General features: G+C 70.7%; 50 protein-coding genes (2 of these 50 cut by a window edge). 27 read left to right on the top strand and 23 right to left on the bottom strand.

What is annotated here, in order from left to right; all coding sequences use genetic code 11:
• The 10 genes in view from ACTIE5_RS21390 to ACTIE5_RS21435 are tightly spaced (at most 2 nt apart) and all read left to right on the top strand, a layout consistent with a single transcriptional unit that may run on beyond the window.
• On the top strand, positions 1 to 1498 hold the 3' portion of the coding sequence (locus tag ACTIE5_RS21390) for an ABC transporter permease (RefSeq protein ID WP_439551751.1). The gene continues 356 nt to the left of window position 1, outside the view; the window shows 1498 of its 1854 coding nt (coding positions 357-1854); its start codon lies off the left edge, out of view; its stop codon occupies positions 1496 to 1498.
• On the top strand, positions 1495 to 2277 hold the full coding sequence (locus ACTIE5_RS21395; protein ID WP_439551752.1) for an ABC transporter ATP-binding protein: 783 nt from the start codon (positions 1495 to 1497) through the stop codon (positions 2275 to 2277). The genes ACTIE5_RS21390 and ACTIE5_RS21395 overlap by 4 nt, the downstream gene beginning before the upstream one ends.
• Positions 2270 to 2983 (top strand): ABC transporter ATP-binding protein, encoded by a 714-nt coding sequence (locus tag ACTIE5_RS21400; RefSeq protein ID WP_439551753.1) that lies wholly within the window; start codon positions 2270 to 2272, stop codon positions 2981 to 2983. The genes ACTIE5_RS21395 and ACTIE5_RS21400 overlap by 8 nt, the downstream gene beginning before the upstream one ends.
• Positions 2968 to 5034 (top strand): hydantoinase/oxoprolinase family protein, encoded by a 2067-nt coding sequence (locus ACTIE5_RS21405; protein ID WP_439551754.1) that lies wholly within the window; start codon positions 2968 to 2970, stop codon positions 5032 to 5034. Before ACTIE5_RS21400 ends, ACTIE5_RS21405 begins: the two co-directional genes overlap by 16 nt.
• Positions 5031 to 6758 (top strand): hydantoinase B/oxoprolinase family protein, encoded by a 1728-nt coding sequence (locus tag ACTIE5_RS21410; RefSeq protein WP_439551755.1) that lies wholly within the window; start codon positions 5031 to 5033, stop codon positions 6756 to 6758. Before ACTIE5_RS21405 ends, ACTIE5_RS21410 begins: the two co-directional genes overlap by 4 nt.
• Positions 6755 to 7600, top strand: a complete 846-nt coding sequence (locus tag ACTIE5_RS21415; protein WP_439551756.1) for an FAD binding domain-containing protein — start codon at positions 6755 to 6757, stop codon at positions 7598 to 7600. The genes ACTIE5_RS21410 and ACTIE5_RS21415 overlap by 4 nt, the downstream gene beginning before the upstream one ends.
• Positions 7597 to 10305 (top strand): molybdopterin-dependent oxidoreductase, encoded by a 2709-nt coding sequence (locus ACTIE5_RS21420; protein WP_439551757.1) that lies wholly within the window; start codon positions 7597 to 7599, stop codon positions 10303 to 10305. The genes ACTIE5_RS21415 and ACTIE5_RS21420 overlap by 4 nt, the downstream gene beginning before the upstream one ends.
• Positions 10302 to 11798 (top strand): 6-hydroxynicotinate reductase, encoded by a 1497-nt coding sequence (locus tag ACTIE5_RS21425; RefSeq protein ID WP_439551758.1) that lies wholly within the window; start codon positions 10302 to 10304, stop codon positions 11796 to 11798. The genes ACTIE5_RS21420 and ACTIE5_RS21425 overlap by 4 nt, the downstream gene beginning before the upstream one ends.
• A gap of 2 nt (positions 11799 to 11800) precedes the next feature.
• On the top strand, positions 11801 to 12640 hold the full coding sequence (locus ACTIE5_RS21430; RefSeq protein WP_439551759.1) for a UPF0280 family protein: 840 nt from the start codon (positions 11801 to 11803) through the stop codon (positions 12638 to 12640).
• On the top strand, positions 12637 to 13224 hold the full coding sequence (locus ACTIE5_RS21435; protein WP_439551760.1) for an amino acid synthesis family protein: 588 nt from the start codon (positions 12637 to 12639) through the stop codon (positions 13222 to 13224). Before ACTIE5_RS21430 ends, ACTIE5_RS21435 begins: the two co-directional genes overlap by 4 nt.
• Positions 13225 to 13350: 126 nt before the next feature.
• Here ACTIE5_RS21435 and ACTIE5_RS21440 read toward each other — a convergent pair whose 3' ends face one another.
• The 4 genes from ACTIE5_RS21440 to ACTIE5_RS21455 form a co-directional block, all read right to left on the bottom strand.
• Complete coding sequence (locus ACTIE5_RS21440) at positions 13351 to 14073, bottom strand: N-formylglutamate amidohydrolase (protein ID WP_439551761.1); 723 nt, start codon at positions 14071 to 14073, stop codon at positions 13351 to 13353.
• Positions 14070 to 14876 carry a transglutaminase-like domain-containing protein gene (locus tag ACTIE5_RS21445; RefSeq protein ID WP_439551762.1) on the bottom strand — a complete coding sequence of 269 codons (807 nt, stop codon included), beginning with the start codon at positions 14874 to 14876 and terminating at the stop codon, positions 14070 to 14072. The genes ACTIE5_RS21440 and ACTIE5_RS21445 overlap by 4 nt, the downstream gene beginning before the upstream one ends.
• Before the next feature lie 165 nt (positions 14877 to 15041).
• Complete coding sequence (locus ACTIE5_RS21450) at positions 15042 to 15311, bottom strand: hypothetical protein (RefSeq protein ID WP_439551763.1); 270 nt, start codon at positions 15309 to 15311, stop codon at positions 15042 to 15044.
• On the bottom strand, positions 15311 to 15793 hold the full coding sequence (locus ACTIE5_RS21455) for a peroxiredoxin (protein WP_439551764.1): 483 nt from the start codon (positions 15791 to 15793) through the stop codon (positions 15311 to 15313). Before ACTIE5_RS21455 ends, ACTIE5_RS21450 begins: the two co-directional genes overlap by 1 nt.
• Positions 15794 to 15987: 194 nt before the next feature.
• Between ACTIE5_RS21455 and ACTIE5_RS21460 the strand changes: the two genes are divergently transcribed.
• The 4 genes from ACTIE5_RS21460 (at position 15988) to ACTIE5_RS21475 (ending at position 19861) form a co-directional block, all read left to right on the top strand.
• Positions 15988 to 16596: a YqgE/AlgH family protein gene (locus ACTIE5_RS21460; RefSeq protein ID WP_439551765.1), complete on the top strand. Its 609-nt coding sequence runs from the start codon at positions 15988 to 15990 to the stop codon at positions 16594 to 16596.
• A 211-nt stretch (positions 16597 to 16807) separates the two neighbouring features.
• Positions 16808 to 18649: a DNA mismatch repair endonuclease MutL gene (gene mutL / locus ACTIE5_RS21465; protein ID WP_439551766.1), complete on the top strand. Its 1842-nt coding sequence runs from the start codon at positions 16808 to 16810 to the stop codon at positions 18647 to 18649.
• 61 nt (positions 18650 to 18710) lie between these two features.
• Positions 18711 to 19127 carry a BLUF domain-containing protein gene (locus ACTIE5_RS21470; protein WP_439551767.1) on the top strand — a complete coding sequence of 139 codons (417 nt, stop codon included), beginning with the start codon at positions 18711 to 18713 and terminating at the stop codon, positions 19125 to 19127.
• A 74-nt stretch (positions 19128 to 19201) separates the two neighbouring features.
• Positions 19202 to 19861: an MBL fold metallo-hydrolase gene (locus ACTIE5_RS21475; protein WP_439551768.1), complete on the top strand. Its 660-nt coding sequence runs from the start codon at positions 19202 to 19204 to the stop codon at positions 19859 to 19861.
• Positions 19862 to 20053: 192 nt separating this feature from the next.
• Here ACTIE5_RS21475 and ACTIE5_RS21480 read toward each other — a convergent pair whose 3' ends face one another.
• Positions 20054 to 21583, bottom strand: coding sequence for a right-handed parallel beta-helix repeat-containing protein (locus ACTIE5_RS21480; RefSeq protein WP_439551769.1), 1530 nt, complete (start codon positions 21581 to 21583; stop codon positions 20054 to 20056).
• A 429-nt stretch (positions 21584 to 22012) separates the two neighbouring features.
• On the bottom strand, positions 22013 to 22867 hold the full coding sequence (locus ACTIE5_RS21485) for a DMT family transporter (RefSeq protein WP_439551770.1): 855 nt from the start codon (positions 22865 to 22867) through the stop codon (positions 22013 to 22015).
• Between the two features lie 132 nt (positions 22868 to 22999).
• Between ACTIE5_RS21485 and ACTIE5_RS21490 the strand changes: the two genes are divergently transcribed.
• From ACTIE5_RS21490 to ACTIE5_RS21505, 4 genes are all read left to right on the top strand, one after another.
• Complete coding sequence (locus ACTIE5_RS21490; RefSeq protein ID WP_439551771.1) at positions 23000 to 24064, top strand: quinone-dependent dihydroorotate dehydrogenase; 1065 nt, start codon at positions 23000 to 23002, stop codon at positions 24062 to 24064.
• A complete protein-coding gene (locus ACTIE5_RS21495) occupies positions 24061 to 24924 on the top strand; it encodes a TIGR01459 family HAD-type hydrolase (RefSeq protein ID WP_439551772.1) in 864 nt (287 codons plus the stop codon). Before ACTIE5_RS21490 ends, ACTIE5_RS21495 begins: the two co-directional genes overlap by 4 nt.
• Before the next feature lie 121 nt (positions 24925 to 25045).
• Positions 25046 to 26251 carry a multidrug effflux MFS transporter gene (locus ACTIE5_RS21500; RefSeq protein WP_439551773.1) on the top strand — a complete coding sequence of 402 codons (1206 nt, stop codon included), beginning with the start codon at positions 25046 to 25048 and terminating at the stop codon, positions 26249 to 26251.
• A gap of 104 nt (positions 26252 to 26355) precedes the next feature.
• Positions 26356 to 27327: a tripartite tricarboxylate transporter substrate-binding protein gene (locus tag ACTIE5_RS21505; RefSeq protein WP_439551774.1), complete on the top strand. Its 972-nt coding sequence runs from the start codon at positions 26356 to 26358 to the stop codon at positions 27325 to 27327.
• Between the two features lie 92 nt (positions 27328 to 27419).
• On the opposite strand, the gene ACTIE5_RS21510 is transcribed toward ACTIE5_RS21505, so the two are convergent.
• From ACTIE5_RS21510 to ACTIE5_RS21525, 4 genes are all read right to left on the bottom strand, one after another.
• Positions 27420 to 28403: a peptidase M14 gene (locus ACTIE5_RS21510; RefSeq protein WP_439551775.1), complete on the bottom strand. Its 984-nt coding sequence runs from the start codon at positions 28401 to 28403 to the stop codon at positions 27420 to 27422.
• Positions 28400 to 29560 carry an acetylornithine deacetylase gene (gene argE / locus ACTIE5_RS21515; protein ID WP_439551776.1) on the bottom strand — a complete coding sequence of 387 codons (1161 nt, stop codon included), beginning with the start codon at positions 29558 to 29560 and terminating at the stop codon, positions 28400 to 28402. Before argE ends, ACTIE5_RS21510 begins: the two co-directional genes overlap by 4 nt.
• A 98-nt stretch (positions 29561 to 29658) precedes the next feature.
• Positions 29659 to 30441 (bottom strand): DsbA family protein, encoded by a 783-nt coding sequence (locus ACTIE5_RS21520; protein ID WP_439551777.1) that lies wholly within the window; start codon positions 30439 to 30441, stop codon positions 29659 to 29661.
• 70 nt (positions 30442 to 30511) lie between these two features.
• Complete coding sequence (locus ACTIE5_RS21525) at positions 30512 to 31903, bottom strand: M48 family metalloprotease (protein ID WP_439551778.1); 1392 nt, start codon at positions 31901 to 31903, stop codon at positions 30512 to 30514.
• On the opposite strand from ACTIE5_RS21525, the gene ACTIE5_RS21530 reads away from it, so the two are divergent.
• Entirely contained in the window at positions 31860 to 33398 is a 1539-nt protein-coding gene (locus ACTIE5_RS21530; protein ID WP_439551779.1) for a gamma-glutamyltransferase, read from the top strand. The two genes, ACTIE5_RS21525 and ACTIE5_RS21530, sit on opposite strands and share 44 nt — an antisense overlap.
• On the top strand, positions 33398 to 34567 hold the full coding sequence (locus tag ACTIE5_RS21535; RefSeq protein WP_439551780.1) for a pyridoxal phosphate-dependent aminotransferase: 1170 nt from the start codon (positions 33398 to 33400) through the stop codon (positions 34565 to 34567). The genes ACTIE5_RS21530 and ACTIE5_RS21535 overlap by 1 nt, the downstream gene beginning before the upstream one ends.
• A 43-nt stretch (positions 34568 to 34610) precedes the next feature.
• On the opposite strand, the gene ACTIE5_RS21540 is transcribed toward ACTIE5_RS21535, so the two are convergent.
• The 4 genes from ACTIE5_RS21540 to ACTIE5_RS21555 form a co-directional block, all read right to left on the bottom strand.
• Positions 34611 to 35198, bottom strand: a complete 588-nt coding sequence (locus tag ACTIE5_RS21540; protein WP_439551781.1) for a hypothetical protein — start codon at positions 35196 to 35198, stop codon at positions 34611 to 34613.
• Positions 35199 to 35316: 118 nt separating this feature from the next.
• A complete protein-coding gene (locus tag ACTIE5_RS21545; protein ID WP_439551782.1) occupies positions 35317 to 36180 on the bottom strand; it encodes a 4-(cytidine 5'-diphospho)-2-C-methyl-D-erythritol kinase in 864 nt (287 codons plus the stop codon).
• Positions 36181 to 36199: 19 nt separating this feature from the next.
• A complete protein-coding gene (locus tag ACTIE5_RS21550) occupies positions 36200 to 37906 on the bottom strand; it encodes a tetratricopeptide repeat protein (RefSeq protein WP_439551783.1) in 1707 nt (568 codons plus the stop codon).
• A 162-nt stretch (positions 37907 to 38068) separates the two neighbouring features.
• Positions 38069 to 38428, bottom strand: a complete 360-nt coding sequence (locus ACTIE5_RS21555; RefSeq protein WP_439551784.1) for a hypothetical protein — start codon at positions 38426 to 38428, stop codon at positions 38069 to 38071.
• A gap of 218 nt (positions 38429 to 38646) precedes the next feature.
• On the opposite strand from ACTIE5_RS21555, the gene ACTIE5_RS21560 reads away from it, so the two are divergent.
• Complete coding sequence (locus ACTIE5_RS21560; protein ID WP_439551785.1) at positions 38647 to 39057, top strand: hypothetical protein; 411 nt, start codon at positions 38647 to 38649, stop codon at positions 39055 to 39057.
• 249 nt (positions 39058 to 39306) lie between these two features.
• Here ACTIE5_RS21560 and ACTIE5_RS21565 read toward each other — a convergent pair whose 3' ends face one another.
• The 4 genes from ACTIE5_RS21565 to ACTIE5_RS21580 all read right to left on the bottom strand — a co-directional run bounded on the left by ACTIE5_RS21565 (position 39307) and on the right by ACTIE5_RS21580 (position 42383).
• Positions 39307 to 39597, bottom strand: a complete 291-nt coding sequence (locus tag ACTIE5_RS21565; RefSeq protein WP_439551786.1) for a hypothetical protein — start codon at positions 39595 to 39597, stop codon at positions 39307 to 39309.
• Positions 39598 to 39602: 5 nt separating this feature from the next.
• Complete coding sequence (locus tag ACTIE5_RS21570; protein WP_439551787.1) at positions 39603 to 39920, bottom strand: hypothetical protein; 318 nt, start codon at positions 39918 to 39920, stop codon at positions 39603 to 39605.
• A 110-nt stretch (positions 39921 to 40030) separates the two neighbouring features.
• Positions 40031 to 42073, bottom strand: a complete 2043-nt coding sequence (locus tag ACTIE5_RS21575; RefSeq protein ID WP_439551788.1) for a sodium:solute symporter family protein — start codon at positions 42071 to 42073, stop codon at positions 40031 to 40033.
• A gap of 4 nt (positions 42074 to 42077) precedes the next feature.
• Positions 42078 to 42383, bottom strand: coding sequence for a DUF4212 domain-containing protein (locus ACTIE5_RS21580; RefSeq protein WP_439551789.1), 306 nt, complete (start codon positions 42381 to 42383; stop codon positions 42078 to 42080).
• 148 nt (positions 42384 to 42531) lie between these two features.
• Between ACTIE5_RS21580 and ACTIE5_RS21585 the strand changes: the two genes are divergently transcribed.
• The 6 genes from ACTIE5_RS21585 (at position 42532) to ACTIE5_RS21610 (ending at position 50722) form a co-directional block, all read left to right on the top strand.
• A complete protein-coding gene (locus tag ACTIE5_RS21585) occupies positions 42532 to 43149 on the top strand; it encodes a hypothetical protein (protein WP_439551790.1) in 618 nt (205 codons plus the stop codon).
• 255 nt (positions 43150 to 43404) lie between these two features.
• Positions 43405 to 45072, top strand: coding sequence for an MFS transporter (locus ACTIE5_RS21590; protein WP_439551791.1), 1668 nt, complete (start codon positions 43405 to 43407; stop codon positions 45070 to 45072).
• 177 nt (positions 45073 to 45249) lie between these two features.
• Positions 45250 to 47139, top strand: a complete 1890-nt coding sequence (locus ACTIE5_RS21595) for a propionyl-CoA synthetase (RefSeq protein ID WP_439551792.1) — start codon at positions 45250 to 45252, stop codon at positions 47137 to 47139.
• 2 nt (positions 47140 to 47141) lie between these two features.
• Positions 47142 to 47948 (top strand): enoyl-CoA hydratase, encoded by an 807-nt coding sequence (locus tag ACTIE5_RS21600; RefSeq protein ID WP_439551793.1) that lies wholly within the window; start codon positions 47142 to 47144, stop codon positions 47946 to 47948.
• Positions 47949 to 47963: 15 nt separating this feature from the next.
• A complete protein-coding gene (locus tag ACTIE5_RS21605; protein ID WP_439551794.1) occupies positions 47964 to 49598 on the top strand; it encodes an acyl-CoA synthetase in 1635 nt (544 codons plus the stop codon).
• Positions 49599 to 49603: 5 nt separating this feature from the next.
• Positions 49604 to 50722 carry a hypothetical protein gene (locus ACTIE5_RS21610; protein ID WP_439551795.1) on the top strand — a complete coding sequence of 373 codons (1119 nt, stop codon included), beginning with the start codon at positions 49604 to 49606 and terminating at the stop codon, positions 50720 to 50722.
• A 231-nt stretch (positions 50723 to 50953) separates the two neighbouring features.
• Here ACTIE5_RS21610 and ACTIE5_RS21615 read toward each other — a convergent pair whose 3' ends face one another.
• From ACTIE5_RS21615 to ACTIE5_RS21635, 5 genes are all read right to left on the bottom strand, one after another.
• Positions 50954 to 51670: a metallophosphoesterase gene (locus tag ACTIE5_RS21615; protein ID WP_439551796.1), complete on the bottom strand. Its 717-nt coding sequence runs from the start codon at positions 51668 to 51670 to the stop codon at positions 50954 to 50956.
• Positions 51667 to 52308 carry a class II aldolase/adducin family protein gene (locus ACTIE5_RS21620; RefSeq protein WP_439551797.1) on the bottom strand — a complete coding sequence of 214 codons (642 nt, stop codon included), beginning with the start codon at positions 52306 to 52308 and terminating at the stop codon, positions 51667 to 51669. Before ACTIE5_RS21620 ends, ACTIE5_RS21615 begins: the two co-directional genes overlap by 4 nt.
• Entirely contained in the window at positions 52308 to 53438 is a 1131-nt protein-coding gene (prfB, locus tag ACTIE5_RS21625; protein WP_439551798.1) for a peptide chain release factor 2, read from the bottom strand. The genes ACTIE5_RS21620 and prfB overlap by 1 nt, the downstream gene beginning before the upstream one ends.
• A 7-nt stretch (positions 53439 to 53445) precedes the next feature.
• Positions 53446 to 55896 (bottom strand): penicillin-binding protein 1A, encoded by a 2451-nt coding sequence (locus tag ACTIE5_RS21630; protein ID WP_439551799.1) that lies wholly within the window; start codon positions 55894 to 55896, stop codon positions 53446 to 53448.
• Between the two features lie 547 nt (positions 55897 to 56443).
• Positions 56444 to 56791, bottom strand: partial view of an N-acetylmuramoyl-L-alanine amidase family protein gene (locus tag ACTIE5_RS21635; RefSeq protein WP_439551800.1) — the final stretch only. The gene runs 867 nt beyond the window's last position; 348 of the gene's 1215 nt are visible here — the last part of the coding sequence; the start codon falls outside the window, past its right edge — the gene reads right to left on this strand; its stop codon occupies positions 56444 to 56446.

The raw sequence follows: 56791 nt of genomic DNA on the forward strand, positions 1-56791 counted from the left end.
CAAGATCTGGGGGCCTGTGGACATTCCCGGGCCGCGCGCGCCGGGCCTTCGGCATGGCGTGGAGATCCTAGGCCAGCGATTCCCGGCCTATGAGCTGTTCCTGATCGTCATCGGCCCCGCGGTGCTCGGCCTGCTCTGGCTCCTGATGCACCGCACGCGCTTCGGCATCCTGATCCGCGCGGCGACCCGGGACCGGGAAATGGTGGGCGCACTTGGCGTCAACCAGGCGATGCTCTTCACCGGCACGCTGTTCCTCGGCGCCGCGCTCGCCGGCCTCGGCGGGGCGTTGCAGATTCCCCGGGTGTCGGCGTCATCGCAGATGGACCTTTCCATCATCACGGAGGCCTTCGTGGTGACGGTGATCGGCGGCATGGGCAGCGTGCCCGGTGCCTTCCTCGCCGCCGTGCTGATCGGACAGCTCCAGGCGTTTGGCGTGCTGGTGTTTCCGAAGATCACGCTGGTGCTGGTGTTCCTGCTGATGGCGGTGGTGCTGGTGGTGAAGCCCTGGGGGCTGCTCGGCCGCCCGGAAGCCGCCGCCGGGCGCGCCGCGCTGCCGGAGGGCATTCTGTCAATTCGCGGCTTCGGCTGGGCGGAGAAGCTGATCGCCGCCATCGCCATCGCGGCCATGCTGGCCGTGCCCGTCTTCGGCGACACCTACACAGTGAAGGTGGCGACGGAGGTGCTGATCTTCGCCCTTGCCGCCTTCTCGCTGAATTTCCTCATCGGCAATGGCGGTATCGTCAGCTTCGGCCACGCCGCCTATTTCGGCCTGGGCGCCTATGCCGCGGGGCTGCTGGTGACGAAGGGCGGGCTGCCCATGGAACCCGCGCTGGTCGCGGCCCCCATCGCGGGCGCGGCCTTCGCCGCCCTGTTCGGCTTCTTCGTCGTGCGCCTGTCCGGCATCTATCTGGCGATGCTGACGCTGGCCTTCGCGCAGATCGCCTACGCCGTCTGCTTCCAATGGGTGGAGGTGACGGGCGGCGACAATGGCGTGGTTGGCGTCTGGCCCAGCGCCTGGGCATCCTCGCGCCACGTCTATCACTACGTCGTCGCCATCTGCGCCATCCTCGGCATCATCGCGTTGCGGCGCGTGGTCTACGCCCCCTTCGGCGCCACGCTGCGGGCGGCGCGGGATTCGGAACAGCGCGCGGATGCGATCGGCATCGATGTCCGCACCCATCGATGGCTGGCCTTCACGCTCGCCGGCGCTGCGGCCGGTCTCGCGGGCGGGCTCTACGCCTTCTCCAAGGGCTCCATCGACCCGACGCTGCTGGCCATCCCGCTTTCCGTCGATTTCCTGGCCATGATCCTGCTCGGCGGCATCCAGACGGTGATGGGGGCGGTCGCGGGTGCGGCGGCCTTCCACACCATCAAGGACATCTTCATGCCGCTGACGGATTTCTGGCGGTTCCTTCTGGGCGCTTCGATCATCGCGCTGGTGCTGATCTTCCCGCGCGGCCTGGGCGGCGCCTTCGCTTCCATGCGGGGGCGGGCATGACGCTGCTTTCGGTGGAGCGGCTGAACAAGAAGTTCGGTGGCGTCGTCGCCGCGAATGACGTCACCTTCGCGCTGGCTGCTGGCGAAATGCTGGCCATCATCGGCCCGAATGGCGCGGGCAAATCCACCACCTTCAACATGGTCGGCGGCCAGCTGCGCCCCGATACCGGCCGCGTCGTGCTGGCGGGCCAGGACATCACCGGCCAGCCGCCCCGCCAGATCTGCCGGATGGGCGTCGGCCGCACCTTCCAGGTGGCCCAGACGTTTCTCTCGATGTCCGTCGCGGGCAATGTCCAGATGGCGCTGATCGCGCATCACGGCCGCACGCGGGATGTGGTGGCGGATGCCGCCACGCTCTATCGCGACGAAGCCCTCGCGCTCCTGGCCCGCGTCGGCATGGAAGCCGATGCCGATCGCCCAATCGGCGAACTCGCCTATGGCGATGTGAAGCGCGTGGAACTCGCCATCGCGCTGGCCGCCGCGCCGCGCCTGCTGCTGATGGATGAGCCGACGGCCGGGATGGCGCCCCGCGAACGCGCCGCATTGATGCAACTCACCGCCGATATCGCACGCGGCAGCGGCATCGGCGTGCTGTTCACGGAACACGACATGGACGCCGTCTTCGCCCATGCCGACCGCATCCTGGTGCTGGTGCGGGGCGAGGTGATTGCCGAGGGCGCGCCCGACCAGGTGCGCGCGAACCCGGAGGTCCAGCGCGTCTATCTCGGCACCTCGGGCCACAAGGCCGCGCTGCGGGCCAGGCGCGCCGCGCATGGATGACCTCGTCCTCGACGTCACCGGCCTCAAGGCCGGCTATGGCCCGGCGGAGATCCTGTTCGGCGTCGACCTGACGCTGCGCCGGGGCGAGGTCGCGGCGCTGATGGGCCGCAACGGCGCCGGCAAATCGACCACGATGAAGGCCATCATGGGCATGCTGCCGCCGCGCGCGGGCCGCATCCGCTTCGCCGGCGCCGACATCACGGGCTGGGCGCCCTATCGCATCGCCCGCGCGGGCCTCGGCTATGTGCCGGAGGATCGCCGCATCTTCACCGACCTGACGGTTGCGGAGAATCTGGAGGTCGGCCGCCGCCCTGCACGCGGCGGCCGCGCGCCCTGGACGCCGGAGCGCCTCTGGTCCTTCTTCCCGAACCTGGCGGAAATGCGCGGCCGCCGCGCCAGCGCCATGTCCGGCGGCGAACAGCAGATGCTGACCATCGCCCGCACCCTGATGGGCAACCCCGACGCCGTGCTGCTGGACGAACCTTCCGAAGGGCTCGCCCCCGTCATCGTCGAGCAGATGGCGGAGGCCGTGCTGCGGATGAAGGAGGAAGGCATCGCCGTGCTGCTTTCCGAGCAGAGCCTCGATTTCGCCGCCGCCGTCGCGGACCGCGCGATCGTCATCGAGCGTGGCGAGATCCGCTGGACCGGCACGATGGAAGCGCTGGAAAACGACGAACAGGTGCGGGCGACATGGCTGACGGTATGACAGCCCGCCCGGCGCCTGAGGGCATGGTCATCGCGGGCATCGATGTAGGCGGGACCTTCACCGACCTGCTGCTGCGCGGGGCAGATGGCCGCATCCACCTGGCGAAAGTCCCCACCACCATCGCCAACCAGGCCGATGGCGTGCTCGCCGCGATCGAGGCCGCGGGCGCCACCCCCGCGACGCTCGACCTCATCATCCACGGCACCACGGCGACGACGAATGCCGTGCTGGAAAGGAAACTCGCCAAGGTCGGGCTGGTGACGACGCAGGGGTTCCGCGACGTGCTGGAACTCGGCCGCCGCACGCGGCCCAACCCCTATGGGCTGAAAGGCGGGTTCGAGCCGCTGGTGCCGCGCGAACTCCGCCGCGAAGTGGCGGAACGCATGGATGCCCGCGGCGCCGTCGTCACGCCGCTCGACGAAGACGCCGTGGCAGGCGAGGTGCGCGCGCTGGCGGCGGCGGGATGTGAATCCCTGGTGATCCATTTCCTCCACGCCTATGCGAACCCCGCGCATGAACGCCGCGCGGGGGAGATCGCGCGCGCCATCTGGCCGAACGGGCATGTGACGCTCGGCCATGAACTGCTTTCGGAATTCCGGGAATACGAACGCGGCACGACCGCTTCCGTGAACGCCGCCGTGCAGCCCGTGCTGGACCGCTACATCACGCGGCTGCAGAAGAAGCTGGCGGAGCGCGGCCACCGGCGCGACCTGCTGGTGATGAATGGCAATGGCGGCACCGTCTCCGCCCGCCTGGTGTCGCGCGACGCCGCCAAGACCGTGATGTCCGGCCCCGCTTCCGGCGTGATGGCCGCGGCGGCGACGCTGGCGCAGAGCGGGCTGCGCAACGCCATCACCTATGACATGGGCGGCACTTCCACCGATGTGGCGCTGATCGCGGGTGGCGTGCCGGAGGTCTCCGCCGAACTCTCCATCGCCTATGGGCTGCCGATCCATCTGCCCATGGTCGATGTGCGGACGGTGGGCGCCGGCGGCGGCTCCATCGCCAGCCTGGACCGCGCGGGGATGCTGCGCGTCGGTCCCGAAAGCGCGGGCAGCACGCCGGGACCGATCTGCTATGGCCGCGGCGGCTCGCGGCCGACGATCACGGATGCGAACATCATCCTCGGAAGGCTCGACCCCGCGCGGCTGCTGGCGGTGAAGGATGCCGTCTCCCTAGACAGCATCAGGGAAGTCTTCGCGCGTGACCTGGCGCGCCCGCTCGGCATGACGGTGGAGCAGGCGGCGGAGGCGGTGATCCGCCTCGGCAATGTCCACATGACCGGCGCGATCCGCCTGGTCTCGCTCTCCAAGGGCCACGACCCCCGCGATTTCTGCCTGTTCGCCTTCGGCGGCGCCGGCCCGCTGCACGCCGTGGCGCTGGCGCGGGAGATCGGGATTCCGGAGGTGCTGGTTCCTGCGCGCCCCGGCCTGACGAATGCGCTGGGCTGCCTGGTCGCCGACCTTCGCCAGGATTTCGTCAACACCATCAATCGCGGCCTGTTCGAGATCCCCGTTGAGGAGATTGCCACGACACTGGCCGCGCAGCGCGAACGCGGCATCGCGACGATCCAGGCCGATGCGCCGGCGCTGGAGGAGATCATCGTGCTGCACAGCGCGGAGATGCAGTTCCGCGGACAGACGCACCTCATCCGCGTCGCGCTGCCCCGCGACGACATGACGCTGGCGGAGATCCAGCAGGCCTTCGAGGCCGCCTACTTCGCCCGCTTCCGCGTGGAGTTGCCGGAGATCCGCGCCGTGCTGGTGAACCTGCTGACCACCGTCATCGGCCGGCGGCCTTCCTTTCCGCTTTCCGCGCTGCTGGACCCCGAGGCGCGCCGGGGCGGGATCGACGCCGCGCGTATCGGCGACCGCGATCTGTATGCCGATGGCGCCTGGCATCGCGCCGCCGTCTGGCAGCGGGAGAAGCTGCCGGAAGGCGCGGTGCTCGCCGGCCCCGCCATCATCCAGCAGGCGGATGCGACGACAGTGCTGGAACCGGGATCGCGCGCCATCGTCGATGCCATCGGCAATCTCCGGGTGACGCCATGATGGATGCCCTCACCCTCGCCGTCATCCAGGCGGGCCTCCAGCAGGTCTGCAACGAGATGGACATCGCCTTCTCCCGCGCCGCCTTTTCGCCTGTCATCGCGGAGGCCGATGACCGGTCGGACGGCATCTACGCGGCGGAGGATGGCGCGCTGATCGCGCAGGGCGAACTCGGCCTGCCCGTCTTCGTCGGCACGATGGCGCATTCCGCCGCCCATCTGGTGCGCCTGATCCGCGAAGGCGCCGTCGCGGCGCCCGAACCCGGCGACATCTACATCGTCAACGACCCCTATCTCGGCGGCACGCACCTCATGGATGTGCGCTTCGCCCTGCCCTTTTTCGTGGAAGGGGAGTTGTTCTGCTGGCTGCAGAACACCGGCCACTGGCCGGATATCGGCGGCATGGTTCCCGGCGGTTTTTCCGCTCACGCAACGGAGGTCGAGCAGGAAGGCCTCCGCCTGCCCCCCGTGAAGCTCTTCAAGCGCGGCGTGCTGGACCGGGAGATCCTGTCCATCATCCAGTCCAACATCCGCGTGGCCGAACAGCGCATCGGCGACATCAAGGCGCAGGCCGCGGCACTCCTGGTCGGCGAACAGCGGCTACGGGAGATCGTGGCCCGCTACGGCCTGGCGACGCTGCGCACCGCCATCGCCGGCATCAGCGATCGCGCCGCGGATCGCATGCGCGCCGAGATCCGCCGCATCCCCGAAGGCAGCTACAGCGCGGAGGCCTTTGTCGATTCCGATGGCGTGGTCAACGAACCCTTGCGCATCGCGCTGACAATCACGCGCACGGGCGATGAACTTCACTTCGACCTGTCGCAAAGCTCGCCACCCTGCCAGGGCCCGATGAATTCCGTCTGGGCCACGACCTGCTCCGCCGTCTATCTCGCGATGAAGCACATCTTCCCCGATGTGCCGATCAATGCCGGCACCTTCGCGCCGCTGCGCGTGATGCGGCCGGAGGGCACCTTCCTCGATGCCCGCTACCCCCGCCCCGTCTCCGGCTGCGCGGCCGAGGTCTCCCAGCGCGTGGCGGAGGCGGTGTTCCTCGCCCTCGCCCCGGTGCTCGACATCTGGGCGGCACCCGCCGGCACTTCCGGCAATTTCGCGCTGGGCGGCTTCGATCCCGCGCGCAAGGCCGGCTATGTGATGTACCAGATCACCGGCGGCGGCTATGGCGCCACGGGGGATGCGGATGGCCTGACCAATGGCTGTTCCACCATCGGCATCAGCAAGACCGCGCCGGTCGAGGTGATGGAACAATACTACCCCATCCTGTTCCGCCGCTTCGCGATCCATGAGGGCAGTGGCGGCGCCGGCGCGCATCGCGGCGGCTTCGGCGTGCATTACGAGATCGAGCTGCTGCGCGGCGAGGCGCGGGCCAGCTTCGTGATGGACCATGGCCGCTTCGGCCCGCCCGGCGTGCGCGGCGGCGGCGATGGGGCGCGCAACGTCGTGCGCCTGCACCGCGACGGCACCACCACCGTCCCGGCGCATCTGTCGAAGGACCAGGGCCTGCTGCTCCGCGCCGGCGACCGGGTGGAGGTGATGACCCCCGGCGGCGGCGGCCATGGCGATCCCCTCACCCGCGATCCTGCCCTCGTCGCGCGCGACGTGACGCGCGGCACCTACACCAGCGCGCAGGCTGAATCGCTCTGGGGCGTGGTGCTGCGCGACGGCGCGGTGGATGAGGCCGCCACGGCTGCGCGAAGGGCGCGCGCATGATCCGCTACCATCGTCCCGCGACGCTGACCGAGGCGCTGGCCATCCGCGCCGGCGAGGATGTCGCGATCCTGGCCGGTGCGACCGACATATACCCCGCCGCCGCCAATCGCCGCGCCTGGGGCGATCCCACGCACAAGGATGTGCTGGACATCACCGCCATCCCCGGCCTGCACGACATCGAGGAAGACGCGCATGGCTGGCGGATCGGCTGCCTCGTCACCTGGTCGCAGGTCGCACGCGCCGATCTGCCGAGGCAATTCGACGGGCTACGCCAGGCGGCGCGGCAGGTCGGCGGCGTGCAGGTGCAGAATCGCGGCACCATCCTCGGCAATCTTGTCACCGCATCGCCCGCCGGCGACGGCATCCCGAACCTGCTGGCGCTGAACGCCACTGTCGAGATCGCGGGCCCCGATGGCACGCGCATGATGCCCGTCGCCGATTTCCTCACGGGCTATCGCGCCACGGCACTGGGCCACGACGAGATCGCGGTGGCGCTGCACATTGCGAAGATGCCTCGCGCCATCAGCGGCTTCCGCAAACTCGGCGCGCGGCACTACCTCGTCATCTCCATCGCCATGGTGGCGGGTGTCGTGGACATCGACGAGAATGGCCGCATCCTGATGGCGCGCCTTTCCATCGGCGCCTGCACCGCGACGGCACAGCGCCTGCCGGTGCTTGAGGGCGAGTTGCGCGGCACCTCCATCTACCAGGCGGACAAGGTGCCGGAGGCAAGGCACCTCGACCACCTTTCCCCCATCGACGACATCCGCGCCACCGCCGCCTATCGCCGCGATGCCGCGCTGCGTCTGCTGCGCGACCTGCTCTGGGAGTTCGGGGAATGATCGCCTTCACCCTGAACGGCGCGCCCGCCAGCACCGATGCCGCGCCCTTCGCGCCGCTGTCGGACACGCTGCGCGAAGGCCTCGGCCTGACCGGCACCAAGGTGGGGTGCGAGGCCGGGGATTGCGGCGCCTGCACCGTGCTGATCGACGGCGCCCAGGCCTGCGCCTGCCTGGTCCCGACCGCGCAGGCCGAAGGCGCCAGCATCACCACCATCGAGATGCAGTCGGGCGAGGCGGGCGCGCTGTTGGCCAGGCTGCGCGCCGCCTTCATGGCCCATGGCGCCGCGCAATGCGGCATCTGCACCCCCGGCATGATCATGGCCGCCGCCGACCTGCTGCTGCGCGAAGCCGCGCCGGATGCGCAGGGCGTGCGGGACGCCATCGGCGGCGTTCTCTGCCGCTGCACGGGCTACCAGAAGATCGTGGAGGCCATCCTGGCCGCCGCCAGCGGCTTCGCCCCCGTGGAGCAGGAGGCCGCCGCTGGCGAGGCCGTGGGCGCCTCCATCGCCCGCCTCGATGGCTGGCCGAAGGTGCTGGGCACGGAACGCTACGGTGCGGATGGCGCGCCGGCGGATGCCCTGTGGCTGCGCGTGGTGCGGTCCCCCCATGCCAGCGCCCGCTTCACGCTGGGTGACCTCGACGCCGCGCGCGTGACGCTCGGCCTGGCTGCCATCCTGACATCGGCCGATGTCCCCGGCCTCAACGCCTTCGGCATCATGCCCGCGCTGAAGGACCAGCCCGTGCTGGCGGATGGATTCGTCCGATATCGCGGTGAAGCCGTGCTGGCTTTGGTCGGCGATCGTGCGGCGGTGGAGGCGGTGCGGGACGCCGAATTGCCGATCGCCTGGCAGCCACAACCCGCCTTGATCGGCACCGCCGCCGCCCGCACGGCGGGCGCGCCCCTGCTCCACGCGCACGCCCCCGGCAACATCCTCGTCCAGGGCCGCCTGGCGCGCGGCAATCCGGACGCCGCCCACGCAACCGCAGCCGCCACCGCGGTGGGCCACTTCACCACCGCCTTCGTCGAGCACGCCTATATCGAGCCCGAGGCCGGCTACGCCATTCCGCGCGAGGACGGCATGGACATCATCGCCTGCACCCAGGCGCCGTACATGGACCGGGAGGAAGTGGCCCGCGTGCTCGGCACGCCGGAAGACTCGGTCCGCATCATCCCCTCGGCCTGCGGCGGCGGCTTCGGCGGCAAGCTCGATGTCTCCGTGCAGCCCGTGCTGGCCATCGCGGCGCGGCACGTGAACCGCCCGGTGCGCGTCACCTACAGCCGCACCGAAAGCATGGCGAGTTCAACGAAGCGCCACCCCGCCCAGCTTCACGCCCGCATGTCGGCTGACACTGAAGGAAAATTCCTCGCCTACAGCCTGGAGGGCGATTTCAACACCGGCGCCTATGCCAGCTGGGGCCCGACGGTCGCGAACCGCGTGCCTGTCCATGCCGCCGGCCCCTATCGCGTGCCGCATGTGCGGGCCCATGCGCGCGCGATCCACACCAACGAACCGCCCTCCGGCGCCTTCCGCGGCTTCGGCGTGCCGCAGGCCGCCATCGCCACCGAATCGCTGGTCGATGATCTCGCCCTGCAACTCGGCATGGATCGCTGGGAAATCCGGCGGCGCAACGCCCTCACCCGCGGCGATGCCACCCATTCCGGCCAGGTGCTGCATGCCTCCGCCGGACTGCCGGAATGCCTCGATGCGCTGAAGCCGGATTGGGATGCGATGCTGGCGAAGGTTGCCGCGCACAACGCGGAGAACCCACGCCATCGGCTCGGCGCCGGGATCGCCTGCATGTGGTATGGCTGCGGCAATACCTCCATGTCCAACCCGTCGCGCATCCGCGCCACGCTGGCGCGCGACGGGCGCCTCACGCTGTGGAACGGCGCCGTCGATATCGGCCAGGGCAGCACCACCGTCATCGCGCAAATCTTCGCCGATGCGCTGGGCCTGCCCGTGGCCGCGCTGCACATCGTCACGGGCGATACCGCGCTGACGCATGACGCCGGCAAGACCAGCGCATCGCGCCAGACCTTCGTCAGCGGCCGCGCCGCGATGCAGGCCGGGCAGGCGCTGCGGGCGCAGATCCTGCAACTGGCGAATGCGGGCGATGATGCGCGGATCTCGCTCACCGGCACCACACTCACCATCACCGACAGTGCCGGCGCCGCGCGCGGCATCGACCTCGCCACCCTGCCCGCCGATCTCGATGCCGAAGGCCGCTACGACCCGCCGACCACCGCGCTCGACGCCGATGGCCAGGGCATCCCCTATGCCACCTACGGCTTCGCGGCCCAGATCGCGCTGGTGCGCGTGGACACGCAACTCGGCACCATCAAGGTCGAGGAGATCGTCGCCGCGCAGGATGTAGGCCGCGCCATCAATCCGGACCTGGTGCTCGGCCAGATCCATGGTGGCATCGCCCAGGGCCTCGGCCTGGCACTGATGGAGGAATACATCCCCGGCCGCACCGAGAATCTGCACGACTACCTGATCCCGACGGCCGGCGACGTGCCCGCCATCCGCATCCACCTGGTGGAGGACCCGGAGCCCGAGGGCCCCTATGGCGCCAAGGGAGTCGGTGAACCCGCCTTGGTCCCCACCGCCCCCGCCATCCTCGGCGCCATCCGCCACGCGACGGGGGTGCGGATCACGCGCGTGCCCGTGCTGCCGCACCGCTTGTGGGAAGCCATGCGATGAGCCAGGACCACATCTCCGCGGAGGCACGCTCGAAGAAATTCGGGGCCGCGGAAGATGGCGGCATCATCCGCTGCGATGCCTGTCCCGTCCTGTGCCGCATCCGCCCGGGCCGCAGCGGCGCCTGTTCGCGCTACGCGAACCAGGATGGCGTGCTGGTGCGAACCGACCCCGCGCTGGCGCTGGCCCATGTCGTCGATTCCGGCGGCGCCGTCGTGCCCTTCGCCGATGCCGAATGGGATGGGAAACTGCTCGATCCGTCCCGCGCCTTCATCACCGGAATCGGCTCCGGCACCACCTATCCCGACTACAAGCCCGCGCCCTTCATCGTCGGCAGCGAACATGCCGGAGTCGATACCGTGACCGTCGTGACGGAGGGTATGTTCAGCTATTGCGGCGTGAAGGTGAAGATCGACACGGACCGGCACCTCGGCCCCGAAACCGCCGCCGTGCGCGCGAAGGGGGAGCAGATCGGCCATGTCACCACGGCCGAATACGGGTCGCAGATGCTCTCCCTCGGCGGCGTCCATCACCTGACCGGCGGCAGCAAGAAGGAAGGCGTCGTCACCTGCGAGGCGCTGCTGAAACTCTGCGAAGGCGAGGCCGTCGAACTCACCATCGATGGCGGCCACAGCGTCATCGTCCAGGCAGGCCAGGCGCCGATCGTGGATGGCGTGCCCGAACGCCGCATGCGCGTCGGTTGCGGCAGCGCGGCTGTCGGCATCTTCGCGCAGCAATGGCAGGGCCATGTGGATGAGGTGATCGTGGTCGATGACCACATCACCGGCGTGCTGACGGAACACCAGGCGGGCAAGGTGCTGTCCATGCGCCCCGCCGGCATCCGCGTGCGCGGCCGCCGATCCACCCCCGGCCGCTACTTCCAGGTGGCGCGGCCCGGCATGGGCTGGGGCGGCACCGACATCACCGATCCGCTCGCCATCATCGAGAGCATCGACCCGAAGATCGCCTGGCCCGGGCTGCGCCTGCTGATGACCTCCACGACCGGGGAGGATGCGCTGTGGTGCGTGCTGGACGAGGATCTCAAGCCCCAACCGGCGGCGATGCCCGACGCCGTGCGCCAGGTGGTGGACCGCATCGGGGAGAATTGCGAACCCTCGCTCTGCACCGTGCTGTTCATGGCCGGCGCAGGCGGCAGCCTGCGCGCCGGGGTCACGGAAAACCCCGTGCTGCTGACGCGCGCGGTGGCCTCCGGCGATGTGCGCGTGACGATGGGTGGCGCGCCCGTCTATCTCTGGCCCGGCGGCGGCATCACCATCATGGCGGATGTGCTGCGCATGCCCCGCGGCAGCTTCGGCCATGTGCCGACACCCGCCCTGGTCGCCCCCATCGAATTCACCCTGCCGCGGGACCTCTATGCGCGGCTCGGCGGGCATATGGGCGATATCGTGCCGGTTGAGACGCTGCTGCGCGGGCTGGGCGATGGGCTGCGCATCCAGGGCTGGGACGCCGCCAATCCCTGGCCCTTCGCGCGGTAGCGATGCAGGCGGCGCGGCTGGCCGATGGGCGGCTGCACCTGAACCATGGCCCCATCGATGTCGTGCTGCGTGCCTGGGGCAGCGGCGCGGCGCTGGCGGAACAGGCGGCGCTCGCGCGCTTCCCCTCCATCCTGCCCACGCTGGTCGGCGAATTGCCGCTGCTGCGCCAAGCCGTGGGCGAGGCGCCGCAAGGCCCCGTCGCGCGGCGGATGCATGCGGCCTGCGCGCCCTTCGCCGCGCGCGGCCTGTTCATCACGCCGATGGCCGCCGTCGCCGGTGCGGTGGCGGACGACCTCCTCGCCACCATGCGCGCCGCCGCGCCGGGTCTGGCCCGCGCCTTCGTCAATGATGGCGGGGACATCGCCGTCTTCGCCGCCCCCGGCGAAAGCCTCGCCATCGGCCTGGCGCTCGATCCGCGCCTCGCCAGCTTCGACGGCGCGCTGCGCCTGCGCGGCGGGGATGGCGTGGGCGGCATCGCCACCTCCGGGCGTCATGGGCGGTCCTTCTCGCTCGGCATCGCGGATGCCGTCACGGTGCTGGCGCGGGATGCCGCCACGGCCGATGCGGCGGCGACGCTGATCGCCAACGCCACCGACCTGGACAGCCCCGCCATCACGCGCGCGCCCGCCTGCTCCCTCGACCCCGACAGCGATCTCGGCACCCGCCTTGTCACCACCGATGTCGGCGCGCTGAGTGCGAGCGAGATCGAAACCGCCCTCGATGCCGGCGCCGCCACCGCCGCCGGCTTCATCCGGGACGGCCTCATCATCGCCGCCGCGTTGCGCCTGGCGGGCGCCAGCCGCATCCTGGGCCGGCCCTTCGCACTGGAGACCCCCGCGTGAGCCAGGACCTCGTCATCCGCAAGACCGTGCTCTGCGTGGAGGAGGTGCGCCATGATGGCGGCCCGGTGCTGGCCACCCCCATCCTGAAGGGCTGGTGCGCCGTGGTGCTGCGCAACCCCTTCGCCGGCCGCTACGAGCCCGACCTGATGTGGATGATGGAGGCGATGAAGCCGATCGGCCTGATGGTGGCGGAAAGGCTGCTGGCGGGGCTCGGCGGCGATCCCGCGCGCATCGAGGCCTATGGCAAGGGCGGCATCGTCGGCAGCGCGGGTGAGTTGGAACACGGCGCGCTGTGGCATGTGGCGGGGGGCTATGCGATGCGCGGGCTGCTGGGCCAGGCGCTGTCCATCGTGCCGTCGATGACCAAGGTCGGGCCGATGGGTGCCATGCTCGACCTGCCCATCCACCACCGCAACGCCGCCTATGTCCGCAGCCATTTCGACGGCATCTCCTGCACCGTGCCGGATGCGCCCCGGCCGGAGGAGATCCTGTTTGCCCTGGCCATGACCACGGGCGGGCGGCCCCATGCGCGGGTCGGCGGGCTGGCCCAGGCGGAGATCAGCCGATGGGACGGCCAGCGCTGAAATCACTGGCCCCGACCCTTATGGTTCCGGTATGTTCCCCTCATCACCGCTGGAGAGGCGCCCGGCACCCCCAAAAACGGCACTAAAGGTGCTAAAAGGACTAAAGGGACTAAAAGCGTTTAGTGACTAAAATGCAACAGCCACCCCCAGCAGGGGCGCCAGCCTTTCCGCCCAGGCCTCGGCGCCCGCCTCATCCGCCAGCAGATCCTGGCGTACTTCCAGCAGCACGGCGGGGATGCCCTTCGCATCGCCATGGACGGGGACGGTGAAATCCTCCTCGGCCTCGATGCGGTAGGGTTCGTTGGCGCCCACCACCAGCGCCGGGTCCGCCCGCAGCCCGGCCACCAGGCGCTCCCCCAGCGTCCGGGCCTGCGCATACAGCACCCCGGCATGCCAGGGCCGCGCCACGCCGCGGAAGATGGGCGTGAAGCTGTGCACGCCGACCAGCATCGCCGGCCGCCGCGCCGCGATCTGCGCCGCCACCAGGGCGCGGAAGGGCTCGAAATACTCGCGCTGGCGGAAGGCCACCTCCGCCGCCGTCAGCCCCGCATTGCCGGGGATGTCGGTGTCCTCGCTCCGCAGCGGGATGGAGGATGGCGCACCGGGCGGCCGGTTGCAGTCGATGACGAGGCGCGAGACGCCGGACAGCACCAGCCGGGCGTCCAGCCGCGCCGCCAGCCCCCGCGCCAGGGCCGCCGCGCCGATGTCCCAGGCGATGTGCCGCCGGCGATCAGCCTCGGACACGCCGAGGTCGCCGTATCGATCGGGAATCCAGTGGGAGGCGTGTTCGCAGACCAGCAGCACATCGCCTACGCCGGCCGCGTTCTCGACCCAGGCGACAGGATTCACGCGACCTCGTCGGTGAAGACCGTGAAGCCCGAGAGCGTGCAGGGCCCGAAGCTCGTCACCATCGCCACGTCAGTCGCGTCCCGCCCGCGCGCCATCAGGATGCGGCCGATGCGCGGCGTGTTGTTGCGGGCGTCGAAGGTGTGCCAGGCATCGTCAAGGTAGACCTCGAACCAGGCGGCGAAATCCATCGGCCCCCAGGGCGGCGGCGTGCCCATGTCGCCCAGGAACCCCGTGCAGTAGCGCGCGGGGATGTTGACGGCGCGGCACAGCGCGACCGCCAGATGCGCGTAGTCCCGGCACACGCCGCGGCCCGCCGCATGCGCCTCGCTGGCCGACCTTGTCGCATCGGCGTGTTCGTAGCCGAAGGCGATGTGGTTGTGGACGTAGTCGCAGATCGCCTGCACCCGCGCCCACCCCGTCGGCCCCTGGCCGAACAGGTTCCAGGCGAGGTTGGAGAGCTTGTCCGTGTCGCAATACCGGCTGCCGAGCAGCCAGAGCAGCATCTCATCCGGCAATTGTTCCGGCGGCCATTGGCGGGCCGTCGGCACCGTACCCTCGACCAGCCCGCTGTCCTGGATCAGCAGCTTCGTGCTGATGGTGATCCGCCCGGCCGGCGCCACGATGCGCGTGCAGAAATTGCCGAAGCTGTCGTGATAGGTGCGGAACGGCACCGGCGGGTCGAAGCGCATCTCCTGCGGGCCGATCAGGTCGCCGACGCGGCTGGGATGGGCGTGCAGCATCAGCGCCATCGGCGTGGGCTGCGGGCAGTCATAGGTGATCTCGCAGCCGGCGCTGATGCGCATGGCGGATACTCCGTTGGGGCCTGCCGATGGGGCGTGAAGGGGAAGCCAAATGGCAACCGAGGGGGTGAACGAAGCCTCGGGTCATCGGCCGGCAGGGCGCCGACGGGATGGGGCCGCGCCTCATCCGCGATCAGCGGACAAGGCGCGCATTAGTTCCCCAGCGTATCAGACGGACTTCTTCAGCGCCCGCATATTCGCCGCAACCCGGCGCTGGGCCGGGCGGAGCGCGGCGGCGGCCACGGCATCGGGCATGGCGCCCGCCATCATGGCCGCGCCGGCGGCGATGGCGCCGTCGGCGAAGGCCTTCTGCTTTTCCGCCATCATGGCGGTCAGGGTGGAGGCCGCCTGCACGGGGTCCGTCGCCAATTGCAGGCTGCGCAGGGTGAAGACCCACCCCGCCTGCCAGGCGAACAACGCGTAGGCGGCCGGCGGCATCAGAGCGCCGCCAGGATGGCTTCCGCCTTGGAAACCTCGAAGGCGCCGGCGGCTTCGACGGCGACATGCGTCACCTTGCCGTCCTTCGCCACCAGGGCGAAGCGCTGGCAGCGAAGGCCGAGGCCGCGCGCCATCAGGTCCAGTTCCAGCCCCAGCGCCTTGGTGAAGACGGCGGAGCCATCGGCCAGCATCGCCACCTGGTCGGTGATGCCCTGGTCGCGGCCCCAGGCGCCCATCACGAAGGCGTCGTTGACGGACATGCAGGCGATGGTGTCGACGCCCTTGGCCTTCAGCGCCTCCGCCTGGGTCACGAAGCCCGGCAGGTGCTTGGCGGAGCAGGTGGGCGTGAAGGCGCCGGGGACGCCGAACAGCACCACGGTCTTGCCCTTGAAGAGCTCCTCGGTGGAGACCTCCTTCGGCCCCTCCGCGGTCGCCTGCATGATCTTCACGGCCGGAATGCTGTCGCCAACCTGGATCGTCATCGCGGAATCTCCCTCTGTGACTGCTGACATACGGCGGATCGGGGGGGCGCGTCCATGCGGGGCCGGCATGCAGGGCGGCCATGGAACTGCATGGGGGAACCCCATCGGGGGAACCTGGCCCGGCATTCCGTGATGCCCGCCGCGATGCGCCATGCTTGCGGCCCGGCGGGGCCGCCGCCATGTTCTGTTGAACCATGGCACGCCGCGCCCCCAAAGCCCCGCCCCCGCCGGCCGTTCCCCTTGTCGAGGAAGGCTATCTCGCCGGCCAGCTCCTGGTCGCCATGCCGGCCATGGAGGATCCGCGCTTCGCCCGCAGCGTGATCTGCCTCTGCGCCCATTCGGCGGAGGGCGCGATGGGCATCGTGCTGAACAAGCCGCTGGAGGGGCTGAGCTTCGACGAACTGCTCGGCCAGCTGGGGCTGGACTCCGTGCCGCCGCAGCGCCGCATCCGGCTCGTCTCCGGCGGGCCGGTCGAGGGCGGGCGGGGATTCGTGCTGCACAGCGCGGATTGGGAGACGGAGGGCAGCCTGCGGGTCAGCGAGGATGTGGCCCTGACCGCCAGCGTGGACATCCTGAAGGCGATCGCCGGCGGCGGCGGGCCGAAGGAGGGTTTCCTGGCGCTGGGCTATGCCGGCTGGGGACCGGGCCAGCTGGAAGCCGAGATCCAGCAGAATGCCTGGCTCAACGTCCCCGCCGACCAGGCCCTGCTCTTCCGCCAGAATGCCGGCGACCTCTGGCGCCAGGCACTGGGCAAGCTGCATGTGGACCCCGCGGCGCTGTCCGGCTTCGCCGGACGGGCTTAGCTTTTTTCATGCCCTCAGACGTCGTGCTAGGGGCACGCCAGCGACATCGTGCCAAGGGCACGCCAGCGGCGTGACGGGCGGGCGCATCCGCGCCCTTGCCTTCGCGCCCTGTACTGTTGCGCCAGGCTGCGCTGATGGTCTGGGCGCGGGCCGCCAGCGTTGATCTTCGTGGGCCTTGCCCGCGGACCCCGCCCCGGCGCATCTCTCTGCCATGGCCCCCGCCCCCCGGATTCGCCTGCTGCCGGAGACCACCGCCAACCGCATCGCGGCCGGCGAGGTGGTGGAGCGTCCGGCCGCCGCGGTGAAGGAGCTGGTGGAGAACGCGCTGGACGCCGGCGCCACCCGCATCGCCGTGACGCTGGAGGAAGGCGGCATCGGCCGCATCCTGGTGGAGGATGATGGCGGCGGCATGGGGCCGGATGACCTCGAACTCGCCGTCGAACGCCACGCCACCTCCAAGCTGCCGGAGGAAGCGGCGCTGTTCCGCATCGCGACGCTGGGCTTCCGGGGTGAGGCCCTGCCCTCCATCGGCGCCGTCGCGCGCCTCACGCTGACCTCCCGCAACGGAACCTCAGGGAATGGTGGGGGCGCGGCCCATGCCATCACGGTGGAGGGTGGCCGCAAATCCGCCGTGGCGCCGGCCGCCGGCCCGCCCGGCACGCGGGTGGAGGTGCGGGACCTGTTCTACGCCACCCCCGCGCGGCGGGAATTCCTGAAATCCCCCCGGACCGAGGCCGAGGCCGCGGTCACGGCGGTGGAGCGCCTGGCCATGGCCTGGCCGCAGGTGGGCTTCCGCGTCACCGTCGATGGCCGCCAGGCGCTGAACCTGGCGCCCGCCGACCGCGCCGGCCGCATCGCCGCCCTGCTGGGGGCCGATTTCGCCGCCGCCGCGGTGCCGGTGGAGGCGGCGCGGGACGGCATCACGCTCACGGGCCTCGCCGGCCTGCCGACGCATCACCGCGCGACCGGGGAGGCGCAGCACCTCGTCGTCAACAACCGCCCGGTGCGCGACCCCCAGCTGCGCACCGCGCTGCGCGTCGCCTACCGGGACCTGGTGCCGGCCAGGCGCTTCCCGGCGGCGGCGCTGTTCCTCGATGTGCCGCCGGAAGCGGTCGATGTGAACGTCCATCCGATGAAGACGGAACTGCGCTTCCGCGATTCCGATGGGGTGCGCGGGCTGATGATCTCGGCGCTCCGCCGCGCGCTTGCCGTCGGCGCGCAGGGGGCGGCGCCGGATGGGTTGGCGCCTGATGGGGTGGCATCCGATGGATGGGCGGTGGAGCCGGTTGCCGTGCCCTCCTACGCGCCCGTCTACAGCCCGGCGCCGGGCTTCGCGGAGGCGCCGGTCCCCGTCTTCCCGGGCTGGCGCCCGCCGCCCGGCCCGGTGGCCAGGCCCCCCCGCCCGCCCTCGCTCCCCCTCGCCTTCGCACCCGCGCCCGCGCCGGAGCCCCTGCCCGACTTCCCGGAGGATGGGCCGCTCGGCCGGCCGCTGGCGCAGATCCTCGATACCTATGTGCTCGCGGAGGCGCCGGACGGCTCCCTGGTGCTGGTGGACCAGCACGCCGCGCATGAACGCCTGGTGCATGAGGCGCTGCGCGCGCAACTCGTCGAAGGCGGCGTCCGCGCCCAGCCCCTGCTGCTGCCCGCCGTGGTCGAACTGCCCGCCCGCGATGTCGGCCGCCTGCTGGACAAGGCGGCCGAGCTTTCGCGCCTCGGGCTGGAGATCGAGGGCTTCGGCCCCGGCGCCATCCTGGTCCGCGCCCTGCCCGCCTTGCTTGGCAACCCCGAACCCGCACCGCTGCTGCGCGACATCGCCGCCGAACTGGCGGAGATGGATGAGGCGCTGGCGCTGGAAGCGCGGCTCGATGCCGCCGTCGCGCGGCTGGCCTGCCATGGATCCATTCGCGCTGGCCGCCGGCTGAAGGGCGCGGAGATGGCGGCGCTGCTGCGCCAGATGGAGGCAACGCCCCGCGCCGCCACCTGCAGCCATGGCCGCCCGACGGTCCTGCGCCTCGGCAAGGCGGAGCTGGAGAAGCTGTTCGGCCGGCGCTGAGCCCCTGGTCGCAGACGGCGCTTCATGGGCAGACTGTTGAAAACGTCCGGACCGCTGGCCGATGCGCCTGATGCAGCTGATCTACGCCTCCCGCCCCTTCGGATTCAGCGGGGATACGCTGGACGACATCCTGATGACGGCGCGCCGCCGCAACCGGGCGGATGGCATCACCGGCGCGCTGATCTGCCGCAACGACCTGTTCATGCAGATGCTGGAAGGCCCGCGCAGCAAGGTGACGGCCACCTTCGGCCGCATCCTGCGCGATGACCGCCATATCGAGGTGACGCTGCTGTGGTGCGGCGACGCGCCGTTCCGCAGCTTCCCCGACTGGGACATGCTGGAGGACCCGGCCAGGTCCTGGATGTGGAACCGGGAGGAGGTGCGCGCCGGCGCCCCCGGCGCGGCCTCCGCCGAGGAAGCCCGCCGCGCCTTCGCCCGCATCGCCAGCGAACCCCGCGAAGGCGCCGCGCCAGGTTGACGCCACCCGGTTGACGCCACCCGGTTGACGCCACCCGGTTGACGCCAGGCGACGGGCGCGGCACCCCTGGCGCCATGCCCAAGCTGCAAGCCGCCCAGATCCAGGTCACCCCCTTCCAGCAGAACTGCGCCCTGGTCTGGGACGCGGAGAGCAACACCGGCACGGTGATCGACCCCGGCGGCGACGTCCCCCGCATCCTGGTCGCGATCGATCGCGCGGGCTGCACGGTGGACCGCATCCTCATCACCCATGGGCACCTGGATCATGCCGGCGGCGCCGCGGCGCTGAAGCTGGCGCTGGAGGCGAAGCAGGGCACGCCGGTGCCGGTGGAGGGACCGCACCGCGACGATGCCCCCCTGCTGGCCAATATCCCCGCCCAGGGCGCGCAATACGGCGCGCCTGACCTTCAATCCGTGACGCCGGATCGCTGGCTGGAGGAAGGGGACACGGTCTCCATCGCCGGGCAGAGCTTCGACGTGCTGCACTGCCCGGGCCATGCGCCGGGGCATGTGGTCTTCACCTCCGTGGCGCTGGGCTTCGCGGTGGTGGGGGATGTGCTGTTCCGTGGCTCCATCGGCCGCACCGACTTCGCCTATGGCGACCATGAGGCGCTGATCCGCTCCATCACCACCAAGCTGCTGCCGCTGGGGGACGAGATGCGCTTCCTGTGCGGCCATGGCCCGGGATCGACCTTCGGCGAGGAACGGCGGACCAATCCCTTCCTGCCGCGCTGAACTGTCACCGGTTGGCGCTGGCGGTCGCAGGTTGCGGGGGGGATGCCGGCATGCGCCAGTGCCTCCGCCTGCCAGCCAAGCTTCTCGTCAGCCCCGGCACTGGATCTCGGTCAGCGATTCCGGCGCAACCAGGCCGCATGGATGCCGATGACGCCCCCACCTTCCCTTGGCCGATAACCGGTCAACCGCCGATCAGGTCACGTTGTCGGTCACTATTGAATTGGAGAGAGGGCCGCCGAATCCCAGATTCAGATTCTGGGCATTTTCCGTACTGATGTTGTCGGCGACCAGCATCGAAACAGACCCAGCTACAAAAATTCCGAACTGCTTCTTGGTTCCGGGAGCACGCAGGTCGATGCAGGTGTTATTGGTAACCTTTGAAAAATTCGCGCCCGACTCTAGCAATATCGCCCAACCGGAAGGGCTGCTGTCATTATTTCCATTAAAACAGCTGTTCTCCGACACTGTCACGAACTGGGTGTTCGGCCTTACGTAAACGCCGATCTGGGCAAAGTCCAAGACCATATTGCCCCTGACAGTCGTAACCGAGGAAAGGATATCGACGCCGTGGAGGCAGCCATGGGTGTTGTTTCCAATAACTTGCGTCCGCTCGCTCCCAGTGCCGACCAGGATGCCCTGCTGGGCGAAGCCGCGAACGTTGTTGCTCTGTATCAGACTCCCTGCTGCCCCTGACAGCCTGATCCCCTGCTCGGTCGCGACTCCGCCGCCATCGCAGGTATTGCCCGATATGGTAATGTCGCGACTGCCGGAGCCCAGTTGCATGTTGATGGCGCCGAGGACGGGGTTCCTGAATATGTTACCGGACACAGTAACGCGCGATGCCGATGATGCGCCGTTGACAGAAACGCCGCGGCTGCAGCCCTCCACGGTATTCCCATGAATGACGACGTCCGTGGCGGTGTCCAGGATCACGGCAGCCCATCGGTTCGGCCGAAGCCCTGTGATCGTATTGCCGAGGATCGTGACCTGCTTCACCCCGCCCTTGACGCGAATGCCGCCCGGACTCGTACCCCCTCCGTCGATCACGTTGGCAGAGATGGTCACATCGGACTGAACGGTGCTCGAGGGATCACCGATATCGATGACCTCGCCGAGCGACGGATCTGCCGAGTCGAGGTGGCACTCCAGAAAATAATTTGAGGAAACGACGACGGACTTGAAATTCCGGTTCAGGTCGACGCCCTCGTCCCTTGTCTTCAGAAACCGGTTGCCCGTGATAACAACGCCGACCGATGCAGTCGACCCCGCGAGCGGGCCGACCGCGACGCCGACCCGGAGGTCCTGAAAGACATTATTCTCGATCGCCGTCGCGCCGGCGCCATCGACGCCGATGGCGAGGCCACCCTTGAAGGCGCAGTCCCGAACGGAAAGCCGGGCCGTCCCAGCATCCGCATAGATCCAATAGCCTCCCGCGGTGTTCGAACTGCTTTCGAACCTCAAACCCTGAAACTCGACGTCTGGCGCATTGGAAGTCCGGAATCTGTTTGCGCCGGAGGTGCCATCGCGGGAGATCGTGCCGGTGCCGAAAATCCTCACCCTAAAAGTGATGACGGTCTCCCCGTCGACCTTGAAATTTCCGGCGGGAACGCGAACCGAGCCGCCGGAACCCGCCGCGGCGATGGCCGCGATGAATGCTGGGGTGTTGTTGAATGCGCCATCCCCATTCGCTCCATAGTCAAGAATATTGACGTCCGCCGCCATCGCGAGAATCCTCTCACACTTCAGAATTCGAATTTAGCAATCGCGAATCAGCATCGCCAAGTCGTTCCAGGGCCGGCAGCCCGCAATAACTGCTTTGTGATCACATCACGTTGAAATGCCCGTGGCGGCAGGGCATCAGCCGACACGGCCCAAAAATCAGCGTTAGATTTTTTTGGATCATTCGCGCTCGAACCAGCACGCGAATAGGCACCATGGCGGCACCGGCGTCGGGACTGCGGGCTGAAGCCTGCTCTGGCCATCGCCGTCGTCACGAACTCTCGGACGATGCGGGGTGCGCCGGCGGCGCGCTGGACGGCATCGCCGGCATCCGCGAAGGCGCACGCGACCAGAGGCATTCGCGATCCACATTCCTTCGGCTGCGGCACGGTGACGCGGATCTTCGTCCTCGACGTGATGCCGCTGTGGCCCCTACCGCCGCGCCGCCCGCTCGCTCATCACGCAGGCCAGCACCACCAGCCCCGCGCCCGCCAGCGTGACCAGCGCGGGCGCGTGGCCCCAGAACAGCGCATCGAAGGCCACCGACCAGATGATGCCGGTGTAGCTGATGGGGGCCAGCCGCGCGGCCGGGGCGTGGCGGAAGGCTTCCGCGATCATCACCGTCGCCGCCGCCACTGTCATCCCCGCGGCGATCATCTGCGCCCAGCCCATCGCCGTCGGCGGCTGCCATTCGGCGATGCCGAAGGGCGTCATCACCAGCAGCCCCAGCAGCGCCGGCCAGAACAGCACGCGGGCGATCCCCGGCTCGTCCCGCAGCTGCCGGTTCAGGATGAAGACGGCGGAATAGGTCCCCGTCCCGCAGAGCGCGTAGAGGTAGCCACTCAAGGGCCCGCTGCCGAGCCCGCTGGCGAAGCCCGGCGCCAGCGCCATCGCCACGCCGCCGAACCCCACCGCGCACCACACCCAGGCGAGTGGCGAGACCCTTTCCCGCAGGAAAAGGGCGGAGGCCAGCAGCACGATCAGCGGCGCGGTGAAGAAGACCAGGTAGCCCTCCACCAGCGGCAGGTCGCGGAAGGCCAGGAAGAAGAAGCTGGCGCTGCCGAGCATGGCCAGCGCGCGGCCCGCATTCAGCCAGGGATGGCGGGTGGAGAGCCTCCCCATCAGCCGCGGCGCGAGGGGGAGCAGCAGCAGCACCAGGACCAGCAGCACGACGAATCGCACCAGCAGCACCTGCGCCATCGCATGGTGGTCGGCCAGCAGCTTGCTGTTGGCATCCAGCACGCCGAACAGCAGGATCGCGCCGAACATCAGCGCGGGACCGCGCACGCTTTTCCCCCCGGGATTCCAGGCGCCCTTCTGGCCGCCGGGCGCGGCGCTGTCCATCGCCCGAAGCGCAGCACAGCCCCGCGCGACCTTCCCGCTTCCCATTCCCCGCGCGCCGGGGCACAAGCCGCGGCGATGACCCCCCGCATAGCCTCCACCCTCATGCCGCTGATGCGCGGCATCGATCCCGAACGCGCGCATGACCTGGCGCTGCGCGCGCTCCGCTTCGGCCTGGCCGGCGCCGACCGGTCCCCGGACGATCCGATCCTGGCGGCGGAGGCGCTCGGCCTGCGCTTCCGCAACCCGATCGGGCTTGCCGCCGGCTTCGACAAATCGGCGGTGGCGATCGCGCCGCTGATGCGCCTCGGCTTCGGCTTCGTCGAAGCGGGGTCCGTGACGCCCAAGCCGCAATTCGGCAATCCGAAGCCCCGGCTGTTCCGCCTGGTGGAAGACCGGGCGGTGATCAACCGCATGGGCATGAACAATGCGGGCCTCGCCCCCTTCCTGGCGCGCCTCGCCCATCTGCCGAGCCCCCGCCCCGCGGTGCTGGGCTGCAACATCGCCATCAACAAGGAAGGTGCCGCGCCGCTGCGGGACTATCCAGCGCTCTACACCGCCGTCGCGCCCCATGCCGCCTATGTCGCCGTCAATGTCTCCTCCCCCAACACCCCGGGGCTGCGCGACCTGCAGGGGGAGCAGCAGCTGCGGGACATCCTGGCGGCGCTGGCGGAGGCGCGGGACGCCATCGCCGGCCCCCGCCCGCCGATCCTGGTGAAGATCGCGCCGGATTTGTCGCCGGGCGCGGTGGAGCCCATCGTCGAATCGGCGCTGCAGCACGGCATCCAGGGCCTCATCATCTCCAACACCACCATCGCCCGCCCGGCGCCGCTGCGATCCGCGCTGAAGTCGCAGGCGGGGGGGCTTTCAGGTCCGCCGCTGCGGGAAGCGGCAACGGCGCTGCTGAAGCGCGTGGCCAAGGTCACGCAGGGGCGCCTGACGCTGATCGGCTGCGGCGGCGTGGGTTCCGGCGCCGATGCGCTGGAGAAGATCAAGGCCGGCGCCAGCCTGGTGCAGCTCTATGCCGCCTTCGCCTATGACGGGCCGGCGCTGATCCCCCGCATCAAGCGCGAACTGGCCGCGGCGATGCGGCGCGAGGGTTTTTCCAGCGTCGCCGAAGCCGTGGGCGTGGATGCGCGATGAAGATCCTCGATGGCGTGCGGAGCCTGGCGCCGCGCTATGACGGCTTCATCCTGGATATCTGGGGCGTCGTGCATGATGGCCGCCGCCCCTATCCCGGCGTGGCGGATGCGCTGGCGCGGCTGACGGACCAGGGCAAGCGGATCGTCTTCCTCTCCAACGCCCCGCGCCGGTCCTTCGTGGTGCATGAATTGCTGACGGGCATGGGGCTGGATAGCGCCCACTGGACCGCCATCGTCACCTCCGGCGAGATCGCCTGGCGGCACCTAGCGCGGCGGGACACGCCGGCCTTCGCGGCGCTCGGCACGCGGGCGATCCATATCGGGCCGGAACGGGACCTCTCCGTGGTGCGGGACAGCGGCGTCTCCATCGTGACCGACCTCGACCAGGCCGATTTCGTGCTGAACACCGGCCCGGACCCGGATCGCGGCGCGGAGGATGCGGGCGCCTATGCCGCGCAGCTTGCCCCCTGCGCCGCGCGCGGCCTGCCGATGGTCTGCGTGAACCCGGACCGGCATGTGATGGTGGGCGACCGCCACATCATCTGCGCCGGCGCGCTGGCGGACCTCTACGTCACCCTCGGCGGGCCAAAGGCGATCGAGATCGGCAAGCCCGACCCCGCGGTCTATGACCCGGTGATGGAGGCTCTGGGCATCGCCGACCGCGCGCGCCTGGTCGCCATCGGGGACAGCCCGCATACGGACCTGGCCGGCGCGCAGGCGGCCGGGATCGATGCCGTCTGGGCGCTGACGGGCCTCGCCGCCCATGCCCATGGGGAGGCGCCGGATGGCGACCGCCTGGCCGCGGTCGCGGCGGCGGAGGGTGTCACGCCCGTGGCCGCGCTGACCGGGCTTCGCTGGTAGCGGGGCACGCTTCCCGCCCGGCGCGGGGGCGACCTGCGAAATATGGCCCCTGTGCAGGGGGGCGGCGGTGCCTACTCTGGTGCCAGTGAACACGCAGAACCCCCAGCCGCCCTCGGCCACGATGCCCCTCCCCGGCGCGCCGGGTGTTTCGGCCGATCTGAAAAAACCCCGCCCGCCGATCTGGCTGCTGGTCGCGATGATCGCCATCGGGCCCTTCACCATGCAGGTGCTGGTGCCCTCCCTGCCCTCCATGGGGCGGGATTTCGGCGCCTCCACCTCCGCGGTGCAGCTGACGGTCACGCTGTACCTGCTCTCCGTCGGCGTCGGGCAGCTGATCTACGGGCCGCTGTCGGACCGCTTCGGGCGGCGGCCGCTGCTGATGGGGGGGCTGGCGCTCTATGCCGTCGCCTCGCTCGGCGCGGCACTGGCGGGGGGGATCGGGTCGCTGGTCATCGCCCGCGCGCTGCAGGCCATGGGCGCCTGCGCCGGCGTGGTGCTGGCGCGTGCGGTGATCCGCGACGTCTGGGCGCGGGACCAGGCGGCCTCCGTCCTCGGCTACGTCACCATGGGCATGACCATCGCGCCGATGCTGGCGCCGCTGCTGGGCAGTTACCTCGACCAGACGCTGGGCTGGCGGGCCAGCATGTGGGCATGCCTGGTCTTCGGCCTGCCGCTCGCGCTGGTCGCCTGGAAGCGCCTGCCGGAGACATTGCCCGCGCCGCAGCCACTGCCCGGGTTGTTCGCCATCCTCGCGGCCTATCGCAGCCTCTGGGCCATTCCCGTCTTCCGCGCCTATGCGGCGCTGACGGCCTGCGCCACCGGCGTGTTCTTCGCCTTCCTTGGCGGCGCGCCCTATGTCGTGGTGCAGGGCATGGGCTACACGCCGGTGCAGTTCGCCATCGGCTTCGCCGCCATTTCCGTCTTCTTCGCGGCCGGCAATTGGCTGGCGGGGGTGCTGTCCAAGCGCCTCGGTATCCTGCGCATGCTCAGCGTCGGCACCTCCATCACCGTGGTCGGGTCCATCGGCGCCGTGGTCGGGCAATTGGCCTTCCCGCCGCATATCCTGGTGTTCTTCGTGCCCATGGTGCTGGTCGGCGTCGGCAACGGCATGACGCAGCCCAACGCCATCGCCGGCGCGCTGAGTGCGAAGCCGCAGTTGGCGGGCACCGCATCCTCCCTGGTCGGCGCGTTGCAGATGGGCTTCGGCGCGCTGATGACCTTCGTGGTCGGGCTGGTGGAATACGGCGCGGGCATCGGCACGGCGCTGACCATGGCGGCGACAGGCAGCGCCTGCTGGCTGGCGCTGCGGGGCGCGCGGCGGGGGTAGCATTCCCCTTCACGCATCCGTTCCCGCCATGCGGCGGATTTTCGCCCTTGCGGGCGGCGCCAATACCGCGAACCTTCCCGGCAACGAACCGGGAGAGGATCACGATGTTCAAGACGGCAAGCGGGGCGCTGCTCGCCCTGGTGCTGGCCGCCGGCACCGCCGCCGCGCAGCCCGCCTATCCCACGCGCCCCATCTCCATGGTGGTGGGCTTCGCGCCGGGCGGCCCCGCCGACGTGGTCGCGCGCCTGATCGCGCCCTCGCTCGGCGCCGATCTCGGCCAGCCCGTGGTGGTGGAGAACGCCTCCGGCGCCGGCGGGTCCATCGGGCAGGCCCGCGTGGCCGCCGCCCGGCCCGACGGCCACACCATCCTGTTCGGCAGCCTGGCCCAGGCCACCATACCGACGCTGTATCGCCAGCTCAGCTTCGATCCCCTGGCGCTGGAACCGGTGGGCCTGGTGAATGAGGTCCCGATGGCCATCATCGCCCGCCCCACCTTCCCCGCCGCGAATCTGGCGGAGATGGTGGCGCTGGTGCGGCGGGACGGGCGGCGCCTCAACCTCGGCAATGCCGGCGTCGGCTCCACCAGCCATCTCTGCAGCCTGCTGCTCATGGCCTCCATCGGCACGCCCGTGACGCTGGTGCCCTATCGCGGCAATGCGCTGGTGATGAACGATCTGGTGGGCGGGACGCTCGACCTGGGCTGCGACCAGACGACGAACAACGCCGAGCAGATCCGCGCGGGCTCCATCCGCGCCTTCGCCATCAGCACGCCGGACCGCGCCGCCGCCCTGCCAGGCGTGCCCACCACCGCGGAAGCCGGGCTGCCCGCCATGCGCATGTCCGGCTGGAACATGCTCTTCGCCACCGCCGGCACGCCCCGCCCGGTGATCGACCGCCTGAACCGCGCGCTGCACGCGGCGCTGCGGGACGAGACGGTGATCCGCCGCATGGGCGACCTCGGCAGCGGGCCGGCGAGTGGGGAACGCACGACGCCGGAAGGCGCTCAGGCATTCTGGCGGGCGGAGATCGCGCGCTGGAAGCCGCTGATCGAGGCTGCCGACCCGTTGGCGAACTGACCGCGGGCAGTTCAGGCTGCCGCAGGGGGAGCGCTGCTCCCCCTGCACCCCCTCGCCAGGGTCCAACCGGACCCTGGACCGGGACCAGATGGCTACCCCTCGAACCGCGCCAGCCGCACCGCCGTGTGGCCGCGCATCACGCGGGGGCTCGGCATCACCAACAGGCAATCGTCATGGGGGGTGCGGATCTCCGCCTCCCCATCCAGCGCGATCAGCGTGTTGCGGCGGGGGATCACCTCCCCCCCGCGATAGTCGCGCAGGAAGGCAAAGCCGCCCGTCGCCGCCGTCACCGTGCGGGTCACGCGCGCCACGCGGCCGGGGGCGGCCTGGGCCTCGGCGGCGATCGGGGCGCCATCCTCCGCCATGCCGAGCAGCCGCAGCAGCCGCGCGGCCGCCACCTCCATCTGCGCCAGTGTCTCCGGCTGCCAATGGGGCCCGGCCTCCAGCAGCAGGCCGCGGCCGCCATCCTGGGCGAAGCGGGGATGGTCGATCATCCGCAGCCCCGCGGCATGGCCATCATCCCCCACCACCAGCGGCGGCGTGCCGATCTGCCGGGCCAGCGCCCGCGCCTCCAGCCCCGTCCCCGTCAGGAACAACGGGTCGGACGGCCAGAGCATGGAATGCAGATCCAGCAGCACATCCGCCTGGCGCACCACCGGCAGCAGCGCCCGCACGCGCTCCAGCTCCACCGACCGCCGCCCCCCCGCCAGCGCCACCGGCGACCAGAGGCGGTTCATGTCCTCATCCACGAAGCGGCTCGCCGTCGGGTCGGCGGGATCGAACAGGTCGAAGGCCGCCAAATTGGCGAAGAGGAAGGTCAGCCGCCCCCGCCGCGGCCGCACGCCTTCCCGCAGCCAGCGCGTGGCCAGCAGCGCGCCGGAAATCTCGTTCCCATGCACCAGCGTGCTGATGAGGAGATGCGGCCCCGCCTCCGCCGCCGCCTGGGTCCAGACGCCGGGGATGCCGACATTCCCCGCCCGCCACGGCGCGATGTCGGGCACCGGCAGGCGCACGGCCAGGTCGGGCAGGTCGAAGCGGGGCAGGCCCTGGGTCAGGTCGCCGGTCATCATGCTCATGCCGCCAGCGCGTCGCCAAGCCGGTCGATGAAGGCGCAGCAGGCCGCCATCTCGGCCTCCTCGATCCATTCATCGGGCTGGTGCGCCTGCGCCACCTGGCCGGGGCCGCAGACGATGCTGTCGATCCCCGCCCGCTGGAACACGCCGGCTTCCGTGCCGTAGGGCACGCGCAGCGCGCCACCCCGCGCGCCGCAGGATTGGGCGAGCCCCAGCAGCGCCGACCCCGCCGGCAGTTCGAAGGGCGGCGCGTAGCAGCGGGTCGCGAAGGTGAAGCCGGCATCCGGCGCCGCCGCGCGCAGCCCTGGCAGCACCTCCGCCGCCAGCCATGCCTCCAGCGCAGCCAGCACCAGGCGGCCATCCTCGCCGGGGATGCTGCGGACCTCGAAGACGAATTCGGCCAGGTCCGGGACGATGTTGAGGATGGTGCCGGCCTGGAAGGTGCCGGTGTGGATGGTGCTCCAGGGCGGCTCGAACCCCGCCGCCTGCTTGCCATCGGCCGCGATGCGGCGGGCATCCCGCTTCAGCCAGGCGACCGCTTCCGCCGCCGCTTCCAGGGCATTGGCGGTGCGGTGCGTCAGGCTGGAATGACCGGTCCGGCCGGTGACGCGCACATTCCAGGAGGCGTAGCCCTTGTGGGCGACCACCGGCGTCATCCCGGTGGGCTCGCCCACCACGCAGAATTCGGGCGGCGGCGCGGCCTGGCCCAGGCTGCCCACCAGCAGCGGGGCGCCCGCGAAGGTCGTCTCCTCATCGAAGCTCAGGCACAGATGCACGGGCCGCTTGAGCCCCTTGGCCAGCAGCCCCGGCACCGCGGCCATGGCGCAGGCCCAGAAGCCCTTCATGTCCACCGATCCGCGGCCGACCAGCCGCCCGTGCTGGTGGCGCAGAGCGAAGGGATCGCCAGTCCAGGCCTGGCCCGCCACCGGCACGCAGTCGCTATGGGCTGACAGCGCCACGCCCCCCGGCACCGCGGGACCGATGATGGCGTGCAACGCGGCCTTGTCCTGCACGGGGTCGTGGACGAGCCGGCTTTCCACGCCCTGCGTGGCGAGTTCGGCCTGCACATAGCGCACCAGGTCCAGGTTGCTTCGCGCGCTGGTGGTATCGAATGCCACCAGCCGCGCCAGAACCTCGACCGCCTGCGGTCCCGCCCCCATCGGATTCCCCCTTGGGGGCCAGTCTATACGGCGGTGACCGCCCGGCAATCCGGCCCGGGGGCGCTTAAAGAAAGTCCATCTTCTACCCTTGATTGAGACTACCGCGAGGTAAGCCCTGCCCGCGCCTCCGCCACCAGCCGCTCCAGCGCCGGCAGCTCGATCGCGCCCGGCACCAGGGTGTTGCCGATGATGAGGGCCGGCGTGCCTTCGATGCCGAGGCGCTGCGCCAGCGCCAGGTTGCGTTCGATCCGCGCGCCGATGGCGGGGTCGTCCATGTCGCGCCGCAGCCTGGACCAGTCGAGCCCCGCCCGTTCGGCCTGCTGGCGCAGCACCGCCTCGGTCGGCTCCGTCCGCAGGGACAGCAGCGCGTCGTAGAAGGGCACGTAGCGCCCCTGCCGCTGCGCCGCGAGCAAGGCGCGGGAGGCGAGGACGCTGTTCGGGCCCAGGATCGGCAGGTCCTTCAGCACCACCCGGACATTCGGGTCCCGCCGCAGCAGCGCGTCCATCGCGGGCTGCATCTGCTTGCAGTAGCCGCAGCGCGCGTCGAAGAACTCGACGATGGTCACATCGCCGCGCGCATTGCCCTTGCTGGGGTCGGCGGCGTCCCGGAACAGGGCATCGGCATTGCCGGCAATGGCGGCGCGCTGCGCCTCGCTCCGGTCGCGGCGGTCCGCCTCCTCCAGCCCGGCCAGGGCTTCGCGGATGATGGTCGGGTCGTCCCGCAGCGCCTGGCGGAGGATGCCGAGGATCTCGGCCCGCTGGCCGGCGGTGAAACCCTGGGCTTCCTGGGCCTGGGACTGACCCTGGGCGGGGGCCGGCGCACCGCCGGCGAACAGGACCAGGCCGAGGGCGAGGAGGACACGCAGGGGGGATCGGGTCATGCCTGTGCTTATCCCAGCCGGGGCCCCGGTGTCACCGCCAGCTGTCACCGCCAGCTGTCACCGCCAGCCCTCATCGGCGCCGGGGGGGCAGGTTCTCCGGCTGCGCGGCATTCTTGAGGTCGGAGGCGCGGAGCCGCATGGGGCCGGGGGGCAGCCCCCCCTCCGCCCGCGCGGCCAGCGTCCGCGCCGCCAGCGCATCGCCCAGCAGCATCGCCTCCTCCGCCAGCGCCAAATCCGCCAGCGGCATCTCCCCCAGCCGGCCATGCGCCACCGCCAGCTGGCGCCACAGGAAGGCGCTGTCGCGTTCCGTGCGCCTCGCGGCATCGAGTTCGCCCAGCGCCTGGCGAAGCTGGGCGGGCTGGCCGAGTTCCATCAGCACCCGCGCATGGCTCAGGCGGATCAGCCCTTCCTCCGGCGCCAGCCGCGCCGCGGTGGCGTAGGGCGCCAGCGAATCGGCCACCCGCTGCCCCTCGAACAGGATCTGGCCCTTCAGCTCATGCAGCCAGGGGATGGTCGGCTGTTCCGCGATCAGCGAATCCACCATCGCCACGGCGGGCGCGATCCGGCCGGAGCGGAACTGGGCGATGGCGCGGGCGTAGCGGGCGGGGGCGCCGGTATCGCTTTCGGGGTAGCGGCGCATCGTCAGCAGGGGCGAATCGATGAAGCCGTCCAGCTTGGCCCGCACCATGGCGAAGGCGGCGTCGAGCTCCGCGGGAAAAGGCGCCTCCGCGAAGCGGGACCGCGCCAGGTGCTCGCGGATGAATTCCAGCCGGTCGCGGGACAGGGGGTGGGTACGGAAATAGGGGTCCTGCCGCCCGACGGCGAGGAGTTCCTGGTCCAGCAGCCGCTCCAGCAGCCTCTCCAGCCCCCGGGACGACCAGCCGAGGCGATCGAGGTAGTTGACCCCCGCCTGGTCCGCCGCCTGTTCCTGGCTGCGGGTGAAGGCGTAGAATTCCCCCATCGCGCTGGCCTGGCCGCCCAGCATCCCCGCCGCCAGGGCGCCGGACTGGCCGCTGGCCGCGGCCGCCGCGCCGCCCAGCAGCATGGCGCCGATGCTGCGCAGCATGGCGTTGCGCATCTCCTCCGGCAGCCTGGCCAGGTGCCCGCCGGCGATGTGCCCGGTCTCATGCGCCAGCACGCCGACCAGTTCCAGGGCGCTGGTGGATTGCTGGATCAGCCCTGTATGGATGAACAGCCGGTTGCCGGTGCTGACGAAGGCGTTTATGGCGCGGTCCTGGATCAGCGTGGTCCGAACCAGGCCGGGATCCACCCCCGCGGTACGAAGCAGGGGATGGGACAGGCGCCGGACCAGGTTTTCGGTCTCGGCGTCCCGGATGGTGACGATGCGTGACGCCGCCGACTGCGCCGAGGCGGATCCAGGGACGACCAGCGCGGCGAGCAGGGCGAGGACGACCAGCATGACGACCAGCTTCGGGGCGGCAACCATGGCGGCGAAGACCATGGCGGAAGCTGGTCTTCCCGGGACCGGGGGCCTGGCGAGGGACGAGCGGCGCGGCATGGGCCGAAGGCTAGCGCGCAAGGCGTCCGCTTCCCACCCCGCCCTCGCCGCCCTGGCGGCGCTGGCACTGACCGGCTGCAGCGCCTTCGCGCCGGACCCCAATGCCCTGCAGCCCGGCCAGCCAGGATTCGTCCGTGGCTTCGTCGGCGCCGCCGCCTCGGATGATCCGCGCGCCGCGCTGATCGCACGCAACACGCTCTCCGCCGGCGGGTCCGCCGCCGATGCGGCGGTGGCGGGTGGCCTCATGCTGTCCGTCACCCAGCCCTCCCGCGCCGCGCTTGGCGGCGGCGGCGCCTGCCTTCTCTTCGCGCCCCGCCGGGCGGAAGCCGAGGCCATCCTGTTCCTGCCCGGGGCGCGGGAGGCAACGCCGCCCGGCGCCGACCGCCCCGCCGCCGTGCCGATGCTGGCGCGCGGCCTTTTCGCCCTTCACGCCCGCGGCGGCGTCCGGCCCTTCGAGGAATTGATCGCCCCGGCCGAGCAGGCGGCCCGCTTCGGCGTGGAGGTCAGCCGTGCCCTGGCCGCTGACATCGCCGCCGTCGCCGGCCCGCTGATGGCGGACCCCGGCGCGGCCGCGGTCTTCGGCGGCCCCGGCGGCCAGCCGCTGGCGGCGGGCGCCACGATGGTGCAGCAGGACCTCGGCACCACGCTCGGTTCGCTGCGCACCGCGGGGGTGGGGGACCTGCACCAGGGCGGGCTGGCACGGCGCGTGGCCGAAGCCTCCCTCGCCGCCGGCGGCGGGCTGACGGTGGCGGAAATGCGCGCCTCCGTCCCCAGCGTCGCGGCGCCGCTGATCCTGCGCTCGGGCAATGACAGCGTGGCCTTCCTGCCGCCGCCGGCCGATGGCGGCCTGGCCACCGCGGCCGCCTTCGCGGCGCTGTCCGCCGGCGCCACGCCGGATGCGGCGGCGCTGCGCGGCGTGGCGGTGGCCCGCGCCTGGCGGGAACGCGGTGGCGATCCAATGGCGCTGGTGACGGCTCAGCTTCCGGCCGACCAGGGCTGGCCGGTGCTGCCGGCCACCACCAGCCTGGTGGTGGTGGACCGGGACGGCATGGCGGTGTCCTGCGCCTTCACCATGAACAACCTCTTCGGCACGGGGCGCGTGGCGCCGGGCACGGGCATCCTGCTGGCAGCCGCGCCGGGCATCGGGCAGGTGCAGCCGCCGCTGCTCTCCGCCGCCATCGCCTTCAACGCGCCGCTGCGGACCTTCCGTGCCGCCAGCGCAGGCAGCGGGCAGCATGCCGCGCCGATCGCTGCCGCCGCGCCGCTGGCCCAGGCGCTGCGCAATGCGCCGCAGGATGCCACCTTCGCGGGCGTGCCCAATCCTGGCCGGGGCAATCTGATGGCCTGCCCGCGCTACCTGCCGGGTGATCCGAACAGCTGCTACTCGCTGACCGATCCGCGCGGCATGGGCCTCGCCATCGGCGCCGTGGACCGCTGATGGCTCTCAAGACGGGGCGGGGGGCGGAAGCGCCCCCCTTCCTGGTGATGGACGTGATCGCGGCCGCGAATGCCCGCGCCGCGTCGCTGCCGCCAGGGTCGCCCGGAATCCTGCGGATGGAGGTCGGCCAGCCCGGCAGCGGCGCGCCCCGTGGCGCGGCTGAAGCGGCCATCCGCGCGCTGCAGGCCGGCAACCCGATGGGCTATACGGAAGCCTTCGGCCTGGCCTCGCTCCGCGCCCGCATCGCCGGGCACTACCGGGACAAGTACGGGGTGGCGGTCTCGCCTTCGCGCATCGCCGTCACGGTGGGGGCGTCCGGCGCCTTCCCGCTGGCCTTCCTCGCGGCCTTCGATGCCGGCGACCGCATCGCCATGGCCGCGCCCTTCTACCCGCCTTATGCGAACATCCTGACGGCGCTCGGCATGGTGCCGCAGCTGCTGCCCTGCGATGCCGCCACCCGCTTCCAGCCGACGCTGGCCATGCTGGAGAGGCTGGACCCGCTGCCGGCCGGGCTGATCGTCGCCAGCCCCTGCAACCCCGCCGGCACCATGCTGTCGCCGGAGGAATTGTCGGCGATTGCCCGCTGGTGCCATGCGAATGGCGTGCGGCTGGTGTCGGACGAGATCTATCACGGCCTGTCCTACGGCACCGTCGCCGAAAGCACGGCCGCGGCGTTCAGCGACAGCGCCATCGTCGTGAACAGCTTCTCCAAATACTTCTCCATGACGGGCTGGCGGATCGGCTGGCTGCTGCTGCCGGAGGACCTGGTCCGCCCGGTGGAATGCCTGGCACAGAACCTCTTCATCAGCGCCCCCCATGTCGCGCAGGTCGCCGCCGAGGCCGCCTTCGACTGCGTGGAGGAGCTGGAGGCCAACAAGGCCGGCTATGCCCGCGCCCGCGCCGCACTGCTGGAAGGCCTGCCGGCGGCGGGCTTCGACCGGATCGCGGCCGCCGACGGCGCCTTCTACCTCTGGTGCGATGTCGGGCACCTCACGAATGACAGCCTCGATTTCTGCGCCGGGATGCTGGAGGGCGCGGGCATCGCGGCCTCCGCCGGGGTGGATTTCGACCGCGAGAGGGGCAGCCGCTTCCTGCGCTTCAGCTATTGCGGGCCGGAAGCGGCGATGGTGCAGGCGCCCGCGCGGCTGAAAGCCTGGCTGGGGCGGTAGGGCATCCTTCGTGGATCGCGACGCCTCGCGCGCCGCGGCGGGATCAATCCTCGACTGGCGCGCAGCCTTCCTCGGGACGGAGGAAGGCCGCCCAGGCTCCACCCGGCAGGGGAAGGCAGCCCCTGGCCCAGATGCCGGCAACACTTCCCCCCGCGCTGCGCAGCATGCCGGGGCCGTGCGGCACGCCGTCCGATAGCGCGCCCTCGTAGACCAGCCCCTGCACCAGCACCTCCACCCGGCCGTGCACGAGTCCGTCGTTCGTGTAGTCCCCGGCTTCGGTCATCGTGGGTTCCCCGTTGCGCAGATAAGCCAGGGCACCGCGGCCGTCCGGGCGGCCGCCTTTCATCACGCCCTCGTAGATCATGCCGCGCACCGTGCGGCCCTCCCGCCAGAGGAACAGGGCCCGGCCGGCACCCTCGGCAGGTCCGTCGGGGCAGTCACCGCTCCATCGCGCCTCGACATCGGCCGCGAGGTCCGACAGCCCGCCGACCCAGAGCCAGCAGCCGCGCGCCGCGTCGGTGACGAAGCCGTCCCGCTCGCCGGGCAGCAATCGCTCCGCCATCGGTGGCACCGGCGGCGTCTCCGCCCGCACCGGTCCCGCCAGCAGCACCAGGGCGAGAAGCCATCGCATGCGCATCATCTCCCCATCGCCAAGGATGATATCCGTGGGCTCCAGGGCCGAAGCGGACCCCGTGCGGCAGCGGGAAAGCCGGCATCGCAGGGCGCCACCCGGCCCGGCGATCGCGCGATCATCCGGCGCGCCGCACCTCGGCCCCGCCCCAGCGCCACCAGGAAGCAGGCAGGGCCGCCGCGGCAGCCTCGGCCGCGGCCGGCGCCGCGAACAGGCCGAAGCAGGTGGCGCCGCTGCCGCTCATCCGCGCCAGCAGGCAGCCGGGCTGCGCGCCGATGGCGGCCAGCACCGCCGCGATGGTGGGGCAGAGGGAGACCGCCGCCGCTTCCAGGTCGTTGCCCAGTGGCCGCAGCCAATCCGCCAGCGCCGCGGCATCCCGCCAGGCTTCCGGGTAGGCGATTGGCGGTGAGAAGCCGGGCGCGCGGGCCTTGAAGACGGCAGGCGTCGCCAGGGCAAGGCGCGGATTGGCCAGCAGCAGCCCGAAGGGCGGCAGGGGCGGCACCGGGTCCAGCACCTCCCCCACGCCGCGCATGCGCATCGGCCGGCTTTCGACGCAGACCGGCACATCGGCGCCGAGCCCCGCCGCGATGTTCCGCAGCCCGGCCGGTCCGAGCCCCGTGCCCCACAGCGAATCCAGCACCCGCAGCGCGGCCGCCGCATCGGCGGAACCGCCGCCGATGCCGGAAGCGACCGGCAGGTGCTTTTCGAGAATGATGGCCGCCCGTGCCGGTACCCCGGCGGTGTCGGCCAGCGCGCGGGCGGCGCGCAGGACCAGGTTGTCGGGCTCCGCCCGCAGGGCCTCCGCGCCCGGCCCGGCCAGGGACAGGGTCAGCCCCTCCGCCGGCGTGGCGGAGACGACATCGCCCACGCCGGCAAAAACCGCCAGGCTGTCCAACAGATGATAGCCATCGGCGCGCCGGCCTGTAACGCGCAGCGTCAGGTTCACCTTGGCCGGGGCAAAGGTGGGGGCGAAGCCGATCATCCGGTCCGGCGCGGCCCGGTCAGTCCGCGCGCTGCGCGGTGGGCGTGGCCGATGCCGGCAGCCCGTCCCGCAGCTTGGCCGTGATCTTCACGAGGTCGGCCGGCTCCGGTTCCAGCCCGAGGGCGCGGGTCCATTGGAAGCGCGCCTCCCTCTCCCGCCCCGCCGCCCAATAGGCATCGCCGAGATGGTCGTTGATGACGCTGTTGCGCGGCTCCAGCTCCACCGCGCGTTCCAGCCAACGGATGGCGCCGGGCAGGTCGCCCATCTTGAACAGCGCCCAGCCGAGGCTGTCGACGATGTTGCCGTCATTCGGCCGGAGTTCCACGGCGCGTTCCAGCATGCGCCGCGCCGCCGGCAGGTCCTTGCCCTGTTCCACCCAGGTATAGGCCAGGTAGTTCATGACGTAGGGCTGTTCGGGCGAAAGCTCGAGCGCCTGCTTGAAATCAGCCTCCGCGCGCGGCCAGGCGCCGGCGCGTTCATGCGCGATGCCGCGGGCATAGAGCAGCGGCCATTCGGCCGCGGTCGGCGTGCCGACCCGCTCCAGCGCCCCATCATAGGCGGCGATGGCGTCGGCGAAGCGGTTGCGCGCGCGCAGCAGGTCGCCGAGCCGCGCCAAAGGCTGGGGCGCGTTCGGCACTTCGGCCGCGATGGCGCGGAAGGCGGCCTCGGCATCCGGCACGCGGTCCATCCGGTCCAGCAGCGCGGCACGGCGCAGCGCGGCCACGCGCGCCAGCGGATCGGCGGCGGGCACCTGTTCAAGCACGGCATGGGCGGTGCCGGGGTGCCGTTCCTCCCCATAGGCTTCGGCGATCAGCAGCAACGCGGGGGTGAAGGCGGGCCGCAGCCGCAGCGACAGCCGCGCCAGGATCAGCGCGCCCTCCCCGGCCCCCTGCTGGCGCAGCGCGGCGGCCAAGGCGAGGTGCGCTTCCGCGATCCCCTCCACCGCGGAGACGACGCCACGCTGCGCGATGACCGCGCGGCGCGCCTGGTCCGTGCCGGCGGCGATGGCGAAATCGCCGAGGCCGCGGCCCAGCGCCTCCATCAGTCGCAGCGCCTCGGCCTCCCGCCCGCTGCGGGCCAGGATGCCGGCGGAGAGTTGCAGCAGGCGGAGCGATGGCTCGGGTGTTTCCGCCAGCGCGGTGCGGATGGCGCGCTCGGCCTCCCGCGGCCGGCCGGCGACATCGGCGATCAGCGCCAGGTGCAGGGCGTGGATGCCGCGCAGGCGGCCGCCTTCGGCCAGCGGGCGAAGCGTGGCGACGGCCGCGTCGGTCTGCCCCTTGCCCTGCTGCACCCAGGCCAGCAGCAGCGGCTGGAGGATCTGGGACGGCCCCTGGCGCGGCAGGGCGCGCACGCGCTGCTCCGCGCGGTCCCAGCGGCCGGCCACGGCTTCCGAACCCACCAGCAGCAGCGCGGCGGCCTGGTTGTCCGGCAGGCGCCGCGCCAGGCGTAGCGCATCCGGCCGGCCATCCAGCAGCGCGGCGGCGAAGGCGCGGTTGAGGAGTTCCGCCTGGTCCGGTTCCCGCCGCAGCGCGTCCAGCAGATTATCCGCGGCGGTACGGGTATCGGTCTCGGATTGCGCGAAGCGGCCGGCCAGGTAGGTGCCGAAGACGCCGCCGGGTTCGGCGGGCTGGGCCTGGGCGGGCGCGGTGGCGGGGACGGGCGTGCCCGCCGCCGCGCAGGCCGACAGGAGGGCCACCGCGAGGAGGACGGCACGGCGAGGGGGCACGAGCCTGATCATTGGCCTGAGCCTAGCCGGGGAAGCCGGGGCTGCGCCACCGCGGCGTGGCGCTGTTGCAACATGTGGCGGAAAGGCGATGCCGATTTGCCACGGTCCAGGAACCGTCCGGCCCGGGGCAGGCAGGGTGCCCGCGCCTTCAATCGAGCAGATTCAATACTGTTCGGACCGCCGCCGCGTGACGATGTGGCTGCCCGGCGGCAGGGCATGCAGCACGCCCTCGGCCCAATCCGTGATGCGCCGCATGGGGTGGGCGGGAACGCCCGTGTCGCCCGCCACGTCGGGATCGGATTCCGCCGGTACCGCTGAATTGCCCGCCGTCGAGTCGCCCCCGGCAAAGCCGACAAGCCGACTCGCGGATTCCGCGAGTTCAGCCAGGGGCCCCACCGCGGCGCCGTCTTCCGCCATCACGGCCTTCAGCACGGCACGCGTCGCCGTCACTTCCGCGCGCATCTCATCGATGGCGGCGGAGAGACGGAGGGCAGCATCGGAGCTGGTCGTATCAAGCGACATGATGAACCCCAGGCACGCCCAACCCGGGCGCGACGGCAGCGTCGCCAACATGATCCCGCAAGCGAACAAATGCAACTTTCAAGTGCATCGCGGCATCCCGGTCCGATCCGCAGGCGGCAGCCGTCGCGCCCCGTCGGACCCGACCGGCCCGACGCTAACCTGTTGCCAGAACCATTCCGATACCTTTCGATACGCTCAGCATCCCGGGAGGTCCCTTCATGCGTCGCCACCTGATCGCCTGCCTCGCCCTGCTCGCCGGACTTCTCGGCGCGAGCACCGCGCAGGCGCAGAACCGCTTCTGGCTGGTCAACGACACGGGCCGCGTGATCGAGCGCGCCTATGTCTCCTCCTCCCGCGTCTCCGACTGGGGGCCGGACATCCTCGGCACCTCCGTGCTGCCGCCGGGCCAGCGGGTCTGGGTGACGCCGAATTTCGGCGACTGCATCCTCGACCTGCGCGTGACCTACCAGGGCGGGGGGGAGGAAAGCCGGATGCAGGTGCCTGCAACCTCAGCCAGATCGTCTTCGGCCGGTCCGGCGCCGGCGCGGGGGCCAGCATCGGCGGGGGCGGCGCGGGCGCGACGGTCGCGGGCAACCCGAGCTTCTACTTCGTCAACGGCACCGGCCTGACGATCCGGGAGGTCTATGTCTCCCTGTCCACGGACAACAACTGGGGCGGGGACCGGCTGGGGCAGAACATCCTCCAGCCCGGCCAGCGCCTGCAGGTCAGCCTGCCCGCCGGGCGTGGCTGCGCCGTGGACATGCGCGTGGTCTATGCCGATGGCCGGCCCGCGGAGCGCCGACGGATCGAGACCTGCAGCGTCAACGACTTCGTCTGGCGCTGATCCCGGGGCGTTGATCCGGGGGCGCTGACGCGCGTCAGGCGATGCCAAGCAGCAGCAGCAACCCCGCCCCGGCGGCCCAGGCCAGCATGGCCTGGGTCAGGCCGATGCCGAGCCGTTCCAGGATGGCGGCCGGCAGCCCGGCCAGCAGCAGCGTGCCGGTGGAGACCATCAGGCTCGCCCCATAGAAGACGATCTCGTTCGTGGGCGGCAGCATTTCCGGCAGCCAGACCGGATGCAGCGCCATCATGACCGGCAGCACCGGGCTGACCAGGCCGTTCATCAGGCACAGGCCGACGACGACGACGAAGAGGTTCTGCGGCGTCATCGCGTTCACCCCGCGCCCGGCGGCGTGATCCGCGGGCCGAGCCCGGCGGAGAGCATCAGCACGCCGCCGACCAGGCGGATGCCGAACAGCCAGCATGCCGCGACCAGCGGCAGGAACCGGCCCTCGACATAGGACGGCACGGCGCGGCGGGCGAGCCAGACGGCCCAATCCGTCAGCAGCCGGAAGCCGCGCCAGATGTAGTTCGGGCTGTCATGCGGCACGATGACCTGCATCATGAAGCGGCCGAGGCAGGCCCAGGCCGTCAGGGCCAGGACATACATCGGGATCCAGAAGCCGAGATGGTCGGCGATGAAGGGCTGCACGGCGCGGTCTTTCCCCTGCGGCGTTCGTGAAGGCGGCACTGGCGTCGAAACAGGAAGGGCGGCCGCGTCGCCGCGGCCGCCCCGGTTTTCCACCCTTCCGGGCGGGATGGCTACTCGACGGCTTCCTTCCGGTCCACCAGGCGGACGCCGCCCTTGGGGATGCGGATGTCGTCGATGAAGTCCTGCATCGCCTGGCTCGGCGCCGTGGTGAACTTGGACACCAGCCAGATGGTGAGGAACGACAGCGGCACGCCCACGATGCCGCCCGAGATGTTGTTCAGCGTCCAGAGCCTGGCCACCGTCCGCCCGCGCAGCACCACGCTGTCGGTCGTCAGGATCAGCTGGCCGAACCAGGACATCGCGCCATCCGTGATCTGGCCCGCATTGGCGACCAGCGCGGCGGCATAGGCCTTGAGCGCCGGATCGGCCGCGGGCAGCGCCGCGGTCTGCCGGGCGGCGGCCAGGATGGCTTCCTTCGTCCCGAAGAGTTCGACGAAGGACAGGCCGTAGAACTCCGTCCAGATCAGGTAGCCGAAGGTGAAGACGTAGCCGACCGCCATGCCCCAGCAGGCCGCGGCGTTCGTCGTCTTCTTGTACCAGACGCCCATCACCAGCGCGGCGAAAAGCCCCGCGGCGGCGATGGAGAAGGCCCAGGCGACCAGGAACAGGATGTCCGCCCCCGCATTGCCCGCCGTCCAGGCCGCCAGGATGGCCACCAGCACGAGCAGGACACGGGAGATGATGAGCCGCTTCGCGGTGGGCGCGTTGCGGTCGATCATCTTGTAGTAGACGTCATGCGACAGCGCGTTGGCCAGCGCCAGCAGCAGGCCGTCCGCGGTGGACAGCGCGGCCGCCAGGCCACCGGCGGCGACCAGGCCGGCGATGACATAGGGCAGGCCCGCGATTTCTGGCGTCGCCAGCACGACCACGTCCGGGTGGATGCGGAATTCGCCCCACTGCACGATGCCGTCGCGGTTGACGTCGACGATGTTCACCCATGGCACCCCATAGGGCGACACGATCTGCCAGTTCTTGATCCACTCCGGCAGCGCCGAGATCGGCTGGCCGATGATGGTCTGGTAAATCTCGAGCTTGCCGAACGCCGCATAGGCCGGCGCCGTGAAGTACAGCAGGAAGATGAAGAACAGCGACCAGGCCACGGATTGCCGGGCTTCGCGCACCGAGGGGGTGGTGAAGTAGCGCATCAGGATGTGCGGCAGCGCCGCGGTGCCGACCATCAGGCAGAAGACGAGCGCGAAGAAGTTGAGCGCCGCGGACCAGGAGAAGGCGCCGTTCGGCCCGATGAAGGGCGCGGTGTGCCAGCCGGTGACGCCGGGCGGGGGTGTCATCCCCGCGGCGCGGAAGCCGTTCTCCAGCCCCTCGATCCGTTCCAGCGCGAAGCCGTACATCAGCTGCGGCACCGGCACGCCCGTGACCTTCATGGACATCAGGATGGCGGGGATGAGGTAGGCGATGATGAGGATGATGTACTGCGCCACCTGGGTCCAGGTGACGGCACGCATGCCGCCCAGCATCGAGCAGACCAGGATGCCTGCCAGGCCCAGGAAGACGGCCGTGAGGAAGGAGACTTCCAGGAAGCGCTGGGTGATGATGCCCACGCCCACGATCTGCGCCACGACATAGACGAAGGATGCCGTCAGCAGGACCAGGACGCCGAGCGAGCGGGCGACGTTGCCGCCGAAGCGCGCCCCCAGGAAGTCCGGCACGGTGTACTGGCCGAACTTCCGCAGGTAGGGCGCCAGCAGGATGGCCACCAGCATGTAGCCGCCGGTCCAGCCCAGGATGAAGGCCAGGCCGCCATAGCCGAGGGCATAGAGGCTGCCCGCCATGCCGATGAAGCTGGCCGCCGACATCCAGTCGGACCCGGTGGCCATGCCGTTGTAGAGCGCGGGAACCCGCCGGCCGGCCACGTAGTATTCGGCGACGGCGGCGGTGCGGCTGATGATGCCGATATAGGCATAGACGCCGATGGTCAGGACGACGAAGAGGTAGCCGATGATCTTGTCCGGCACGCCCATCTGCTCAAGAATCGCGAGCAGGATGACGAAGACGGCGAAGCCACCGGTGTAGCCGGCATAGATCTTGCCGAGCTGGGCGATGAAGGGGTCCTTTTCCCCTGCGCTGGTGGACATGGGGTCAGTCCTCCTGCACGCCGAATTCCTCGTCGATCTCGTTCTGGCGCTTGGCGAACCAGAACAGGCCGACGACGAAGATGATGAGGCTACCCTGGGCGGCCATGTAGAAGCCGAGCGGGAAACCCAGGATGTGGATCGGGTTCAGGGCGGTGGCGAAGAAATGGATCCCGAAGCCGGCGACGAACCAGATCGCCAGCACTGTCCACATGAGCCCCGATGTTTTCTTCCAGTAGGCCGCCCCATTGATCTGATCCGTGGCGGCGACGGTCGCCCCCTTCGGATCGTCGGCATTATCTACCAATGGCATCCCGCTCTCTCCCCATTGCGCCGCCGGCCTTTCCGGCGGCGTGAACGCTTCCCCGCCCGAAGGGGCGATGAAATATAATTAAGCAGTGCGGCTATCACGTGTCCGGGCTGTCATGCAACATCGTTGCGCCTTGTGGAGGAACCTGTCGATGCTTACGTGGCTCCGGGACCGCATCCGCCCGCCGCGCGGGCGCGATGCGGCGGCCTTCGCCGCCTTCCTGGAACGCCAGGCGGCCTTCGTCGCCCAGAAGACGGTCATCGACTATTGCCGCGTCAAGGCCGGGCGGCATGAACGCCAGACCTTCGCCGACCCTGACTTCCTGGCCGCGCTGGCGCATTGCCGGTGGCAGACCTACGCCGCCGCGGTGGGGGATGTGGCGGTGCTGGCCGAATCCTGGCTGCGCCCCCATGCCGGCGGCCAGGAAGCCAGGCTGGCCGCCGCCCTGGCGGCGATCGGCGGTGCCATCCTGGCCGGCGCCGATTCCCCGGAAGCGGAGCGGGAGGCGCTGGACGCGGCGCAGGAGGGCCTGCCCCGCCTGCTCGCCACCGCGCAGGAATCGTCCCCAGCCAGCGCCGACCGCCTGCGGCTGACGGCCGAGGCCCCCCTGCTGGCCACCCTGCCCATCCACCCCGACCAGCGGATCGGGGAGACGCCATCGATTCGGGGCGCGCTGCGCTTCCACATCGTCTCCACCCAGCAGGAGATGGAGCGCGGCTTCGATCCGGCGGCGCTGGTTCAGGAATTGCTCGCCCCGTCATTGCGGTAAAGCAAGTTACTAGAATTCAATATGTTACAGTTTCAGAGCCCCCAACTCGATTTCTGGACACGAATTAACCGGAACGCGCATTGCTCCCCCATGCCCGCCCCCGCATGAACAGCGCCATGCGCCGGGATCAAACCCAGCGCGCGCCATGCGCATAGCGCGGGGCACCGCAACAATGCTGGCGGGCTGGCGTGCCCGCGAAAGAAGGGATGGGGGATGTCTGCATCGCACGCCGCGGCCGGCGGGGCCGCGCGACCAATGTCGCAGGAGGAGCGGAAGGTCATTCTCGCCTCCTCCCTCGGCACCGTTTTCGAATGGTATGACTTCTACCTGTACGGATCGCTCGCGGCCGTCATCGGCGCGAAGTTCTTCTCCATGTATGACGAGAGCACGCGCAACATCTTCGCGCTGCTGGCCTTCGCGGCGGGCTTCCTGGTGCGCCCCTTCGGCGCCCTGGTGTTCGGCCGCCTCGGCGACCTCGTCGGGCGGAAGTACACCTTCCTCGTCACCATCGTGATCATGGGCGCCTCGACCTTCGTGGTCGGCATCCTGCCCACCTCCGACCAGATCGGCATCCTCGCCCCCATCATCCTGATCGTGCTCCGCATGCTGCAGGGCCTGGCGCTGGGCGGTGAATACGGCGGCGCGGCCACCTATGTGGCGGAACACGCGCCGAACGGGCGCCGCGGCTTCTACACCAGCTTCATCCAGATCACCGCGACGGCCGGCCTGTTCCTGTCGCTGATCGTCATCCTGACCACCCGCTCCTTCCTGGGAGAGGCCGCCTTCGCGGATTGGGGCTGGCGCGTACCCTTCCTGATCTCGATCGTGCTGCTTGGCATCTCCGTTTGGATCCGGATGCAGATGCAGGAAAGCCCGGCCTTCCAGAAGATGAAGGATGAGGGCACGGGTTCGAAGGCGCCGATCGGCGAGGCCTTCGGCCAGTGGAAGAACGCTCGCATCGCGCTGTTCGCGCTGCTCGGCCTGGTCATGGGCCAGGCGGTCGTCTGGTACACCGGCCAGTTCTACGCGCTGTTCTTCCTGGGCTCCGTGCTGAAGGTGGACGGCTTCACCACCAACATGCTGATCGCCTGGTCGCTCATCCTCGGCTCCGGCGGCTTCGTGTTCTTCGGCTGGCTGTCCGACAAGATCGGCCGCAAGCCGATCATCCTCGGCGGCTGCCTGATCGCGGCCCTCACCTATTTCCCGCTCTTCTCGCTGATGAGCGCGGAAGCCAACCCGTCGCTGACGCAGGCGCACCGCACCATCACCACGGTGGTCGAGGTGGACAAGGCCACCTGCTCCTTCCAGTTCAACCCGACGGGCACGGCGCGCTTCACCCAGCCCTGCGACGTGGCCAAGGCCGCGCTCGCCCGGCTGTCCGTGAACTACTCCGTGGAGAACAAGCCGGGCCAGACCGGCGTGCGCGTCACCATCGGCAACCAGACCGTGTCGTCGGACCAGCCGAACTTCGCGGCCGCCCTTGGTACCGCGGTGACGGCGGCGGGCTACCCGGCGGCGTCCAACGCGACCGTGGTCAAGATGTCCGGTCCCTTCGACGTCTTCCGCGAACAGCCGGCGGTGCTGATCGGCATCCTCACGCTGCTCGTGATCTACGTCACCATGGTCTATGGCCCGATCGCGGCGGCGCTGGTGGAACTGTTCCCGACGCGCATCCGCTACACCTCCATGTCGCTGCCCTACCACATCGGCAATGGCTGGTTCGGTGGCCTGATGCCGGCGACGGCCTTCGCGATGATCGCGCAGACCGGCGACGTGTATTTCGGCCTCTGGTACCCCGTGGTGATCGCCCTCGCGACCGTCGTCATCGGCTTCTTCATGGTGCCGGAGACGAAGGACCGCGACATCTTCGCGACCAACGCGGATGGGTCGGCCAGCGCCGCGGATTTCCGCAAGGCGCGCTGATCCGGGCATCCCGCACGGGTTGAACGGCGCCGGGGGCAACCCCGGCGCCTTTTTCTTGTCCTGCATCAAGGGCGCACCGGAGCCAGGCTGGCATGGTTGCGCGAAGGCGCCCGGCGGCGGCACTCTCTGCGCCAATCAGCCGCGGGCCCACCCGGCGCCAGAAGGGGAAACGCCGCCATGGATGGCCGCTATGATGACGTCTACGCCGCCTGGCGCGCGGACCCCGAAGGCTATTGGCGCCACGCGTCGCGAGCCATCGACTGGGCCGTGCCCCCCACCCGCATCTTCGATGGCGAGGCAGGCGTCTATGGCCGCTGGTTCCCCGATGCGCGCCTCAACACCTGCCACAATGCGCTGGACCGCCACGTGGCGGCCGGCCGCGGCGCGCAGACCGCGCTGATCTGGGACAGCCCCATCACCGGCCGGAGCGCCCGCTTCACCTATGCCGAACTGCTCGGCCGCGTCGCGCGGGTCGCCGGCGCGCTGGCCGCGCGGGGCGTGGGGGCTGGCGACCGCGTCATCATCTACATGCCGATGGTGCCGGAAGCCGCCATCGCCATGCTGGCCTGCGCCAGGCTCGGCGCCATCCATTCCGTGGTCTTCGGCGGCTTCGCGGCGGCGGAGCTTTCGGCCCGCATCGCGGATGCGCAGCCCAAGGCGATCATCTCCGCCTCCTGCGGGATCGAGCCGGGGCGGCTGGTGAAGTACAAGCCGCTGCTGGATGCCGCGATCGCGCTGTCCCCGCACAAGCCCGGCCACTGCCTGATCCTGCAGCGCCCGGAGCACCCCTGCGACCTCACGCCCGGCCGCGACGTGGATTTCCTGGAAGCGGAGGCCGCGGCGGCGCCCGCGCCCTGCACCGATGTCGCGGCGACGGACCCGCTCTATATCCTCTACACCTCCGGCACGACGGGGAAGCCGAAGGGCATCGTGCGGGACAATGGCGGGCATGCGGTGGCCCTGATGAATTCCATGTCCATGCTCTACGGCCTGAAGGCCGGGGACGTGATGTGGACCGCGAGCGATGTCGGCTGGGTCGTCGGCCATTCCTACATCGTCTATGCGCCGCTCCTCGCGGGCTGCACGACGGTGATGTACGAGGGCAAGCCCGTCGGCACGCCGGATGCCGGCGCCTTCTGGCGCGTGGCCGCCGAGCATCGCGTGAAGGTGCTGTTCACGGCACCCACCGCGATCCGCGCCATCCGCAAGGAAGACCCCGAGGGCGCGCTGCTGGCGCGCTACGACCTCTCTGCGCTGGAAGCCCTGTTCCTGGCGGGCGAACGCTGCGATCCGCCAACCGCCGAATGGTCCGCCGCGCTGCTCGGCAAGCCCGTCATCGACCATTGGTGGCAGACCGAGACGGGCTGGAGCATCAGCGGCAATTTCCGGGGGTTGGGCCTCTTCCCCAACCGTCCCGGCTCCGGCGGCAAGCCCGCGCCAGGCTATGATCTCCGCGCGCTGGACGAAGCGGGGCAGGAAGTGCCGCGCGGGCAGATCGGCACGCTGGCGGTGAAGCTGCCGCTGCCGCCTTCCAACCTGCCGACGCTCTGGCACGCCGATGCGCGGTTCCGGGAAGCCTACCTCGAGGCGTTTCCCGGTTACTACAACACCTCCGACGCCGGCATGGTGGACGGGGATGGCTATGTCTGGGTGATGTCCCGCACCGACGACATCATCAATGTCGCGGGCCATCGCCTGTCCACCGGCGCCATGGAGGAAGTGCTGGCCGCCCACCCCGATGTCGCGGAATGCGCCGTGGTCGGCATGAAGGATTCTCTCAAAGGCCAGGCGCCGCTCGGCCTCGTGGTGCTGAAGGCCGGCTCGACCAAGGGGGAGACCGAGATCGCCAAGGAACTGGTGGCCATGGTGCGCGACCGCATCGGCCCCGTTGCGGCCTTCCGGGAAGCGCGCGTGGTGCAGCGCCTGCCCAAGACCCGGTCCGGCAAGATCCTGCGCGCCACGATCCGCAAGATCGCCGATGGGGAGAGCTATACCGTGCCACCCACCATCGATGACCCCCTCATCCTGGACGAGATCAGCGACGTACTGAAGCAGGCGGAGAAATAGCCATGCCGGACGGCACCACGCCCCTGCTGCTGCGGCAGGACAGCGAGGCGGGCATCACGCGCCTGACGCTGAACAAGCCGGAGTCCCGCAACAGCCTGTCCTTCGCCATGATGGGCGCGGTGCTGGATGCGTTGCGCGCTGTGGCGGATGATGCATCGGTGCGCGTGGTCGTGCTGGCCGCCGCGGGGCCGGTGTTCTGCGCGGGCCACGATCTTCGGGAGATCACTGCCCATCGCAGCGATCCCGATGGGGGCCGCGGCTTCTTCGACAATGCGATGACGCGCTGCGCGACGCTCATGCAGGCCATCGTCGCCCTGCCCCAGCCCGTGATCGCGGAGGTCCAGGGCGTGGCCACCGCCGCGGGCTGTCAGCTGGTCGCGACCTGCGACCTGGCGGTGGCCTCGGACCAGGCGCGCTTCTGCACGCCGGGTGTCGATATCGGCCTGTTCTGCTCCACCCCCGCCGTCGCCCTCTCCCGCGCCGTGGCCGCCAAGCCGGCGATGGAAATGCTGCTGACCGGGGAGATGATCGGTGCGGAGGAAGCGCGGCGCATCGGCCTGGTGAACCGCGTGGTGCCGCCGGCCGACCTGCAAGCCACCACGGAAGCGCTGGCGGCGCGCATCGCATCCCGCAGCGCCCACACCGTCCGCATCGGCAAGGCGGCCTTCCATCACCAGCGCGGGCTTCCACTGGAGAAAGCCTATGCCCATGCTGCCGGGGTGATGACCGAGAATCTGATGGCCGAGGATGCCGCCGAGGGCATCGGCGCCTTTCTCTCCAAGCGCCAGCCCGTCTGGCGCGATCGCTAGGGATACCGACGCACCATGGCCGCTGCCGATTTCGATGCCCTGCCCCGCGTTCCGGCCAACCACCAGCCGCTGACGCCCCTGCTGTTCCTGGAACGCGCCGCCGCGGTCTTCCCGCGCCACACCGCCGTGGTGCATGGCGCGGTGCGGCGCAACTACGCCGAACTCCGCGCACGCTGCGTGAAGCTGGCCGATGCGCTCCGCCAGAAGGGTATCGGGCGCGGCGATACCGTGGCCGCCCTGCTGCCCAACATCCCCGAGATGCTGGAATGCCATTACGGCGTGCCGATGACGGGCGGCGTGCTGAACACGCTGAACACCCGCCTCGATGCCGGAACCATCGCCTATTGCCTCGACCACGGCGAGGCGAAGGTCGTCGTCGTGGACCGCGAATTCGTCCCCCTGCTGCGCCTGGCCCTCACGCAATGCCAGGCGAAGCCCCTGGTGATCGAGGTCGATGACCCGGAGGCCAGCGACGCCGCCCGCGCCAACCACCTCGACGGCGCCATCCCCTACGAGGCCTTCATCGCAGCGGGCGACGAGGCCTTCGCCTGGCCGATGCCGGGCGATGAATGGGACGCCATCAGCCTCAACTACACCTCCGGCACCACGGGAAGGCCGAAGGGCGTGGTCTATCACCACCGCGGTGCGCAGCTGCTGGCGGTGGGCAACGTGCTTTCCGCCGGCATGGGCAAGCATCCCGTCTATCTCTGGACGCTGCCGATGTTCCATTGCAACGGCTGGTGCTTCCCCTGGACGGTCACCGCCCAGGCCGGCACGCATGTCTGCCTGCGCGCGGTGCGCGGCAATGCGATGTGGGATCTGATGGCGCGGGAGGGTGTGACGCATATGTGCGGCGCGCCGATCGTCATGGCGACGCTGCTGGGCACGGCCGAGCCCGAGAAACGCCCCCTGCCCCATCAGGTGCAGTTCGTGGTGGCCGGCGCGCCGCCCCCCGCCGCCGTGCTGGCCGCGATGAAGGAAGCGGGCTTCGCCGTCTGCCACGTCTATGGCCTGACCGAATGCTACGGCCCCTCGGTCGTCAATGAATGGAACAGCGACTGGGATGCGCAGCCCGCCGCCGAACAGGCCGCGCTGATGTCCCGGCAGGGCGTGCGCTACATCGCCCTCGAAGGCCTGCGCGTCATGGACCCCGAAACCATGGCGCCGATCGCCCCCGATGGCGTATCGATGGGGGAGGTGATGATGCAGGGCAACGTCGTCATGAAGGGCTACCTGAAGGATTCGGAGGCCACGGCGAAGGCCTTCGCCGGCGGCTGGTTCCACACCGGCGACCTCGCCGTCACCTACCCCGATGGCTACATCCAGCTGAAGGACCGGTCGAAGGACATCATCATCTCGGGTGGCGAGAACATCTCCTCCATCGAGGTCGAGGACGCGCTCTACAAGCACCCCGCGGTCGCCGTGGCCGCCGTGGTGGCGCGGCCGGATGAGAAATGGGGCGAGACGCCCTGCGCCTTCATCGAACTGAAGCCCGGCGCCGCAGCCACGGCGGAAGACCTGATCGCCCACTGCAAGACCATGCTGGCGGGCTACAAGGTGCCGCGCCATGTGGTCTTCGCGGAACTGCCCAAGACCAGCACGGGCAAGATCCAGAAGCACGTACTGCGCGCCCAGGCCAAGGGGGGCTGAAGCCTGTGGCGGGGCCGGCGCCGATCATCCTCTGCGCCGGCCAATACGGCAGTGCCTCCACCTGGCTGTACAATGCCGTCCACGCGCTGATGGAAGCGGAATACGGCCCCGTTCACCAGCACATCCACCGGCAATTCGCCGACAGCCCGGACCAGTTGCCCCGGGCCGTCGATCCCGCCGCGCCGCTGCTGCTGAAGACCCATGCGCCGACCCGCGGGCTGCGCTGGCTGGCAGCCCGAGGCGGGGGCCGCGCCATCCTCTCCATCCGCGATCCGCGCGATGCCGTGGCATCGCTGATGGCGCGCTTCCACTTCGACTACGCGCTATGCCGCGACCGCGTCGAGCAGACCTGCCAGGCGCTGCCGCTGTTGCCCGATGCCGTGCCCTGCCTGGTGCTGCGGTATGAGGACGGGTTCAGCCAGGACCACGCGACGCTGGCCCGCATCGCCCGCTTCCTCGGCCTGAAGCCCTCTTCCCGCCTCCGCCGCCGGGTCTTTGACGATCTGACGCCGGATGCGGTGCGGACCCGCATCGCCGCCATGCTGGAGGCCGGTGCGCTCGGCCCTAATCCCACCGCCCATTCGCATGACGGCACCAGCCACTGGCACCCCGGCCATGTCGGCGATGGCCTGCCCGGCAAGTTCGCGACGGTGCTGACCGCAGGCCAGGCCGCCGACATCGCCCGCCGCGGCGCCGGCTTCGCGGAGGCCTTCGGCTACGCGATGCCGCCACACGCGAGGCTGCGCCCCGGCGAGACACGGCGGCTGGAGGGCTGGGGCCCGGGCATCGCCTGCCTCGGCACCGGCTTCGCCGCGCCGGACGCCGAAGGCGCCTGGGTCTCCGCGCGCCAGGCGATGCTGCATATCCCGCTGGAAGCCGGACCCGCCGCCACCTTGCTGCTGGAGGTGGAGGCCCCGGCCCCGACGCGTCGGCCCGCCCTCCTCGCGTCCTGGGATGACACCCTGCTCCTGCCCGCCACGCCCGTGCCAGGCCGCGGCGTGATGGCCGTGCCGCTGCCAGCGAGGGAGGGAGCGACGGAGATGGCGCTCCACCTCCAGGCCGGCGCGCCGCGCCCGGGCCGGCCGCCGCGCCTCCGGCTGCGCGCCATCGGCCTTTCGGCCTGAGCGGCCGCGAAACTTTCCTTGCAGCCCCCGCCCCCGCACCCCATCCTCACGGCCGTCCCGCAACAACCGAAAGGAGGTGATCCAGTGTCTCATTGCCCCAAGGCGTCCACCGCGACTGCAACCTGGATCATCGCCGGCGCCATCGCGTAGGCGAGTCACCACGTCATCGCAGCCGGTCAGCCGGCAGCAATGGAAGGCCTCGGGGGGAAACCCCCGGGGCCTTCGCTGCATCTAGGCTGTCAGCAGGCCGATCCGGTCCGCCTCCAGCACCCCGCAACTCAGCACCCCGCCGCAGAAGGCGGCGGTATCCAGGTTGATGCGGTTGTGCCGGATTTCCGGTGCCATGCGGGCGGTATGGCCATGCACCACCACGGCGGGGTGGGTGACCTCCGAATGAAGGAAGGAGCCGCGGATGGTCAGCAGATCCTCCGCCGACTGCACCTCCAGCGCCAGGCCGGGGCGGATGCCGGCATGGGCGAAGAAATAGGGGCCCTCCCGATGGCACAGCGCCAGGCCATCCCGCAGCAGCGCCTGGTGCGCGGCGGGGATGGCGGCGCGCCAGGCCTCGGCACCGGCCCCGGCCTCCACCCCATAGCTCGCCAAGGTTTCCCGCCCGCCGCACCACAACCAGTCATCCGCCGCGGCCCTGTCGCCGGCCAGGGCGTCGCGCATCATCGCCTCATGGTTGCCGAGCAGATTGACCACGGCGGCGCCCGGCGGCGCATATCCCGCGATGCGGTCCAGCACGGCGGCGGGACTGCCCGCCTTGTCCACATAGTCGCCGAGATGCAGCACCACCGCCCGCGCCACCGGCCGGGCGGCGAGGTCCGCCGCCAGCATCCCATGCAGCATGGCCAGGCGGTCCGCCATGCCGTGGACATCGCCGATGGCATAGACCCGCACGCCATCCGCGAGCCGCGCCGGCGCCGGCTGCCAGGCCGGCGTCATATCGGCCGCCCGTAATCGCCGAGCATCGCGGCGGCCTCCGCCAGTTCGGCCTGGGTCAGCAGCACGGGGTCGATCCCCGCCGCGCGGAGCGCCAGGTATTGCGCCGCCAGATTCTCCACCTCCCGCGCCAACGCCACCGCGCCGGCCAGGGTCGCGCCCAGCGCCACCACGCCGTGGTTCGCCAGCAGCACGGCGCGCAGCCCGGTGCCCAGTGCCGCCACCGCGGCCTCCGCCAACGCCTGCGTCCCGAAGGTGGCGTGGCTGGCGCAGGGGATGCCGCGCCGCCCGCCCTCCCCGGCCAGGGTGATCATGTAGTGGATGGGCGGGATGGGGTGCCGGGCGCAGGACAGGGCGGTCGCCATCGGGCTGTGGGTATGCACCACCGCCATCGCATCCGGCCGCGCCCGGTAGATCGCCGCATGAAGCCGCCATTCGGAGGAAGGCCGCCCGCCGCCCTTCACCGCGCCATCAAGCCCGCAGGGAACGAGGTCCGCCGCCGCCATCGCCGCATAGGGCAGCCCCGACGGCGTCACCAGGAAGCCGTCGCCATCCCGCAGCGACAGGTTCCCCGATTTCTGCGGCATGAACCCCGCCGCATCCAGCGCCCGCGCCGCGTCAACAAGCGCGGTGCCGGTCATCAATCCGCCTTGGCGCTGGCGTCCGAGCGGGTGGTGCCCACGCGAAGCGCGAGGGCGGCCGCCATGAATTCGTCGATCTCGCCATCCAGCACCGCGTCGGGGTTGCCCTTCTCGACGCCGGTCCGCAGGTCCTTCACCATCTGGTAGGGCTGCAGCACGTAGGACCGGATCTGGTGGCCCCAGCCGATATCGGTCTTGCCGGCCTCGATCCCCGCCGTGATGGCTTCCCGCTTGCGCAGTTCCAGCTCGTAGAGCCGCGCCTTCAGCATATCCATGGCGATGACGCGGTTGCGGTGCTGGCTGCGGTCCTGGGTGGAGGCCGCGACGATGCCGGTCGGGATATGGGTGAAGCGCACGCCCGATTCGGTCTTGTTGACGTGCTGCCCGCCGGCGCCGGAGGCGCGGAAGGTGTCGGTCTTGATGTCGGCCGGGTTGACCTCGATCTCGATCTTGTCGTCGATCACGGGGTAGACGTAGATGCTGGCGAAGCTGGTCTGGCGACGCGCCGCGGCGTCGAAGGGGCTGATGCGCACCAGGCGGTGCACGCCCGTCTCCGTCTTCAGCCAGCCGAAGGCGTTGGAGCCCGTGACCTGGATGGTGGCCGACTTGATGCCGGCCTGCTCGCCTTCCGACTGCTCCGTCATCGTGACCTTGTAGCCACGACGCTCCGCCCAGCGGGTGTACATGCGCAGCAGCATCTCGGCCCAATCCTGGGCCTCCGTCCCGCCGGCGCCGGCATTCACTTCCAGATAGGCGTCATTGGGATCGGCCTCGCCGGACAGCAGGCTCTCGATCTCCCGATGCTTCGCCTCCGCGGCAAAAGCCTTCATGTCGGCGACCGCGGCATCGGCCATGGCGACGTCGCCCTCGGCCTCCGCCATCTCCACCAGTTCGAGCGCGTCGGCGACGTCGCGTTCCAGCTTCTGCACGCCCTCGATCTGGGCGGCGAGGCGGTTGCGTTCGCGCATGAGCGCCTGGGCCACATCGGCCTTGTTCCAAAGGTCAGGGTCCTCGGAGCGGGCGTTCAGCTCCTCCAGCCGCCTGGTGGCGACATCCCAATCCAGATGGGCGCGGAGCAGCGCAAGGCTGTCCGCGATCTCGGTCTTCAGCTTTTCGGCGTCTGCGCGCATGGGCGGATCAGTAGAGCCCGCCCAGATTGCTGTCGAGGCCAGCCGCCGCGGTTCCCCCCGCGCCACCCGCCAGCGGGTCGGTCGGCGGCCGCGCGCTGTTCTCCGTGCCCGGGCGGAAGGCTTCCAGGATGGTCTGCCCGTTATCCAGCTGCAGCCGCACCAGCGCGACCCCCGGCGGCGCGCGGAAGGGGATGGGGGGCGAGCCCTGCGTCGCCGCCGCGACCACGTCCCGGAAGATCGGCGTGGCCAGCCGCCCGCCCGTCACATCGGCGCCGGTCTCGCTGAGCAGCCGCAGCGTGCGGGGTTCGTCGAAACCGACCCAGACCGCCACGACGAGGTCCGGCGTGAAGCCAACGAACCAGGCATCCTTGTATTCGTCGGTCGTGCCGGTCTTGCCGGCCACCGGGCGGCCCAGACCCTCGCCGGCCCGGGTGCCGGTGCCGCGCTGCACCACGCCCTGCAGCAGGCTGGTCATCTGAAAGGCCGTCACGGGATCGACGATCTGCCGGCGCGTATCGTTCAGACGTGGCGGCTGGCCCGTGGGGTCCGCGCCGCAGGCGCTGCATTCCCGCGCATCGGTGCGCCACACCAGGCGCCCATGCCGGTCCTGCACGCTGTCGATCAGCGTCGGGATCACCTGGCGGCCACCATTGACGAAGCTGGCATAGCCGGCGGCCTGGCGGAGCACCGTCGTCTCCCCGGCGCCGAGCGACATCGCCAGCACGCGCGGCATGTTGGGGATGACGCCGAAGCGGTTGGCGACATCGGCGACGGCCGGCATCCCCACCTGCTGCGCCAGGCGAATCGTCACCAGGTTGAGGCTGCGTTCCAGCGCGCTGCGCATCGTCACCCAGCCCTGGGCCGCGCCGCCGCCGTAATTGCCCGGCCGCCACATGCCCTGCGGCGTCATGATCTCCACCGGCGCATCCAGCAGCAGCTGGTTGGGCGGAATCCCGGCCTCAAGCCCCGCGAGGAAGACATAGGGCTTGAAGGACGAACCCGGCTGCCGCATCGCCTGCGACGCGCGGTTGAACCAGGACCGCTCGAAGGAATAGCCGCCCACCATCGCCAGCACGCGGCCGGTATTGGGGTCGAGTGCCACGACAGCGCCCTCGACCTCCGGCATCTGGCGCAGCATCAGGCGTTCCGGGCGGGCCGGGGTGCGGGGCGGATTCGCGGCCACGGCCGGCAGTGTTTCCACCATCACCACGTCGCCGGGGTTCAGCGCTTCCTGCATCCGGCGCAGCGGGGGCGCCATGCGGCCATCCCGAACCACGCGTGCCCAGCTGGCGATGTCATCCAGGAACATCGTGCCGGTCCGCGGCTGCGGCGCCGTGCGGGCATCCGGCCGCTCCAGCCAGGCCATGCGGGCCTCACGGTCCCGCACCTCCAGCACCACCGCCAGGCGCCAGCCAGGCTGGATGCCGGCGGGCCGTGGCACGGCCTGCAACGCCGGCAGCCATTCCGTCGGGCTGGCGGAAATCCGCGCCACCGGGCCGCGCCAGCCACCGCGCCGGCGGTCATAGTCCAGCAGCCCGGTGCGCAGCGCCTTCTCGGCCTCCGCCTGCAAATTCGGGTCCAGCGAGGTCCGCACCACCAGGCCGCCCATCGTCGTCTGGTCCACGCCGAAGCGGGTGATCAGCTCCCGCCGCACCTCCTCCGTGAAGTGCTGGCCGACCGCGACCATGTCGGGCCGGCGGGTGGGACGCGGCACCAGGGCCTCGGCCCGCGCGCGCGCGGCGTCCTCCCGCGTGATGGCGCCATCCTCGGCCATCCGTTCCAGCACCCAGTCGCGCCGGGCCTTGGCGGCTTCGGGGAAGCGGACGGGGTTGTAGTTGTTGGGCGCCTTGGGCAACGCCGCCAGGAAGGCGACCTCCGCCAGCGACAGCTCATCCAGCGACTTGTTGAAGTAATTCTGCGCGGCCGCCGCCACGCCATAGGCCTGCTGGCCCAGGAAGATCTCGTTCAGGTAGATTTCCAGGATGCGGGACTTCGGCATCGCCTGCTCGATGCGCAGCGCCAGGATCGCCTCCCGCACCTTGCGGGTCAGCGACCGCTCCGCCCCCACCAGCATGTTCTTGGCGACCTGCTGGGTGATGGTGGAAGCGCCCGCCAGGCGCCGGCCGCTGCCGATCGCCTCCACATTCGTGATCACCGTGCGGAAGATACCGATGGGATCGACGCCATGATGCGTCCAGAAACGCTGGTCCTCCGCGGACACGAACGCCTGCTGCAGGCGCTGGGGGATCGCCTCGATCGGGATGAAGACGCGCCTTTCCTGTGCCAGCTCCGCCATCAGGCGGCTGTCGGCGGCATAGATGCGCGACATCTGCGGCGGCTGGTAATCCGCGAGCCAGCGGTAATCCGGCAACTCCGCCACCGCATTCCGGTACAGCGACCAGGCCGCCCCCGCCCCCGCCAGGCCGACCGCCACCACCAGCACGATGACGGTCTTCATCAGGAAACCGACCGTGCCGACAAACCAGCGCCGCTTGCGCCGCGGCGGCCTGGCCGGCGGCGGAGAAGCCTCGGGTGCTGGGGACGCGGCAGGCCTTCCGCCCACCATCGGGCCTTCGGCGCGGAGATCAGGGGTATCCATGGCGCGCTCCATACACTGTCCCGGCCCCGGGGGCACATGCGCAACACTCGACATGGGCATGCAGCCCGGTCACGGCCAGTTGTGCAGCGCAGGATAACGGCGGGGTGGTTGGCGAGGGGTGTAGGCGGGAGGCGCGCCGGTTGCCCGGGGAATGGGCTCCGCCCTTTCCCCGTACCCCTTCCCCGCGAAGGGGCAGCGGCCCCTTCGATCCCCCTTCGATCGATGGGTGATGGGAGGGGCCACGCGCGCGCTCTGGCTGAGTGCGCGTTCCATGCCCCTCCCATCACCCATCGATTAAACCTGGGGTCCAGGGGCCCGCTGGCCCCTGGCGCGGGGTTGCGGCACTGCCGCAACGTCCGGAGAGGGGCCGGCGGCCCCTCTCCGGGGCCACCAGCGCGCCCTCCCTCTACCCCGCCGCCAGAGCCTCCGCCGTTCCCGCGCGTGCCAGCCAGCCATGGATGGCGCGGCCGAGGGCGCGGGCGACTTTCGCGCGGTGGTCGGGGCGGCGCAGGGCGGCTTCGTCGGCGGGGTGGCTGAGGAAGCCCATTTCCACCAGGACGGAGGGGATTTCCGGCGCCTTCAGTACCACGAAGCCGGCCTGGCGGTGGGTATTGGGCAGCAGGGGCACGTCGCCGCCCAGTTCGTCCACCACCAGCCCGGCCATGCGGGCGCTGCCGGCCCGGGTTTCGGCCCGCATGAGGGAGAGCAGGATGGCCTGCACTTCCGGCGAGACGGAGGGCAGGCGCAGGCCGCC

It is taken from the genome of Falsiroseomonas sp. (genome assembly GCF_051859025.1).
Lineage (GTDB): Bacteria > Pseudomonadota > Alphaproteobacteria > Acetobacterales > Acetobacteraceae > Falsiroseomonas.

Coding starts and splice junctions, on each gene's coding strand:
- ACTIE5_RS21535 (WP_439551780.1), top strand. CDS start 33,398: ATGGCTCTCAAGACGGGGCGGGGGGCGGAAGCGCCCCCCTTCCTGGTG.
- ACTIE5_RS21600 (WP_439551793.1), top strand. CDS start 47,142: ATGCCGGACGGCACCACGCCCCTGCTGCTGCGGCAGGACAGCGAGGCG.
- ACTIE5_RS21530 (WP_439551779.1), top strand. CDS start 31,860: ATGACGACCAGCTTCGGGGCGGCAACCATGGCGGCGAAGACCATGGCG.
- ACTIE5_RS21480 (WP_439551769.1), bottom strand. CDS start 21,583: ATGGCGGCGGACGTCAATATTCTTGACTATGGAGCGAATGGGGATGGC.
- ACTIE5_RS21620 (WP_439551797.1), bottom strand. CDS start 52,308: ATGACCGGCACCGCGCTTGTTGACGCGGCGCGGGCGCTGGATGCGGCG.
- ACTIE5_RS21445 (WP_439551762.1), bottom strand. CDS start 14,876: ATGCGCATCAGCGCCGGCTGCGAGATCACCTATGACTGCCCGCAGCCC.
- ACTIE5_RS21450 (WP_439551763.1), bottom strand. CDS start 15,311: ATGCCGCCGGCCGCCTACGCGTTGTTCGCCTGGCAGGCGGGGTGGGTC.
- ACTIE5_RS21590 (WP_439551791.1), top strand. CDS start 43,405: ATGTCGCAGGAGGAGCGGAAGGTCATTCTCGCCTCCTCCCTCGGCACC.
- ACTIE5_RS21585 (WP_439551790.1), top strand. CDS start 42,532: ATGCTTACGTGGCTCCGGGACCGCATCCGCCCGCCGCGCGGGCGCGAT.
- ACTIE5_RS21560 (WP_439551785.1), top strand. CDS start 38,647: ATGCGTCGCCACCTGATCGCCTGCCTCGCCCTGCTCGCCGGACTTCTC.
- ACTIE5_RS21525 (WP_439551778.1), bottom strand. CDS start 31,903: ATGGTCTTCGCCGCCATGGTTGCCGCCCCGAAGCTGGTCGTCATGCTG.
- ACTIE5_RS21415 (WP_439551756.1), top strand. CDS start 6,755: ATGATCCGCTACCATCGTCCCGCGACGCTGACCGAGGCGCTGGCCATC.
- ACTIE5_RS21540 (WP_439551781.1), bottom strand. CDS start 35,198: ATGCGATGGCTTCTCGCCCTGGTGCTGCTGGCGGGACCGGTGCGGGCG.
- ACTIE5_RS21545 (WP_439551782.1), bottom strand. CDS start 36,180: ATGATCGGCTTCGCCCCCACCTTTGCCCCGGCCAAGGTGAACCTGACG.
- ACTIE5_RS21475 (WP_439551768.1), top strand. CDS start 19,202: ATGCCCAAGCTGCAAGCCGCCCAGATCCAGGTCACCCCCTTCCAGCAG.
- ACTIE5_RS21400 (WP_439551753.1), top strand. CDS start 2,270: ATGGATGACCTCGTCCTCGACGTCACCGGCCTCAAGGCCGGCTATGGC.
- ACTIE5_RS21490 (WP_439551771.1), top strand. CDS start 23,000: ATGACCCCCCGCATAGCCTCCACCCTCATGCCGCTGATGCGCGGCATC.
- ACTIE5_RS21595 (WP_439551792.1), top strand. CDS start 45,250: ATGGATGGCCGCTATGATGACGTCTACGCCGCCTGGCGCGCGGACCCC.
- ACTIE5_RS21565 (WP_439551786.1), bottom strand. CDS start 39,597: ATGACGCCGCAGAACCTCTTCGTCGTCGTCGTCGGCCTGTGCCTGATG.
- ACTIE5_RS21500 (WP_439551773.1), top strand. CDS start 25,046: ATGCCCCTCCCCGGCGCGCCGGGTGTTTCGGCCGATCTGAAAAAACCC.
- ACTIE5_RS21605 (WP_439551794.1), top strand. CDS start 47,964: ATGGCCGCTGCCGATTTCGATGCCCTGCCCCGCGTTCCGGCCAACCAC.
- ACTIE5_RS21430 (WP_439551759.1), top strand. CDS start 11,801: ATGCAGGCGGCGCGGCTGGCCGATGGGCGGCTGCACCTGAACCATGGC.
- prfB (WP_439551798.1), bottom strand. CDS start 53,438: ATGCGCGCAGACGCCGAAAAGCTGAAGACCGAGATCGCGGACAGCCTT.
- ACTIE5_RS21630 (WP_439551799.1), bottom strand. CDS start 55,896: ATGAAGACCGTCATCGTGCTGGTGGTGGCGGTCGGCCTGGCGGGGGCG.
- ACTIE5_RS21460 (WP_439551765.1), top strand. CDS start 15,988: ATGGCACGCCGCGCCCCCAAAGCCCCGCCCCCGCCGGCCGTTCCCCTT.
- argE (WP_439551776.1), bottom strand. CDS start 29,560: ATGGGGGCGGGACCGCAGGCGGTCGAGGTTCTGGCGCGGCTGGTGGCA.
- ACTIE5_RS21405 (WP_439551754.1), top strand. CDS start 2,968: ATGGCTGACGGTATGACAGCCCGCCCGGCGCCTGAGGGCATGGTCATC.
- ACTIE5_RS21505 (WP_439551774.1), top strand. CDS start 26,356: ATGTTCAAGACGGCAAGCGGGGCGCTGCTCGCCCTGGTGCTGGCCGCC.
- ACTIE5_RS21510 (WP_439551775.1), bottom strand. CDS start 28,403: ATGAGCATGATGACCGGCGACCTGACCCAGGGCCTGCCCCGCTTCGAC.
- ACTIE5_RS21410 (WP_439551755.1), top strand. CDS start 5,031: ATGATGGATGCCCTCACCCTCGCCGTCATCCAGGCGGGCCTCCAGCAG.
- ACTIE5_RS21615 (WP_439551796.1), bottom strand. CDS start 51,670: ATGACGCCGGCCTGGCAGCCGGCGCCGGCGCGGCTCGCGGATGGCGTG.
- ACTIE5_RS21425 (WP_439551758.1), top strand. CDS start 10,302: ATGAGCCAGGACCACATCTCCGCGGAGGCACGCTCGAAGAAATTCGGG.
- ACTIE5_RS21420 (WP_439551757.1), top strand. CDS start 7,597: ATGATCGCCTTCACCCTGAACGGCGCGCCCGCCAGCACCGATGCCGCG.
- ACTIE5_RS21395 (WP_439551752.1), top strand. CDS start 1,495: ATGACGCTGCTTTCGGTGGAGCGGCTGAACAAGAAGTTCGGTGGCGTC.
- ACTIE5_RS21495 (WP_439551772.1), top strand. CDS start 24,061: ATGAAGATCCTCGATGGCGTGCGGAGCCTGGCGCCGCGCTATGACGGC.
- ACTIE5_RS21580 (WP_439551789.1), bottom strand. CDS start 42,383: ATGCCATTGGTAGATAATGCCGACGATCCGAAGGGGGCGACCGTCGCC.
- mutL (WP_439551766.1), top strand. CDS start 16,808: ATGGCCCCCGCCCCCCGGATTCGCCTGCTGCCGGAGACCACCGCCAAC.
- ACTIE5_RS21575 (WP_439551788.1), bottom strand. CDS start 42,073: ATGTCCACCAGCGCAGGGGAAAAGGACCCCTTCATCGCCCAGCTCGGC.
- ACTIE5_RS21555 (WP_439551784.1), bottom strand. CDS start 38,428: ATGTCGCTTGATACGACCAGCTCCGATGCTGCCCTCCGTCTCTCCGCC.
- ACTIE5_RS21470 (WP_439551767.1), top strand. CDS start 18,711: ATGCGCCTGATGCAGCTGATCTACGCCTCCCGCCCCTTCGGATTCAGC.
- ACTIE5_RS21455 (WP_439551764.1), bottom strand. CDS start 15,793: ATGACGATCCAGGTTGGCGACAGCATTCCGGCCGTGAAGATCATGCAG.
- ACTIE5_RS21520 (WP_439551777.1), bottom strand. CDS start 30,441: ATGACCCGATCCCCCCTGCGTGTCCTCCTCGCCCTCGGCCTGGTCCTG.